41 protein-coding genes, 1 pseudogene and 1 riboswitch are annotated in these 57671 nt (G+C 56.7%); of the genes and pseudogenes, 19 read left to right on the top strand and 23 right to left on the bottom strand.

Features of this window, described 5'->3' with window-relative positions; all coding sequences use genetic code 11:
- Positions 1-12 precede the first annotated feature (12 nt).
- Positions 13-3723 (bottom strand): methionine synthase, encoded by a 3711-nt coding sequence (gene metH / locus AP059_RS03980; RefSeq protein WP_059761980.1) that lies wholly within the window; start codon positions 3721-3723, stop codon positions 13-15.
- Positions 3724-3875: 152 nt separating this feature from the next.
- Here metH and AP059_RS03975 point away from each other — a divergent pair, with 152 nt between their 5' ends.
- Entirely contained in the window at positions 3876-6173 is a 2298-nt protein-coding gene (locus tag AP059_RS03975; protein ID WP_059761979.1) for a fatty acid cis/trans isomerase, read from the top strand.
- A 110-nt stretch (positions 6174-6283) separates the two neighbouring features.
- Positions 6284-6868, top strand: a complete 585-nt coding sequence (gene nfuA, locus AP059_RS03970) for a Fe-S biogenesis protein NfuA (RefSeq protein WP_048365821.1) — start codon at positions 6284-6286, stop codon at positions 6866-6868.
- A 79-nt stretch (positions 6869-6947) separates the two neighbouring features.
- Here the strand turns inward: nfuA and cobM are convergent, their stop codons facing one another.
- The 5 genes from cobM to AP059_RS03945 form a co-directional block, all read right to left on the bottom strand.
- Positions 6948-7694 (bottom strand): precorrin-4 C(11)-methyltransferase, encoded by a 747-nt coding sequence (cobM, locus tag AP059_RS03965; RefSeq protein WP_059761978.1) that lies wholly within the window; start codon positions 7692-7694, stop codon positions 6948-6950.
- Positions 7695-7770: 76 nt separating this feature from the next.
- Positions 7771-8184 carry a cobalamin biosynthesis protein gene (locus AP059_RS03960; protein ID WP_059761977.1) on the bottom strand — a complete coding sequence of 138 codons (414 nt, stop codon included), beginning with the start codon at positions 8182-8184 and terminating at the stop codon, positions 7771-7773.
- On the bottom strand, positions 8181-8882 hold the full coding sequence (locus AP059_RS03955) for a CbtA family protein (RefSeq protein ID WP_059761976.1): 702 nt from the start codon (positions 8880-8882) through the stop codon (positions 8181-8183). Before AP059_RS03955 ends, AP059_RS03960 begins: the two co-directional genes overlap by 4 nt.
- 11 nt (positions 8883-8893) lie before the next feature.
- Positions 8894-9082, bottom strand: coding sequence for a CbtB domain-containing protein (locus tag AP059_RS03950; RefSeq protein ID WP_059761975.1), 189 nt, complete (start codon positions 9080-9082; stop codon positions 8894-8896).
- Positions 9083-9178: 96 nt separating this feature from the next.
- Positions 9179-9394, bottom strand: a riboswitch (cobalamin riboswitch).
- A 30-nt stretch (positions 9395-9424) separates the two neighbouring features.
- Complete coding sequence (locus tag AP059_RS03945; RefSeq protein ID WP_059761974.1) at positions 9425-9790, bottom strand: response regulator; 366 nt, start codon at positions 9788-9790, stop codon at positions 9425-9427.
- A 255-nt stretch (positions 9791-10045) separates the two neighbouring features.
- Here AP059_RS03945 and AP059_RS03940 point away from each other — a divergent pair, with 255 nt between their 5' ends.
- From AP059_RS03940 to AP059_RS03920, 5 genes are all read left to right on the top strand, one after another.
- A complete protein-coding gene (locus tag AP059_RS03940; RefSeq protein ID WP_059761973.1) occupies positions 10046-13540 on the top strand; it encodes a response regulator in 3495 nt (1164 codons plus the stop codon).
- Entirely contained in the window at positions 13541-14356 is an 816-nt protein-coding gene (locus AP059_RS03935; protein WP_059761972.1) for a CheR family methyltransferase, read from the top strand. It abuts the gene before it with no gap.
- Entirely contained in the window at positions 14353-14967 is a 615-nt protein-coding gene (locus AP059_RS03930; protein WP_059761971.1) for a chemotaxis protein CheB, read from the top strand. The genes AP059_RS03935 and AP059_RS03930 overlap by 4 nt, the downstream gene beginning before the upstream one ends.
- Positions 14958-16154 (top strand): hybrid sensor histidine kinase/response regulator, encoded by a 1197-nt coding sequence (locus AP059_RS03925; protein ID WP_059761970.1) that lies wholly within the window; start codon positions 14958-14960, stop codon positions 16152-16154. The genes AP059_RS03930 and AP059_RS03925 overlap by 10 nt, the downstream gene beginning before the upstream one ends.
- A 67-nt stretch (positions 16155-16221) precedes the next feature.
- A complete protein-coding gene (locus AP059_RS03920) occupies positions 16222-16599 on the top strand; it encodes a response regulator (protein ID WP_059761969.1) in 378 nt (125 codons plus the stop codon).
- A 15-nt stretch (positions 16600-16614) separates the two neighbouring features.
- Here the strand turns inward: AP059_RS03920 and AP059_RS03915 are convergent, their stop codons facing one another.
- Positions 16615-18309, bottom strand: a complete 1695-nt coding sequence (locus AP059_RS03915) for an ATP-binding protein (RefSeq protein ID WP_059761968.1) — start codon at positions 18307-18309, stop codon at positions 16615-16617.
- A 220-nt stretch (positions 18310-18529) separates the two neighbouring features.
- Positions 18530-19585 (bottom strand): tetratricopeptide repeat protein, encoded by a 1056-nt coding sequence (locus AP059_RS03910; protein WP_059761967.1) that lies wholly within the window; start codon positions 19583-19585, stop codon positions 18530-18532.
- Positions 19586-19781: 196 nt separating this feature from the next.
- On the opposite strand from AP059_RS03910, the gene AP059_RS03905 reads away from it, so the two are divergent.
- Together AP059_RS03905 and pssA are read left to right on the top strand one after the other, a co-directional pair.
- Positions 19782-20918: a glycerate kinase gene (locus AP059_RS03905; protein WP_059761966.1), complete on the top strand. Its 1137-nt coding sequence runs from the start codon at positions 19782-19784 to the stop codon at positions 20916-20918.
- An 89-nt stretch (positions 20919-21007) separates the two neighbouring features.
- Entirely contained in the window at positions 21008-22351 is a 1344-nt protein-coding gene (gene pssA / locus AP059_RS03900; protein ID WP_059761965.1) for a CDP-diacylglycerol--serine O-phosphatidyltransferase, read from the top strand.
- 52 nt (positions 22352-22403) lie between these two features.
- Here pssA and AP059_RS03895 read toward each other — a convergent pair whose 3' ends face one another.
- The 9 genes from AP059_RS03895 to AP059_RS03855 all read right to left on the bottom strand — a co-directional run bounded on the left by AP059_RS03895 (position 22404) and on the right by AP059_RS03855 (position 38210).
- Positions 22404-24596: a TonB-dependent receptor gene (locus AP059_RS03895; RefSeq protein WP_256209695.1), complete on the bottom strand. Its 2193-nt coding sequence runs from the start codon at positions 24594-24596 to the stop codon at positions 22404-22406.
- Positions 24597-24812: 216 nt separating this feature from the next.
- Positions 24813-25091 (bottom strand): DUF1652 domain-containing protein, encoded by a 279-nt coding sequence (locus tag AP059_RS03890; RefSeq protein WP_059761964.1) that lies wholly within the window; start codon positions 25089-25091, stop codon positions 24813-24815.
- Positions 25092-25357: 266 nt separating this feature from the next.
- Positions 25358-29155, bottom strand: coding sequence for a hypothetical protein (locus AP059_RS03885; protein WP_059761963.1), 3798 nt, complete (start codon positions 29153-29155; stop codon positions 25358-25360).
- A 399-nt stretch (positions 29156-29554) separates the two neighbouring features.
- The gene (locus AP059_RS03880; RefSeq protein WP_059761962.1) at positions 29555-32752 is read right to left on the bottom strand and encodes a S8 family serine peptidase; all 3198 of its coding nucleotides are present in this window, start codon (positions 32750-32752) and stop codon (positions 29555-29557) included.
- Between the two features lie 238 nt (positions 32753-32990).
- Positions 32991-34013 carry a 2-hydroxyacid dehydrogenase gene (locus AP059_RS03875; RefSeq protein ID WP_165599913.1) on the bottom strand — a complete coding sequence of 341 codons (1023 nt, stop codon included), beginning with the start codon at positions 34011-34013 and terminating at the stop codon, positions 32991-32993.
- 5 nt (positions 34014-34018) lie between these two features.
- A complete protein-coding gene (locus AP059_RS03870) occupies positions 34019-35314 on the bottom strand; it encodes an MFS transporter (RefSeq protein WP_059761961.1) in 1296 nt (431 codons plus the stop codon).
- A gap of 54 nt (positions 35315-35368) precedes the next feature.
- On the bottom strand, positions 35369-36331 hold the full coding sequence (locus AP059_RS03865; RefSeq protein WP_059761960.1) for a sugar kinase: 963 nt from the start codon (positions 36329-36331) through the stop codon (positions 35369-35371).
- A complete protein-coding gene (locus AP059_RS03860; protein WP_059761959.1) occupies positions 36324-37100 on the bottom strand; it encodes a sugar phosphate isomerase/epimerase family protein in 777 nt (258 codons plus the stop codon). Before AP059_RS03860 ends, AP059_RS03865 begins: the two co-directional genes overlap by 8 nt.
- 84 nt (positions 37101-37184) lie before the next feature.
- Positions 37185-38210, bottom strand: a complete 1026-nt coding sequence (locus tag AP059_RS03855) for a LacI family DNA-binding transcriptional regulator (protein WP_059761993.1) — start codon at positions 38208-38210, stop codon at positions 37185-37187.
- 770 nt (positions 38211-38980) lie between these two features.
- Here AP059_RS03855 and AP059_RS03850 point away from each other — a divergent pair.
- The 6 genes from AP059_RS03850 (at position 38981) to AP059_RS03825 (ending at position 47358) form a co-directional block, all read left to right on the top strand.
- The gene (locus AP059_RS03850; RefSeq protein WP_059761958.1) at positions 38981-40423 is read left to right on the top strand and encodes a serralysin family metalloprotease; all 1443 of its coding nucleotides are present in this window, start codon (positions 38981-38983) and stop codon (positions 40421-40423) included.
- Between the two features lie 58 nt (positions 40424-40481).
- Positions 40482-40877 (top strand): AprI/Inh family metalloprotease inhibitor, encoded by a 396-nt coding sequence (locus AP059_RS03845; protein WP_059761957.1) that lies wholly within the window; start codon positions 40482-40484, stop codon positions 40875-40877.
- Between the two features lie 156 nt (positions 40878-41033).
- Positions 41034-42788, top strand: a complete 1755-nt coding sequence (locus AP059_RS03840) for a type I secretion system permease/ATPase (protein WP_059761956.1) — start codon at positions 41034-41036, stop codon at positions 42786-42788.
- A gap of 17 nt (positions 42789-42805) precedes the next feature.
- Positions 42806-44116 (top strand): HlyD family type I secretion periplasmic adaptor subunit, encoded by a 1311-nt coding sequence (locus AP059_RS03835; protein ID WP_371260615.1) that lies wholly within the window; start codon positions 42806-42808, stop codon positions 44114-44116.
- Positions 44117-44147: 31 nt separating this feature from the next.
- On the top strand, positions 44148-45485 hold the full coding sequence (locus AP059_RS03830) for a TolC family outer membrane protein (protein ID WP_059761992.1): 1338 nt from the start codon (positions 44148-44150) through the stop codon (positions 45483-45485).
- 25 nt (positions 45486-45510) lie between these two features.
- A complete protein-coding gene (locus AP059_RS03825; protein ID WP_059761954.1) occupies positions 45511-47358 on the top strand; it encodes a polyurethane esterase in 1848 nt (615 codons plus the stop codon).
- Positions 47359-47403: 45 nt separating this feature from the next.
- On the opposite strand, the gene AP059_RS03820 is transcribed toward AP059_RS03825, so the two are convergent.
- Positions 47404-49038, bottom strand: a complete 1635-nt coding sequence (locus tag AP059_RS03820; protein ID WP_059761953.1) for a methyl-accepting chemotaxis protein — start codon at positions 49036-49038, stop codon at positions 47404-47406.
- Positions 49039-49328: 290 nt separating this feature from the next.
- Here AP059_RS03820 and AP059_RS03815 point away from each other — a divergent pair, with 290 nt between their 5' ends.
- On the top strand, positions 49329-50159 hold the full coding sequence (locus tag AP059_RS03815) for an undecaprenyl-diphosphate phosphatase (RefSeq protein ID WP_059761952.1): 831 nt from the start codon (positions 49329-49331) through the stop codon (positions 50157-50159).
- Positions 50156-50593, top strand: coding sequence for a DUF1294 domain-containing protein (locus AP059_RS03810; RefSeq protein WP_059761951.1), 438 nt, complete (start codon positions 50156-50158; stop codon positions 50591-50593). Before AP059_RS03815 ends, AP059_RS03810 begins: the two co-directional genes overlap by 4 nt.
- A gap of 17 nt (positions 50594-50610) precedes the next feature.
- Here AP059_RS03810 and AP059_RS03805 read toward each other — a convergent pair whose 3' ends face one another.
- Both AP059_RS03805 and AP059_RS03800 read right to left on the bottom strand, forming a co-directional pair.
- Positions 50611-50970: an MmcQ/YjbR family DNA-binding protein gene (locus tag AP059_RS03805; protein WP_059761950.1), complete on the bottom strand. Its 360-nt coding sequence runs from the start codon at positions 50968-50970 to the stop codon at positions 50611-50613.
- On the bottom strand, positions 50967-51875 hold the full coding sequence (locus AP059_RS03800) for a LysR substrate-binding domain-containing protein (protein ID WP_059761949.1): 909 nt from the start codon (positions 51873-51875) through the stop codon (positions 50967-50969). Before AP059_RS03800 ends, AP059_RS03805 begins: the two co-directional genes overlap by 4 nt.
- A 128-nt stretch (positions 51876-52003) precedes the next feature.
- Between AP059_RS03800 and AP059_RS03795 the strand changes: the two genes are divergently transcribed.
- Together AP059_RS03795 and AP059_RS03790 are read left to right on the top strand one after the other, a co-directional pair.
- Positions 52004-52615 carry an FMN-dependent NADH-azoreductase gene (locus AP059_RS03795; protein ID WP_059761948.1) on the top strand — a complete coding sequence of 204 codons (612 nt, stop codon included), beginning with the start codon at positions 52004-52006 and terminating at the stop codon, positions 52613-52615.
- Positions 52616-52787: 172 nt separating this feature from the next.
- Positions 52788-53819 carry an alpha/beta hydrolase family protein gene (locus tag AP059_RS03790; protein ID WP_059761947.1) on the top strand — a complete coding sequence of 344 codons (1032 nt, stop codon included), beginning with the start codon at positions 52788-52790 and terminating at the stop codon, positions 53817-53819.
- 1 nt (position 53820) lies between these two features.
- Here AP059_RS03790 and AP059_RS03785 read toward each other — a convergent pair whose 3' ends face one another.
- The 3 genes and pseudogenes from AP059_RS03785 to AP059_RS22990 all read right to left on the bottom strand — a co-directional run.
- Positions 53821-55008: an MFS transporter gene (locus tag AP059_RS03785; RefSeq protein WP_059761946.1), complete on the bottom strand. Its 1188-nt coding sequence runs from the start codon at positions 55006-55008 to the stop codon at positions 53821-53823.
- Positions 55009-55169: 161 nt separating this feature from the next.
- Entirely contained in the window at positions 55170-56756 is a 1587-nt protein-coding gene (locus AP059_RS03780; protein WP_082149463.1) for an ABC-F family ATPase, read from the bottom strand.
- A 12-nt stretch (positions 56757-56768) separates the two neighbouring features.
- Positions 56769-57002 (bottom strand): annotated as a pseudogene (locus AP059_RS22990) (site-specific integrase); the annotation flags it as partial.
- Positions 57003-57671: the final 669 nt, after the last annotated feature.

Below are 57671 nucleotides of genomic sequence, written 5' to 3'. Positions count from 1 at the left end.
GTTGCTACACAATCAGTTGTCATAGCCCAAGTTAGGCGCCAACCAGCGTTCAGTCACGCTGAGGTCTTGGCCTTTACGGGCGGTGTAGCTATCGACCTGATCCTTGTCGATTTTACCCACCGCAAAGTACTGCGCTTGCGGGTGAGCAAAGTACCAGCCGCTGACCGCGGCGGCCGGGAACATCGCGTAGTGCTCGGTGAGAAATACCCCGCTTTGGCCTGCACGCATTTCCTCGGCTTCAGGGTCCAGCAGCGTGAACAGCGTGGCTTTTTCGGTGTGATCCGGGCACGCCGGGTAACCGGGAGCAGGGCGGATGCCGCTGTATTGCTCCTTGATCAATTGGTCATTGGCCAGTTGCTCGTCTTTGGCGTAACCCCAGTAGTTCGTTCGAACTTGTTGGTGCAGCCATTCAGCACACGCCTCGGCCAGACGGTCGGCCAAGGCCTTGACCATGATCGAGTTGTAGTCGTCGCCTGCGTCCTGATAGGCCTTGGCCACTTCTTCGGCACCGATACCGGCGGTGGTGATGAAGCCGCCTACATAGTCGGTCACGCCGCTGTCTTTTGGTGCGACAAAGTCAGCCAGCGAGAAGTTGGGCTTGCCATCGGTCTTGATGATTTGCTGGCGCAAGTGATGAAGCGTGGCTATCGGTTGCCCGTCGTCACCGTACAACTCCAGGTCGTCATCGTTGACTTGATTGGCTGGCCAGAAACCAAACACGGCGCGGGCGCTGATGAGTTTCTCGTCGATCAGTTTTTTAAGCATTTCCTGCGCATCGGCATACAGCGCGGTAGCCGCTTCGCCGACTACTTCGTCGGTGAGGATGCGCGGGAACTTGCCTGCCAGGTCCCAGGAGATAAAGAACGGTGTCCAGTCGATGTATTCGGCAAGTACCTTGAGGTCGATGTTGTCCAGCACCTTGGCGCCGGTGAACGTCGGTTTTACTGGTTGGTAGCTGGCCCAGTCGAACTGAGGTTTTTTGGCAATCGAGGCGGCATAGCTCAGGCGCTCGGTACGGGCGCTGCGGTTAGCGGTACGCTCGCGCACCTCGACGTATTCTTCGCGGGTTTTAGTCACGAAGGCAGGTTTGAGTTCTTTGGACAGCAATTGTGTGGCCACACCCACGGCGCGTGAAGCGTCAGTGACGTAGATCACGGCATCGTTCTGATACTTGGGTTCGATTTTGACCGCAGTGTGCGCCTTGGAAGTGGTCGCACCACCGATCATCAGGGGCAAATGGAAGTTTTGGCGCTGCATTTCACGTGCAACGTGAACCATTTCGTCCAGTGACGGGGTAATCAGGCCCGAGAGGCCGATGATGTCGCATTTCTGCTCTTTGGCCACTTGCAGGATTTTTTCTGCGGGCACCATCACGCCCAGATCAACGATGTCATAGCCGTTACAACCCAGTACCACACCGACGATGTTCTTGCCGATGTCGTGCACGTCGCCCTTCACCGTGGCCATCAGAATCTTGCCTTTGGCCTCTGGCTTATCGCCTTTTTCCAGTTCGATGAACGGGATCAAGTGCGCCACGGCCTGTTTCATTACGCGCGCGGACTTCACCACTTGTGGCAAGAACATTTTGCCCGCGCCAAACAGGTCGCCGACGATGTTCATGCCCGACATCAGCGGGCCTTCAATCACCTCGATAGGGCGTTTGAACGACAGGCGTGACTCTTCGGTGTCCTCCACGATGTGCGTGGTAATGCCTTTGACCAGCGCATGCTCAAGGCGTTTGTTGACCTCCCAGCTGCGCCACTCTTCGGTTTCTGCTTCTTTGACGCTGCCATCGCCCTTGTACTTGTCAGCAATCGCCAGCAGGTTGTCGGTGGCGTCCGGCGTGCGGTTGAGCACCACGTCTTCGACGGCATCGCGCAGCTCGGTCGGGATCTGGTCGTAGATTTCCAGTTGCCCGGCGTTGACGATGCCCATGGTCAGTCCGTTACGGATCGCGTACAGCAAGAACACCGAGTGAATGGCTTCACGTACCGGGTTGTTGCCACGGAACGAGAACGACACGTTGGACACGCCGCCCGACGTCAAGGCATACGGCAGCTCCTCGCGGATATAGGCGCAGGCGTTGATGAAGTCCACGGCGTAGTTGTTGTGCTCTTCAATGCCGGTGGCGACGGCAAAGATGTTCGGGTCGAAGATGATGTCTTGCGGCGGGAAGCCGACTTCGTTGACCAGAATGTCGTAGGAGCGTTTGCAGATTTCTTTTTTGCGCGCTTCAGTGTCCGCCTGGCCGGCTTCATCGAACGCCATTACCACCACGGCCGCGCCATAGCGCTTACACAGTTTGGCGTGATGGATGAACTGCTCGACGCCTTCTTTCATGCTGATCGAGTTGACGATGCCCTTGCCCTGAATGCACTTGAGACCGGCCTCGATCACCTCCCACTTTGAGGAGTCGATCATGATCGGTACGCGCGAGATGTCCGGTTCGCCAGCGATCAGGTTGAGGAAGGTGACCATCGCCTTTTTGGAGTCGAGCATGCCCTCGTCCATGTTGATGTCGATGATCTGCGCACCGGCCTCAACTTGTTGCAGCGCCACTTCCAGGGCTTCGGTGTAGTTGTCTTCCCGGATCAGGCGGGCGAAGCGTGCCGAACCGGTGATGTTGGTGCGTTCGCCGACGTTCACGAACAATGAGCTGCGATCAATGGTGAACGGTTCAAGGCCCGAGAGGCGACAGGCTTTGGGGATGTCCGGAATCTGACGCGGTGCGTAGCCAGCCACTGCGTTGGCGATGGCCTGGATATGCCCCGGCGTGGTGCCGCAGCAACCGCCGACAATGTTCAGGAAGCCGCTTTGGGCAAACTCTTCAATCACCTTGGCGGTTTCGGACGGCAGTTCGTCGTACTCGCCAAACTCATTGGGCAGGCCCGCGTTCGGGTGAGCCGAAACATAGGTGTCGGCTTTGTTCGACAGCTCTTCCAGGTAAGGGCGTAGCTCGCTGGCGCCCAAGGCGCAGTTCAAGCCAACCGAAATCGGTTTGGCATGGCTGACCGAGTTCCAGAACGCTTCGGTGGTCTGGCCGGAAAGGGTGCGCCCCGAGGCGTCAGTGATGGTGCCGGAAATCATGATCGGCAACTCGACACCCAATTCTTCGAACACGCCTTGTACGGCGAAGATTGCAGCTTTGGCGTTGAGGGTGTCGAAAATGGTTTCGATCAGGATCAGGTCGGCGCCGCCCTCGATCAGTCCTTGGGTGGCCTCTGTGTAGTTCTCGACCAGTTCATCGAAGGTCACGTTGCGATAGCCAGGGTTGTTGACGTCTGGCGACAGCGAGCAGGTACGGCTGGTCGGGCCGAGTACCCCGGCGACAAAACGTGGCTTGTCCGGGGTTTCGAGGGTCTTGGCGTCAGCTACCTTGCGCGCCAGCCTTGCGCCTTCTACGTTTAGCTCGTAGGCGAGCGCCTGCATGCCGTAGTCGGCCTGAGACACTTGGGTGGCGTTGAAGGTGTTGGTTTCGAGGATGTCGGCACCGGCATCCAGATACGCTTTCTCAATGGAGCCAATGACGTCCGGGCGGGTAATGACCAAAAGGTCATTGTTGCCCTTGATGTCGCTCGGCCAGTCGGCAAAACGTGTGCCACGATAGTCGTGTTCCTCTAGACGGTAGCTTTGGATCATAGTGCCCATGCCGCCATCGAGAATCAGAATGCGCTCTTTGAGGGCTTGCTGAAGTGCTTGGAGACGAGCGCTGCGGTCAGACATAGGACTACCTGTTAGAGCCATGCAAAAGATGGCAAATCATAACAAACCTGCGTGGGATTTGATCGTTCGCTAATTTACATGAATTTCATTCATGTTGATGTGGGCCTTCGACGGGTAGAATCGCGACATTTTTAATATCAGGACAATGGCACATGTTTTTTCGCCTACTCACCGGCGCCGTGACGCTGGTGGTGTGCAGTACAGCGTTGGGCCAAACCCCGCTGGTAAGTCCGGCTATCTCGTATACCCGGGATATCCAGCCGATCCTCACTGAAAAATGCGTGGCTTGCCACGCGTGTAACGATGCGGCGTGCCAGCTCAATCTCGGGAGCGCGGAGGGCGCCACCCGCGGTGCGAGCAAAGTGCCGGTCTATCAGGGTGATCGCACCTCGGCCGTACCACCGACGCGTATTTTTTACGATGCCAGCGGCCCGCAGGAGTGGCGTAACAAGGGTTTTTACTCCGTGCTCGACGCACAGGGCGCGCAGGCCGCATTGATGGCGCGCATGCTCGAATTGGGTCACCGCACGCCGCTGACGCCCAATGCCAAGCTGCCTGAAGAAATCGTGCTGGGGCTTAACCGTGAAAACAGTTGCCCGGCGCCGGGCGAATTCAATGACTACGCACAAAAGCATCCCAAGGAAGGCATGCCGCTGGCCGTAACCGGCTTGACCGATCAGCAGTACATGACGGTCCAGACGTGGTTGGCTCAGGGCGCACCGGTCGATCAGAACGCCATCAAGCCGACAGCCATCGAAGCCACGCAAATAGGGGAGTGGGAAGAGTTACTTAATCGCCCCGGATCAACTGAAGCGCTGGTAGCCCGCTGGCTATACGAGCATTTGTTCCTCGCGCATGCCTATTTCGACAATGGCCTGCCCGGGCATTATTTCCAGTGGGTACGCTCGCGCACGCCCAGTGGGCAGCCCATTGATCTGATCGCCACCCGTCGCCCGAATGACGACCCGGGCACCACCTTTTATTACCGGTTGATGCCGGTACAAGGCGTGATCGTTCACAAAACCCACATTACTTATCCAATGGGGGCGAGCAAGCTGGCACGGGTCAAACAGCTGTTTTACAGCGGTGACTGGCATGCGGCCAAACTGCCGGGTTACGGCCCGCGTGGTCGCGCCAACCCGTTTGAGACCTTTGAAGCGATCCCGGCGGTGGCCCGTTATCAGTTCATGCTCGACAACGCGGAGTATTTCGTTCGCACCTTCATTCGCGGGCCGGTGTGCCGCGGGCAAATTGCCACCGACGTGATTCGCGATAATTTCTGGACCGTGTTCCAGGAACCTGCCCGTGACCGTTATGTGACGGATGCAGCTTATCGCGGCAAGGCCACGCCATTGCTGGCCATGCCGGGGCAAATCGATGACGTTGGCAGTGTCATTTCGTTGTGGCACAACTACCGCGACAAGCGTAACGAGTATGAAGAACTGCGCCAGAGCGCTTATGCCGAAATGCCACCACCCAGTTGGTCGACCCTGTGGGCGGGTAACGATAACGCGCTGCTGACGATCTTCCGCCACTTTGACAGTGCCAGCGTCAGCAAAGGGTTGATCGGTGAAGTGCCGCAAACTATGTGGTTGTTCGACTATCCGCTGCTTGAACGGACTTACTATCAGCTGGCGGTCAACTTTGATGTGTTCGGCAATGTCTCGCATCAGGCGCAGACACGTTTGTACTTTGACCTGATTCGCAATGGTGCAGAGGTGAACTTTCTGCGGCTGATGCCCGCCGATGCGCGCGCTGACATCCTCGGCGACTGGTATCAGAACAGTGGCAAGCTGAAGATGTGGATGGATTATCAAAAGATCGACACTGACACCCCGACCGGGATCAAGCTTAATCCGGTGGACCCCAAACGCGACTTTGCACTCAAGCTGATTGAGCGTACCGGTACCCTGAATGCGCGGCCTGACCCGATCAACCGGTGCACCGGTGCGTATTGTTCTCGTACGGGTATTGCCCAGGCGTTCCAGTATGCCGAGCAATCGTTGAGCCGTCTGGTGTCGCGCCCAGCTGCCGGTTTGGCAGTGATCAATCAATTGCCTGAAGCCACCATGCTGCGTATCGAAGCCGCTGACGGCAAACGTGAGATGTACAGCATGTTGCGCAACCGGGCGCACACCAACGTGGCGTTTATGTTGGGTGAGGAATACCGTTTGCAGCCAGGGCTGGACACCTTGACGATCTATCCGGGGGTACTGAGCAGTTACCCTAACTTCATGTTCAATATCCCGGCGGGGGAAGTAGAGGCATTCGTCGAGGCGATGGAGAAGAGCCAGGATCAGGCGAGTTTTGACGCGATTGTGCAGCGCTGGGGCATTCGCCGTAGCCATCCACAGTTCTGGCAGTATTTTCACGATATCGGCGAGTACATCAACGAAACCGATCCGGTGGAGGCGGGCGTGCTGGACATGAACCGCTACGAGAACCTGTAAGGGTCATTTGTATTACCCACATGGGGTGCGGCTTTCCTGACAAAAATACTAGGACTTTGTCAGGCGCGCCGATTGGCGTAAACTGCGCCCCATGTCTGCGAGGAGATTCCATGAGCGCCATAACGATTACCGACGCCGCCCACGATTACCTGGCTGATCTGCTGTCCAAGCAGAACACCCCGGGCATCGGCATCCGCGTCTTCATTACGCAACCCGGCACCCAGTACGCTGAAACCTGCATTGCGTACTGCAAGCCTAACGAAGTAAAGCCTGAAGATACCGCGCTGGGCCTGAAGACGTTCACTGCCTGGATCGATTCGGTCAGCGAGCCGTTTCTTGACGATGCCGTGGTGGACTACGCGACCGACCGCATGGGGGGTCAACTGACCATCAAAGCGCCCAACGCCAAAGTGCCGATGGTCAATGCCGACAGCCCGATCAACGAGCGCATCAACTACTACCTGCAAACCGAGATCAATCCCGGTTTGGCCAGTCATGGTGGTCAGGTCAGCCTGATTGAAGTGGTTGAAGACGGCATCGCCGTACTCAAGTTCGGTGGTGGTTGCCAGGGTTGCGGTCAGGCGGACGTGACCTTGCGCGAAGGCATCGAGCGCACGTTGCTGGAGCGTATTCCTGAATTGAAAGGCGTACGTGACGTGACCGACCACTCGCAGAAAGAAAACGCCTACTACTGAGTCATCAGTCACAGGGTGTTCGCTGCGAGCTGCATAAAAAAACGGTGCCCCGTGAGCACCGTTTTTTTACGCCTGTTTTTCAAGGCCGATACAGGTGCGCATGCCCCGCGCGGTACAGCGAAGAATCGCTGAAGCTGTCGTTGGCCAGTACCCGGCCAACCAGGATCAACGCCGTGCGTTTGAAACCTTTTGCCTGCACCTTGTGCGCAATGTCCGCCAGGGTTCCGCTCACCGAGTCCTGGTCCGGCCAACTGGCCCGATGGATCACGGCAATCGGGCAGTCAGGGCCATAGTGCGGGGTCAACTCGGCAATGATCTTTTCCAGGTGTTTGACGCCCAGGTGAATCGCCATGGTTGCCTTGTGCTGCGCCAGGCTTGCGAGTTCTTCGCCAGCAGGCATGACGGTTTTGTCAGCGTAGCGGGTCAGAATCACCGTTTGCGAGATGTCCGGCAGGGTCAGTTCTGTCTCCAGCAGTGCCGCGCAGGCCGCTGTTGCGGTGACACCGGGGATGATTTCAAAGGCAATATTCAGTGCCCGCAGGCAGCGAATCTGTTCGCCGATGGCCCCGTAGAGGCTGGGGTCGCCGGAGTGCACGCGGGCAACATCCTGGCCTTTGTCGTCGGCGGCTTTGATCACTTCAATAATTTGTTCAAGGTGCAACTCGGCGCTGTTAATCACCTGATGTGCCTGATGCCCTTCCAATACGGCAGCGGGCACGAGAGAACCGGCATAAATGATCACCGGGCAGTGGCGAATCAGGCGCTGACCTTTGACCGTAATCAGCTCTGGATCGCCGGGGCCGGCACCGATGAAGTAAACAGTCATGGCAGTCTCTTGAAAAGGGCGAAATAGAGCGGCTCTTGAGCAGCGCTCATAGTGAGGCGGGGGATTATCGCGTTTTTTACCCGCAGCAAGCCACTGCAAACGTTGCCCCGGCCGATGTTTGGCGAGTGATCAGCAAGCGGGCAGGCTGGCCTGTGAGGTGTTCAGCCAGGGCCAGCGCGGCGCTTTCAGCTACGCCGTAACACCCCGTGTGCGCCAACGACAGGTTCGAACGGTGGCTCAGTTGCGCGGCATGCACACTCAGTTGTTGCGCGCTGAACACCCTGAACGGTAATTGCAACTGTTGAGCCAGTTGAAGCAGTCCGGGTTCGTGCTGTTTCAGTTCGATACTGGCCAAGGCCCGGATCGTGTTCAACGCGATCCCGGCCTGTTTCAGCGAACGTTCGAGGAGCGCCTGAATTTCTTCAACCTGACAGCCGCGCCGACAGCCCAGGCCAACCACCAGGGTTGGCACTGTGCGGGTTTGGGTCATGCGCCGTACTGGCTTTCAGGTTTGCGCCGGAATAACCAGGCGCTGATAACGCCCAACGCCAGCCAGAATGCGAAGTTGGTCAATTGCGACGCAATTTTGAACTGTGACTCCAGGGCTTCGGGTGCCAGGCTCGAATGCACCAGGGGTTGAGGGGCGCCCATGATGTGCGGAATGACCACAATCACGATGCCTAACACCTTCAGCGCCCAATGTTTGCCAAACACTACCAGCGCAATGGCCACGGCCGTTGAGGCGGCGGTGCCGACCCACCAGATCTGGCGTTGCAGCAAATCAGCCGCAGCGGTGCCTGGCAGTTCAGGTGGCAGACCCAGGGTGGGCGCCAGGCAGAACGTGGCGTAACCGGCCACGCCCCACAACAAGCCTTGTGATGTGCGGGTAGGGCTGCGCAAGGTGTACAAGCCTGCAAGCATCAACGCAAAACCGACCGCGACCACGAGGTTGCCGCCGGTGGTCGACAGTACGCGCTGCCAGCCGTCTTCCGGCTCCCAAGCCTCGGCGTCATGGCTGTGAGCGGGCATGGCGCTGTCAGCGTGATCATGGGTTTGAGTGGGCGCAGGCTTTTCAAAGGTTTCGGCTTCAAGAATCAGCGGTGCGACCCAAAAGCTTTGCAGCAATGTGAGCACAAGTGCGGCCAGCAGGCCCGTAAAGCCTGCGGTTTGAGCAATACGCTTAATCATGGCAGGGCTTCTCAATGGCACGGAAAGGCAGAGCTGTGACGGGTGTCATGCGCGGCATTGTGCACCGCATCGATGTGCGAAAAGCCTGCGAAATACACCAGAAAGGCGCCCAGCACTGCCGCGCTGACAGCAGCGACGATGCGTTGGCTTTGAGTGGACGTGGTGGCAGCGGATTGGGTACGGCTGGTGCTGATGGACATGGCGCTTCCCTCTGGTCAGACAGCGGGCGATAGAGCGCAACAAAACCCCGCGAACGACGTGCGCAGGGTTCAACAGCGCCCGCCCACCGCGGGTTTGTTATTCGATGTGTTCAGGCCGGTCTCCGGGCTTGCGAGGGGTTCAAGGGGCTTGAACCGTTAAACATCACCTTCCCATGCCAGCGGCACAGTGGTTTTGATGTGTCTCTCGCTTACCGTTGCGGGGGCAGCACCGGACTGATCAGGTCGATAAACACCTGACGCACCGGTTTCCCGTTTCACCCTGTGAAGGGCACCTGATACAAGATGTGTAGGAGAGCACGAGCGCGGGGGAGCCGTCAATTATCAGCAGGCGGACAGAATGCTTTTAACCGTGTCGCGCAATTGGTCGATGGAGAAGGGTTTGGCGATGACGGACATGTCGCTTGGCTTTTGCAGGCTTTCGGCATACCCGCTGGCAAACAAGATGGGCAATGCCGGGCGCAGTTCGCGAGCTTGATTGGCCAGTTCAATGCCGCCCATGTTGGGCAACCCGACATCTGTCATCAGCAAATCAATGGTTTGTTGAGCATCTTCGATAAAGAGCAGTGCCTGTTCAGCGCCGTCAGCCTCCAGCACGCTGAACTCAAGTTCTTCCAGTACATCCACGATCAGCATGCGAACAATGTCATCGTCTTCGACGACGAGGATGGTGGAGGGTGTTGCGGACATAATGGGTATCCCGAAAAAATGTGAGCGCGGGTGGGTAAACAGGTGTGGCATGCAGTATCAGTAAGCTGACACCCCGGACAAGTTCCCGCTCTTGTACTAAGAAAATGCCTATACAAGGCCTGCAAGAATAGCTGCTAGCCACGATAGAAGGCAGCGCTTTGCACGAATTTGTACCGTTTATTGTAAGAAAATAGATTATTTACTCGATATTCCGGCAAACTTGCTGTTTTTTATGACTGTTCACGGGCCAGAAAAATGAATGCACCTGCATCGGTTGATGAGCGAAGTTTTCGCAAGCTCCTGAGTCGCAACGTTGGTTTGCCCTTGGGCGTGGGCGTGCTCAGCGCCGTTTTGTTTGTGGTGATGATCAGCTTTTTGCTGTCAGTCATTCAGTGGCTCCAGCATTCGGACCGGGTGATCAGCAACGCCAATGAAGCGATGAAGCTGACGGTTGACCTGGAAACCGGCATGCGCGGTTACCTGATCACCGGTGATGAGCATTTTCTGGACCCGTATGAAGTGGCCAGGCCGCAGATCATTGCGCAGCTGCACGGTTTGCAAGAGTTGGTCAGCGATAACGCGCAGCAAGTCGATCGGCTCAAGCGCCTTGAGGCGTTGCAGAATGACTGGAGCAACTACGCAAAATCCATGATCGACTTGCGTCGCAACAATGGTGATTACCGCGGTGCGGTCCAGGCTGGGCGCGGCAAGCGCCTCACTGATCAGATCCGCAAGGAATTCGACGCCTTTATTGCGATGGAGCAGCAACTGCGCGTGGCGCGTAACGACGATGTGACCCGCACCACCTTCCTGGTCATCGGCCTGTATTTGGTCTTTGTCCTGGGCGTAAGTGGCTTTTTGGCCTATATCGGTCGTCGTGACTTGGTCAATCTTTCAAAGAGTTACAGCTATACCCTCGACGCCCAGCTCAAGAGCGCCCAGCGCCTGGAGCAACAGGCGTGGCTGCGCAACGGGCAGACCGAGCTAGCAGAGCAGGTGCTAGGGCGCCTTACGCTGAACATGCTGGGGCGCAATATCTTGCAGTTCTGTGCCCAATACCTGGGTTCTGTGGTCGCTGCTGTGTATGTGCGCGAAGACCATGGCGGTCTTAAGCGCGTGGCCAGCTACGGGTTTTCCCGCGAGCAAGAAATGCAAGACCAAGTGATTCATAACGATGAAGGCATCATTGGCCAGGCCGCCCAACAAGATAAGTTGATTCGCCTGGACGACGTGCCGGCGGATTACTTCAAAGTCAGCTCTGGGTTAGGCGAAGGCAGCCCTCGCAGTGTGCTAGTGATACCGACCAGTGATGATGACCGGGTCAATGGCGTGATCGAGTTGGGCTTTCTGCGCCCTTTGACGGAGCGTGATACCGAGCTGTTCGAGCTGATTGCCGACAACATCGGCACCTCGATTGAAGCCGCACGTTATCGTCAGCGCCTACAAGAAGTGCTGGCCGAAACCCAGCAGCTCAACGAAGAGTTGCAGGTGCAGCAAGAAGAGCTCAAAACCGCCAACGAAGAGCTGGAAGAACAATCGCGCATTCTCAAAGAGTCGCAAACCCACCTCGAAACCCAGCAAGCGGAACTCGAACAAACCAACGAGCAGCTGGCCGATCAGGCCCTGGCGCTGGAGTCGCAGCGTGATGCGATGGACCACAAAAACACCGAGCTGAATCAGGCTCAGGTGCAGCTCGAAGAGCGTGCAGAAGAATTGCAGCGCTCCAGCAAATACAAGTCAGAGTTCCTGGCCAACATGTCGCATGAACTGCGCACACCGCTGAACAGTTCGTTGATCCTGGCCAAACTGCTGTCCGAAAACCCGCAACAGAACCTGAGTGCCGAGCAGGTCAAATTTGCCGAGTCGATTTACTCGGCGGGTAACGACTTGCTGAACCTGATCAACGACATTCTGGATATCTCCAAGGTAGAAGCCGGCAAGCTTGAAGTGCGCCCCGAGAATGCAACGGTTGCCAGGCTCATTGAAGGCTTGCGCGGCATGTTCCAGCCAATGGCCGCAGACAAGGCACTGGATTTCCACGTTGAAGTGCAGCCTGGCACGCCGCCGATGATCTTCACGGACCGTCAGCGCCTGGAGCAGATCCTGAAAAATCTGCTGTCCAACGCCGTTAAATTCACTGAAAAAGGCCAGGTCAGCCTGACCGTTTCACGTCAACCGGGGGAGGGCATTGCCTTCACCGTGCGCGACTCGGGCATCGGTATTGCACCTGACCAGCAGGAGAGCATCTTCGAAGCCTTCCGTCAGGCAGACGGCACCACCAACCGGCGCTACGGCGGTACAGGTTTGGGGCTGTCGATTTCGCGTGATCTGGCAACATTGCTCGGCGGCTCGATCAGCATCACCAGTGAACCGGGCCAGGGCAGCATTTTCACTTTGATTTTGCCCCAGCAGTTTATCGAGCACGATGAGCCTTATGCGCAACCCGCGCCCGAGCTGCCCGCCCGAGCTACGCAGATGACGGCCAAAGCCGCACCGGTCGTTGCAGCGATGGCGCCGGTCGAGATACCCCGCTTCATGGACGACCGTGAAAAAGCACCGTTCACGACGCGTTGTATTTTGGTGATTGAAGACGAACCTAACTTTGCGCGCATCCTCTTCGATCTGGCGCATGAGTTGGGGTATCAGTGCCTCGTCGCCCATGGTGCGGATGAAGGCTTCAGCCTGGCGGCCGAGTTTATTCCGGATGCGATTTTGCTCGATATGCGCCTGCCGGATCATTCCGGATTGACCGTATTGCAGCGTCTTAAAGAGCTGGCTCCGACCCGGCACATCCCCGTGCATGTGATTTCGGTCGAGGACCGGGTTGAAGCCGCCATGCACATGGGCGCGGTGGGTTATGCGGTCAAGCCGACCACTCGCGAGGAACTCAAAGATGTGTTTGCCCGCCTTGAAGCGAAGCTGACACAAAAGGTCAAGCGGGTGTTGCTGGTTGAAGACGATGACCTGCAGCGCGACAGTATTGCGCGCCTGATCGGTGATGACGACATTGAAATTACGGCCGTGGGCTTCGCGCAGGAGGCTCTGGACCTGCTGCGCGAAAATATCTACGACTGCATGATCATCGACCTCAAACTGCCGGACATGCTGGGCAACGACTTGCTCAAGCGCATGTCCACCGAAGACATTTGCTCATTCCCGCCGGTCATCGTGTACACCGGGCGTAACCTGACGCGGGATGAGGAGGCGGAACTGCGCAAGTATTCGCGCTCTATCATCATTAAGGGCGCGCGCTCCCCTGAACGCTTGCTCGATGAAGTGACTTTATTTCTGCACAAAGTTGAATCTCAGTTGTCCCATGAACGGCAAACGATGCTCAAAACGGCACGCAGTCGCGACAAAGTGTTTGAGGGCCGCAAGATTTTGCTGGTGGACGACGATGTTCGAAATATCTTCGCGCTGACCAGCGCGCTGGAGCAAAAGGGCGCGATTGTGGTCATTGGCCGCAATGGTCTTGAAGCCATCGAACGCTTGAATGAAGTCGACGACATCGACCTGGTGCTGATGGACGTGATGATGCCCGAGATGGACGGCTACGAAGCCACGGTTGAGATTCGCAAGAACCCGCGCTGGCGCAAGCTGCCGATCATCGCGGTCACGGCCAAGGCCATGAAGGACGATCAGGAGCGTTGCCTGCAAGCCGGGTCCAATGATTACCTGGCCAAACCCATCGATCTGGATCGCCTGTTCTCTCTGATTCGTGTGTGGCTACCCAAAATGGAACGTATATAAGTGACGCGAAACACCGATATCGAAATACGGCTGCTGATTGAAGCGATCTATCTCAAGTACAGCTATGACTTTCGTGATTACTCTGGCGCATCGATCAAGCGCCGGGTGCATCACGCCATGCGTCAATTTGATTGCAGTACCATTTCGGCTTTGCAGGAGCGGGTGCTACACGACCCCACGGCATTCATGCAGTTATTGCAGTACTTGACCATTCCGGTCAGCGAGATGTTTCGCGACCCGGAACACTTCCTGGCCATTCGCCAGGAAGTGGTGCCGATCCTCAGAACCTACCCGTCACTGAAAATATGGATTGCAGGGTGCAGCACCGGTGAGGAGGTGTATTCGATGGCCATCTTGCTGCGTGAAGAAGGTTTGCTGGACCGCACCATCATCTATGCGACGGACATAAACCCGCGGTCGCTGGACAAGGCCAAGCAGGGGATTTTTTCACTGGAAAATATCCGCGCCTACACCCAGAACTACCAAAAGTCCGGCGGTCAGAAGGCGTTTTCTGATTACTACACGGCCGCCTATGACTTCGCCATTTTCGACAAGAGCCTGCGTGAGAATGTGACCTTTGCCGATCACAGCCTGGCGACGGATAGCGTGTTCTCAGAAACACATTTAATTTCGTGCCGTAATGTCCTGATTTACTTCAATAAAAATTTGCAAAATCGCGCCTTTGGTTTGTTTCATGAATCGTTATGTCACCGCGGTTTTTTGATGTTGGGCAGCAAGGAGACGTTGGACTTTTCTGACTACAGCAAGCAGTTCTCGGCGTTGCTCAAGCCTGAACGGATTTATCGCAAGCTATGACCCGCAATGATCAAGAAGTGAAGCGCGACCGCTCGCGGCGTGTCGATGCGGTTGTAGTGGGCGCTTCTGCGGGCGGGGTTGAGGCGTTACTGGCGATTTTCGCCGATCTGAGGCCCGGCTTTGGTTTGCCCATTATCGTGGTGCTGCATCTGCCCGATGAACGCCGCAGCCAGTTGGCGGATGTGTTTGGTCGTCGCTTGCAGGTGCCGGTCAAAGAGGTGGATGACAAAGAGTCCATTGTGCCCGGTACGGTGTATTTCGCTGCCCCCGGGTATCACGTGTCGATTGAGCGTGATCACAGTTTTTCGTTGAGTCGCGAGGAGCGCGTGCACTACTCACGGCCCTCGATTGATTATTTGTTTGAGTCCGCGGCCGATGTGTATCAACACCATCTGGCCGCGATATTACTGACTGGCGCCAATCAGGACGGTGCTCAGGGGCTGGTAACGGTCAAGCTGCAAGGCGGCTTGACCATCATCCAGGACCCTGAAGAAGCCTTGGTTTCGACCATGCCGCAAGCGGCACTGGATCGGATAAAACCAGACTACATCCTCCCTTTGCGCGGCATCGGCCGTCTGCTTGTTGAGCTGGAACGAATCGAATGCTACTGAGTGATATTCAAGCCAAGTTGCTGATCGTGGACGATCTGCCTGAGAACTTATTGGCGCTCGAAGCGCTGATCAAGCGCGAGGATCGCACTGTCTATAAAGCCTTGTCGGCCGACGAGGCCTTGTCGCTGTTGCTGCAACACGAGTTCGCCATTGCCATCCTTGATGTCCAGATGCCGGGCATGAATGGCTTCGAACTGGCTGAGCTGATGCGTGGCACTGACAAAACCAAAAACATCCCGATCGTGTTCGTCAGTGCCGCAGGCCGTGAGATGAACTATGCCTTTAAGGGCTACGAAAGCGGTGCCGTGGACTTCTTGCACAAGCCTTTGGACATTCACGCGGTCAAGAGCAAGGTTAATGTGTTTGTCGATCTGTATCGGCAACGAAAGGCGGTCAGGCAGCAGGTTGAAGCGCTGGAAAAGAGCCGCCGCGAACAGGAAGTGCTGCTGGCGCAATTGCAAGTAACTCAGGGCGAACTTGAGCATGCTGTGCGCATGCGCGACGACTTCATGTCGATTGTGTCCCACGAGGTGCGAACGCCACTCAACGGGCTGATTCTCGAAACCCAATTGCGCAAAATGCATTTGGCGCGCGATAACGCGGCAGCTTTTACCATGGACAAGATGCAGGCCATGGTCGAGCGCGATGAGCGTCAGATCCAGAGCCTGATCCGGCTGATTGAAGACATGCTCGATGTGTCGCGCATTCGCACGGGCAAGTTGTCGATTCGACCCAATGAATTCGATTTGTCGCGGCTGGTGACTACCCTGGTCCATACCTTTGCCTCGCAAATCAGCGCCGCACAATCGAGCATCAATTTGCGTGCCGAGCAGCCGGTGGTGGGGCAGTGGGATGAGTTCAGGATCGAGCAAGTGGTGTCCAACCTGTTGACCAATGCGTTGCGCTATGGGGCCAAAAGCCCGATTGATGTGTCGGTGTACGCTGAAGGCAAACGGGCAGTGGTTGAGGTGCGGGATCAAGGCATTGGCATCAGCGAAGAGAACCAGCAACGAATATTTCTGCAATTCGAGCGTGTTACCGCCAAACATGCGGTCGCCGGGCTGGGTTTGGGCCTGTTTATCTCTGAGCAAATTGTTGCCGCGCATCACGGGGAAATCACCGTGCACAGTGCGTTGGGTGAAGGCGCCTTGTTCCGGGTCAGTTTGCCATTGGAGCAAAACTCTTAAAATTTGCGCAACCTATGGCCGCCGTCATGGTCGTATTGGCAGCATTTGAGGAATAAAGGTTTGACCCATGAGTGAAGATGCACTGGATGTCGTGTTGATTGTCGAAGATGATCCTTCGATCCTGATGGTCCTGTCTGACTATTTGTCCGGTGAGGGCTATCGTGTATTGCAGGCGGAGAATGGCGAGCAGGCATTCGAAATTTTGGCCAGCAAGCCGCACCTGGACCTGATGGTCACTGACTTTCGGCTGCCCGGCGGGATTTCAGGTGTGCAAATCGCTGAGCCTGCGGTTAAATTGCGGCCCGATCTGAAGGTGGTCTTCATCAGCGGCTACCCACAGGAAATCCGTGAGACGGACAGCCCCATCACGCGCAAAGCCCCTATTTTGGCTAAACCGTTCGACCTGGACGAGTTACAGAGCATTATCAAGACCTTGTTGGCCTGACACTCTCCGCAAGGTTCAGGGTTGGCGTTGCGTCTTGCCTGCCTGCACCATCTCATTCACCTTGGCCGTCAGCAGGTCAAAGGTGAAGGGCTTGGTAATCAGTTGCATACCCTCATCCAGAAACCCGCCGCGCGCCGTAGCATGTTGTGCGTAGCCGGTAATAAACAGCACCTGCAACTGCGGCCGGACCTGGCGACTGATTTCGGCCAACTGACGCCCATTCATTCCCGGCAAGCCCACGTCGCTGATCAACAAATCAATGGTTTGTGCAGACTCGATGATCGGCAGTGCGCCATTGGCGTCTTCTGCACTGATCACCGTATAACCTTGCTCGCGTAATACATCGGTCACCAGATTGCGCACGGCACTGTCGTCTTCGACGACCAGCAGCGTTTTGCTCGCGTTGGCGCAGGTTTGGGCCAATGACAGACTGTCGACGTTCAAACTGCTACTGCTTGCGTTACACCGGGGCAGGAAAATCTCAACCGTGGTGCCATGCTGCTCCTGGCTTTGGATGCGCACATGACCGCGTGACTGTTTGCAAAATCCATAAATCATAGACAGGCCCAAACCTGTGCCTTGGCCAATGGGCTTTGTTGTAAAAAATGGATCGAAAGCACGTTTTAGCGTGCTTTGGGCCATGCCGCAGCCATTGTCCGTCACGCGTAGCACAATGTAATCGCCTGGCGTGAGCTTGGCATTGGCTTCGCTGAAGGCTGTGTTCACCTGTTGGTTAAAGGTTTGAACGGTAAAATGCCCGGCGGCTGGCATGGCATCACGGGCGTTTGAGATCAGATGTAGCAACGCATTTTCCAATTGCACGGGGTCTACTTCTGCCACCCACAGGGCATCGTCAACTTCAAGGGTTAGCTGTGTTTCCGGGCTCAGGTTTTGTGCGATGAGTTGGCGCTGTGCCATCAGCCACGGGTTGATGGACAGGGGCTTGGCGTCCAGTGACTGGCGCCGTGAAAAAGCCAGCAGTCGATGGGTGAGGCCCGCAGCGCGATTGGCGGACGTCACGCCCATGTCAATCAGGCTATCCAGTTCGTCGGTTTTGCCCCGCGCCACTTTGCGCCGCAGTAATTCCATACTGCCGATGATCCCGGCCAGCATGTTGTTCAGGTCATGGGCTATACCGCCGGTGAGCTGGCCAATAGCTTCCATTTTTTGCGCGTGGCGCAGGTCTTCGTTGTGCTTGAGTTGCTCTTCCACTTGCTGATTTATTTCAATATCAATAGCTTGCAATGCACTCTTGATAAAATTTTCACGTTCAGTCAGGCGTGCTGCGCAGTCACGGGCAATGTATTGTTGACGGCGGTTTCGCAACGCGTTTTTCGACAGGCAGAGCAACTGTGTGTAGGTCCAGGCGGGCGCTAACAACATCGCGTTACCGAGTTGAGCGCAGAGTTCGGTGATTTGCAGGTCAGACCAGGATTGGCCTGATGTCAGTACGATCACCGCCACATCGGACCAGTCTGGCTGGTGCGCAAGTACCTTGCTCAGTTCGCGCAGTTCTTCGGCTTGCCGTGAGCTGGCTTCGACAATCAGCAGCCCCGCACCTTCTGTCAGTGCCTGTTGCAACTGATCGATGCGCGAAAGCTGAAGGCTGTTAACACCGCCCGAAGCCAATTGTTGCTGATCAACAGACCTGACCAGTCCGGGGCACGTGAGAATCAGTGCGCGCTCTTCGGGTGGACCCAATGCAATCACAGAATTTCCCGCCTTTTGATACCTGACCTATAACCATTCCCCGCCTGTTAAGCGGCTATAAGGTCTTGACCCTGCGGTATCGCGGCGGTTCAACGATTTGAAATTATTATTCATATGGAGGGTTTGTTGGCATCAACACGGTGCGTTTGAGTAAGTCCATCGCGCTCTGCGCATCCATGACCGTGACGTGCTCGCTCAGGCCCTGAGTGGCAGGCAGTGCTCAAAGCCCCTGCTGTAAGGCCGGGTCATCCGGGTTTTGCTGCTCCAGCTGCGCCAGCAGCACCTGCACATTTTGCAATTGCCCGGACTCCTTCCAGTAACGGATTAACAACACCCGGGCTTTGCGATTGGAAGGCTGGCGTTGCAGCAGTTCTTCAAGTTGGCGTTGTGCCGCCTCCAGTTGCTCAAGGTCGTGCAAGGCGATCGCAAGCTTGTAACGGTAGTCGCTGTTGTCGGGTTCCAGTTCTACCGCTTTGGCCAAACCCAGCAGGGCATACTCGGTTTGGCCATGGTTAAGCAACCAAATCCCCAGTGCATGCTGTAAGTAGGCGGAATCGGGCTTGGCTTGCAGTTGCTGGGCCAATAATGCGCGGGCCTTGTCGGTTTCGCCGCGCTTGTCCAGCAACTCTACCCGCGCGACCACGGCTTTTAGATTGTCCGGTTCAAGGTGGGTGACTTTTTCCAGCGCGGCTTGAGCATCGTCCAATTGACCTTCATGCAGGTACAGCCGTGCCAGTTGGCCTTGCGCTTGTGCGCTGTCCGGCTGGGTTTTGAGTGCCCGTTCGTATTCGTCGATGACGTGTTGCAGCGGACCGAAATACAGCCCTTGCTCATCCGGTGATAACCCCAGCAACGCATTGGCGGCAGCAAAGCGCACGCTTTGCTCCGTGTCATCCAGGATCGGCCCCAGCAGCAGTGTCCGTTGAGCGTTCGGCACCAAGCCGACGATACTCTGGATCGCGGCTTCGCGAACCAGAGGCGAAGGATGTTGCAAATCGGCATCGGCAAGTTTCAAGGCTTGCGGGCTGGGGTAGTTGGGCAGTTCGGCATGCAGACTGGCGCGGCGTATGTCGGACAAATCAGTACGGGCCAATTGCTGATAAAGCACGCGCGCAGCACCAGGCTGACCATTGTGCGCCTGCTCAAGCGCCTTGGCGTAGCTGTGGGGGACGCTGGCAGAGTTCACGGTCGCGCCAGGGCGCATCCACCACCAGAGGCAGGCGGCAACGATGGCAGAGGCAAGGCTGATCAGCAGATAGCGGCGGGGCTTGAGCATGCAAATTCCAGAAGCAGGCGTGCGTAAGGGTGTTCAGCTTCGGCCAGTGAGCCTGATGAGTCAAACCCTTGTCTGACCTCACGCGCTGAGCTTGTGGGAATGTACAACAAAGCCCGTGATACCTTGTGCAGCCGACTGGCGTGTTTACCCACGGTTGCTGGCAGCATGGAGTACATAAGAACTGGAGATTCGCCTGATGAAAATCGTCATTGCCCCTGACTCGTTCAAAGACAGCCTGAGCGCTGCAAAAGTCGCCGATGCCATTGCTATCGGCCTGGCTGACGTCTTGCCGCACGCGCAGTTGATCAAATGCCCGATGGCTGACGGCGGTGAGGGGACCGTTGATGCGATTGTGGCAGCGGGCAATGGCCAGTTACGCCGTCATCAGGTGCAAGGGCCTTTGGGTGAGCCGGTTCAGGCGAACTGGGGCTGGCTGCCGGACAGCCACACCGCGATCATTGAAATGGCAGAAGCCAGTGGCTTGCAATTGGTGGCGCTCGGTCAACGCAATGCGTGCATCAGCAGCACCTATGGCACCGGTGAGTTGATCAAGGCCGCGCTGGACGCAGGCGCACAGCGCATCATTCTGGCCATTGGTGGCAGCGCGACCAACGATGCAGGTGCCGGGGCGCTGCAAGCCTTGGGGCTGGGATTGTTTGATGCTCAAGGTCAGCCGCTGCCTCGTGGCGGTTTAGCGTTGGCCACGCTGGCCCGTATCGATCTGCAAGGGCTGGATGCCAGGCTGGCCGGGGTGCGCTTTGAAATCGCAGCGGACGTGAATAACCCGCTGTGCGGCGAGCACGGTGCCTCGGCCATTTTCGGCCCGCAGAAAGGCGCCTCGCCCCAGCAAGTCAACCTGCTGGATCAGGCGCTGGGGCATTTTGCAGACCGTTGCGCCACTGTGCTGCCCAAGGATGTGCGTGATGAGCCAGGCTCAGGAGCGGCAGGTGGGTTGGGCTTTGCTGCCAAGGCGTTTCTTGGCGCGCAGTTTCGCGCCGGGGTGGAGGTCGTTGCGGAACTGGTCGCTCTGGCAGAAGCGGTGCAGGGCGCGGCACTGGTCATCACCGGCGAAGGCCGTTTCGATGCACAAACCTTGCGCGGCAAGACGCCCTTTGGCGTGGCCCGCATCGCTCAGCAACACGGCGTACCCGTGGTCGTGGTGGCGGGCACGTTGGGTGATGGCTATCAAGCGCTGTACGCGCACGGCATTCATGCGGCGTTTGCTTTAACCAGCGGCCCGATGACGCTGGAGCACGCGTGTGCGCATGCGTCGCAGTTGTTGACTGATCGCGCGCGCGACATCGCACGGTTGTGGAGCCTGGGCCAGGGTTAAGAGGGCCGCCGACAGCGGCGTGGCTAATGCTTAAAACACAGAATCGTGTAAGCTTCGCGGTTCTTCGCATTCGACCCTTAGCGAGCCCTATGCCGTCGTTCTTCAAACGCTCTTTGCTGCCTAAGTTGCGCAGTTTCCCGTTGGCCGCCGATGCGGTGCACATCTTGCCCAGTGCGGCCGAGTTTCGTCGTTGCCTGTTGCAGCATATTGCAGGTGCCCGTCAGCGCATTACGCTGGTGGCCTTGTACCTGCAACAGGATGAAGCCGGACAGGAAATTCTCGATGCCCTGCATGCCGCCAAAGCCGCCCGGCCCGAGCTTGAAATCGTGGTCATGGTCGATTGGTTGCGCGCTCAGCGCGGATTGATTGGCGCGGGCAAGCAGCCAGGCAATGCGGCCTGGTATCAGGCGCAGACGCTGGCACATGACACGCAGGTGCCGATTTACGGCGTGCCGGTGCAAACCCGTGAACTGTTCGGGGTGTTGCACCTTAAAGGCTTCATCGTTGACGACTGCGTGATCTACAGCGGTGCCAGCCTCAATAACGTGTACCTGCACAAGTTCGACAAGTACCGTTTCGATCGCTATCACGTGATTAACAACAAGCCGTTGGCCGACTCGATGCAGCATTTTGTGCAGCACGATTTGATCCAGACCCCAGCGGTGCATCGCCTTGATGTGCCTTCACTGCCGAGCACGCGCAGTCTGCGCTCTGCCATCGGTGATCTGCGCAGTCGTCTGAAAAAAGCCAGTTACGACACCAGCGCCGGTACGGTCAGCCATTTCGGCCTGTCTGTCAGCCCTTTGCTGGGGGTGGGTAAAAACAACCCGCTCAGTCGCGTGATCTGTGAATTGATCGCCAGTGCGCAACAGCAACTGACCCTCTGTACCCCGTACTTCAATCTGCCTTTGCCCGTGACCCGCGAAATCAATCGTGCGCTGGAGCGGGGTGTACGCATTGATATCGTGGTCGGTGACAAGACGGCGAATGATTTCTACATCCCGCCCAGTGAGCCGTTCAAAGTGATCGCGGCGTTGCCGTATTTGTATGAGTTGAGCCTGCGCCGGTTTGCTAAAAGTCATCAGCGTATGATCGACAGCGGCCTGCTGAACCTGCACTTGTGGCGCGACGGCGATAACACCTATCACCTCAAGGGGATGTGGGTGGATGAGCGCTACACCCTGATTACGGGCAATAACCTCAACCCGAGGGCGTTTCGTCTGGATCTGGAAAACGGCCTGTTGATCGATGATCCACGGCGCGAACTGCTAGAGCCGCGACGCAAAGAGCTGGATGCGATTTTTGCTCACACCCGACGCATCGACTCATACAAACACTTGGACACCCTGGCCGATTACCCACCCGCAGTGGCCAAGTTTTTGCGTCGGGTCAGCCGGGTGCGGATCGAGCGCTTGCTGTACCGGATACTTTGAACGCAGGGACGACAGGCCGGTTTTAACCACCGGCCTGTCTTCTCTCGGGTCGTTAGAAGTCGACGGTCGCCGAGACTTTCAATGAGCGCGGTTCTCCCTGGCTCAAGTAGCCGCCGTTGGCAGACGCCCAGTAGTTTGTGTTGGCGACGTTTTCCAGATTCGCCCGCAAGGTGATGGCACGCTGCTCCACCTCAAAGCTGTACCGCGCGCCCAGGTCGAAACGGTTCCAGGCCGGAATGCTCAGGGTATTGGCTTCATTCACGTATTGGCCGCCGGTGCGCAGCATGCGCGCATTCAGCGCCACGCCTTGCAGCCCCGGTACATCCCAGTCAGCGCCCAGGTTGTACTGGAATTTGGGCACACCGATTGCCCGATTGCCATCATTGGCGCCGTTTTTGGTGTCTCTCAACTCAGTGTCCATCACCGTTGCGCCTGCCAGCAGGCGCAGGCCATCGATGGGCTCACCGTAAATGTTCATTTCTACGCCACGATTGCGTTGTGTGCCCTGACGCACGTAAACGTTGTCCGCATTGGTATAGCCATCTGACGGTTTTTCAATACGGTAAACACCCAGACTCGCGCCAAAGGTGCCGTGGTCATATTTGATCCCGGCTTCTACCTGCTTGGAGCGCGCGGGGGCAAATACTTCGCCAGCATTGGCCACCGGGCTGCCACCTGCAGACGCGGGTGCGGTCGGCCCTTGTGCCAATCCTTCGATGCGGTTGGCATACAACGAAACGTTGTCCCAGGGTTTGAGCACGATGCCGTAGACCGGGGTGGTGATGGATTCGTCGTAGGCAGCGGATCGAGTGCCTTTGTAGTTCCAGCCATCGACTTTCAGTGTCTGTTTGCGCAGGCCGTAGGTCACAAGAATGCGGTCATCGACAAAGCCCACGGTGTCAGAGAGCGCAACGCTGCGGTTGATGGTTTTGCCGACAATCCCCGGATCATTAATGTCGCCGCCCACGTATTTACCGGGAGCAGGTTTTGGCACGTCCACGGTGTCATACAGGTTGTTGTTGAAGGTGGCGCTCAAGTCATAGGCCGAGCGTTGCTGGGTCCAGATGCCGCTTAACCCCAGGTTGACTTGATGGCTCACAGGCCCGGTCTGAAATTTGCCGCGCAGCCCGGCCATTGCACTGCGGTTGTCTTCATCGTGGGCCACAAACATGTTTGAGGCCGTGGTCGCGCCTGCCGAATTGACCAAGGTTGGCGTCGAATAATTGCCGACTTCGCGCGTGTGTTTAGCCCCGGCTGCGGCATACGCGGTCCAGTGGTCGTTGAGGTCGTACTCGGCGCGCGCCATGCCAAACGTGTCTTCCAGTTCAGTGGATGTCCACTTCTGGCTGTAGTTGTGGTCGGCATCGGGGGCATGGGGGATGTCTGTGAGCTTGGCGCCCGCGTACACCACGTTACGGTTGCCATTGATGCGTTGCTTTTGATAGCCAAAATCAGTCGATACACGCAAGCGATCACCACGGTAATCCAGGCCCAGGGCAAACAGCTTGGTGCGCTGGTTTTCATCGTCGATGGCGGTGTCACCTTCGCGCTGCGCCAGGTTCATGCGTACCCCGAACTGGTTGTCGGTGCCAAAACGTTGCCCCAGATCCAGGTGCTCGCCGATCCGTCCATCACTGGAAATATCCGTGGTAAAGCGTCGGGTCGGGGTGTCCAGCGCGCGCTTTGGCTGAAGATTAATGCCGCCCCCCACCCCCGAGCCGGTAGGTGTAACGCCATTGATGAAGGCATTCGGCCCTTTGAACACCTCTACACGTTCAAGGTTGTCAGCTGAAATGACCTGGCGTGGCAGAACACCGTACAAACCGTTATACGAGATATCGTCTGTGCTGAGGGGGAGGCCACGGATTACAAAAATTTGCGAGGCGTTGCCGTAGCCGAATGACTGGCGCACGGAGGCGTCATTGAGTAGCACATCACCCAGGTTTTCAGCCTGCTGGTCTTCAATCAGCTGCGAGGTGTAGCTCGACATCGTGAAAGGGACATCCATGATGTCCTGATTACCCAGCACGCCCAATTCACCGCCGCGCGCGACCTGACCGCCGCTGTATACAGAAGGTAAGGCGTTTTGGGGCGGGGCATCGGCCGATACAGCGGTAGGGTCCAGTGTCAACGTGCCACTCGCTGTTTGGTCCGCATGGACGATAAAACCGGCACACGCGCTCAGGCAGCCGATGAGGGTTGCAGCAATGGGGGTTAGACGAAAAGGCTGGGGAGGTGTGGGCAACATCGAAATTTCCGCATGCGAAGAGAGATGAGGTGATCAGCTTCCATGCAGATATAAAAGCAAATGATATAGATTCACAGTTGTAACAAAAAGAAAAATCTGCCTCCTCTTTAAGAAACAGAGCACAACGTGAAGTTATCGAGAAAGAGGATCAGGCGTGATCCTCGTGGGGGAGGTCGGTAGGGAGAGGCGTGACGCTTCAATGCGCTGCGAGATTCAGGCCAGTACGCGCCATGCCTGCGGTGGAACGAAACTCTCAAGTTCGTCTTCAACGGCTTGAATGATGTGCGCCACTTCGCCGGTGGTCATGACGGTGGAGCAGGGAATGCCGGCGATGGCGATTACCGTCTCGCCACTGGCGCGGTCGAACAGTCGCACGATCATGCTGCGAGGCGCGTCCATGGTTGCCTCAAAGCCCATCGGTTTAAAATGCCAGCGCATCAGTTGGCAGGCGTTGGGAAAGGTCACTTTAGTGCTGTTGCCCATAGGATTCATCGAGCGTTTCCTTTTGCTCTGTGTCTGAACGGTTACGGGTAAGGCCCTGCATGTGCACGAGAGCCTTACGGGATCAAAGCTAGCACTTACGCTGCACAACGATGAGATTTTTGTTAGCGGCGCGCCCATTGAATGGCCAGGTTTTGATGTAAATCATGCAGTGAAGCGATTTAGCGTCGCATTGCAGGTGTGAACGGCTTAGCTCAACCGATGGGTTGACGCTTGAGCAGGCATGGGGAGCCACCAACGGGCTCCCTTGACAGGCCTTACGGGGTGATTGGCGGTGTCATTTTAGGAATGTTGATAGGGACGGCGAAGAGGTGGAAGACATTTAGACTTTTAACGGTATTTATCAAGTACAACTCATTGAATGCAGCGACATCATAGGTACGGGTGCCTGGGTTGGGCTTGAACAGATGGCTGGTCGTGCCACTGTTCATGGTGCGTTCAAGGCCATTGCGCATGCTCTCTTCAGTTTTAAACGAGGCCAGGCCAAAATTGGGGTCGTAGTAAAACCATTCTTTATCAGGTCCGTTCACTATCACACCGGCTGTAACGCCATGCCGACTATTTCCGATCAGTATGCTTTCCGATTTTTCCGCGCTGGCCAGATCAGTAATAATGTCTGAGTACGTCGCCTTGTAGGTGGTTTGCCCCCCATGAAATTCTGTTCTAAGGGTGGCCTGGAAATGTGTCAGGTTTTGCCGAAATCTTTGTGTGTTGGCATGTTCTGGATGCGCCATGACGGTGAAAAAGTTTTCGATCAATGTGTGTTGTTTCCCTTCTTGAATGGCATAAGCCATCGCGTTGGACAGCGCTGCACATTCGCCTCCCGAGATAGGATTGACCTGATTCAGATAGTAACCTTGCGGCATGAGCGTCACTGTCCCCCCTGCCGAAGTGACTTCCTCACTGAACTTTCTCGAATTCTCCAAGTTAATGGCTATTGCTTTTCTTTCAATCTGTTTTTTCAAACAGCCAATAGCGTGTGGTGTTCGTCCGGGAACCAGTGTCAGTTCTTTGATCTGAGTGATAGTCAACGAAGAAGAGTAGCCATCAATCTCCGCGGGATTGCCTGATGTATAGCCTTGATTGAAATGCTGTGCATCCGCGAGTTTGGCGTTTGTCAGTTGTGTTCCGTACGCCTGAGGTAACTTTTCTAGATAGTCTATTCGCTGAGACAGACGGCCTAATTGTTCAGGGGAGCACGAAGAAGCCACGGCCAGTTTTTTTATGGCATCAATGCTCATTGATGCGGTGTAACCCGCTATGTCCGGGGGTGTTTTACTACTAAAACCGCGGTTGAAACTTGCACTGTCGGCATGTGATGCATCCAGGAGCGCTGCATCAAAATCGCGTTCAAAATTCGGGTTGGGGGTTTGGCCAAACCAATTGGAGAACCAGCCCGAGCTCTGAATATCCCCCCCGTGTGCCACCACCGTGGGCGTGAAATTTTGCAGGGGCGAGCCGTAGGGGCGCGATCGGGCAACATCATAGGAGTACCATTTGCCTTCTTTGAGCACTGCGCTGGTCTCAACAGTGTTGCCGGCAACTTGCAAGTTTCCCTTCGCCGCGACGTCATACTGTCGGCTGGCCGCCTTCAGGAGATCATAGCTACCGCTGCCCGCACTGAACGTATTGATCGCCTTGCTCACAAGTTTGACGCCGCCTTCAAGCACATTGCCTGCAACAGTGAAGGGATTAAATTCACTGAGAAGAGCCTTACCTATCACTTTGCCTGCCTGCAACGCTTTTGCTCCAGCTGAAGCGGCTTTGCTGGTAGCGTTTAAAACTTTCGCACTCACACCGGCGCCCGCTGTCGCAAAACCAAATACATCAAAAGCGAGGTCTAAAGTCCCTGCACCAACATTACCCTTACTAAAGTTAACGATGGCGGATCTTAAGGGAACCAGGTCCAGGAAAAATTCATTCACGTTCTTTTCTGCGTTTAGCGTGTCTTCGTAACGGGTACTTCCAGTGGCTTGCCTCACCACCGTCTCGTTATCAATATCGAGATGTTCAACCATTACATTGGCAAGGATTTGAGTGCGGGGACTTGAAAAACTATTGGGCGATAGACCTGTGCTGGAGGGAGATCTGGAGGTCAGGTCGGCGGCGCTGGCGGTCGTGGGTGTAAACGCTTCCATATGCAGTGTGTTGGCGCCAGATATCATGCTCGAGTTGGTATAAATACCCATCGAAATAGGTTTTATTTTCCCCTCGCAAGTATTGATTTCATAAGCGCAGTGTGTGGATCCTAGCGTGGTTTTTACATACAGCGAAGGCTTTTTGCCGACGTAAGTGTCACTCAGGCCTCGTTCATATTTTTTTTCTTGGCGAAATTCCAACGCGCCGAATTCAAAGTTCTTTCTGTCCGACAACGGAAGTTCGGAGATGAAGTGTTTGATGAGGATAGCAATCGATTCTTTAGAGGCATCCATGGCCTGTGAGAATTTCGTGTTGAACACTTCGTTGGTGTCGAACGCGAGAGATTTGCCTTTGATCGCGGCAGCAATACGTGGATCGGAAGTCTTCCAATCGATGTTGCTCATTACCTGCCCACCCATCGCAATATCGAGCAATGAATGACCGTACACGGGACCTCGCGCCGCCACGCTAAACAGGTAGGGGGAAGGGGGTGAGGGATTCTTGGGTACCAGCAGCGGTTCTTCAAAAGGCACACCGGCACCAAACCGCTCTTTAAGTTTGGCCAATGCAATTTCTTTACGACTGGGAATTTCAGTGTTCGCCAGTCTGGAACCTTTGATGCGTTCAGAAGACTGCGCATTGAACGTGGTCCGTGCTAACTCGACCTCCTGCGCGCTGTAGTCTTCGGTTTTTTTTGACGGGAGAACACCTTGAACCACCGCCCAATCCAACAGGGCGGCTTTTTTGGCTTGTTGAGTGCTGGCTTTATCTTGCGCGCCGAGAGTCTGAGCCTCAGTCATGATCTGCGCATAGCTCAAATTGGGAACAGTGCCCGGCGCATTAGCCTCTACCGAAGCCGCTGCAACGGCGAAGCTGACCCAAGCGGCACTGCCATAGGTCACGCTGTCAGGAATATCTTTAGCCAGTAATAGCGGCGCTTTTCTTGCCAATAGCAGGTAGGCGCCCACCTTGGCCATCTCCGGTGTGGTTTTGCCCGTGCGGCTCAAGTGGCTGCTCAGTTCTGCGTGTATTTTGGATACCGGTTCTCCCCAGTGACTTTGCTGCGCCAAGTCAAAACCCGCGACTTTGTTACGCTGCGGCGTGTGCACGGCATCCGGATCGAGCATCAAATTAATGGCTGCCAACGCGTAATCATTCACGCTGGAGTCCGTGGCGATGCCCCCCATCTGCGTTTGTAAGCTTTGCCCAAGTGCCTGCGCGCGAGGCGTACTGATGATAATTTCTAGCGCCTTGGCGGGGTTTTGTATGGCTTGTTCGCTGAGTTTTTGGTTGCTGTTCAGGTATTCCAGTATTCCGAGGCTCATGCCCATTTTCGGTGGATTTGGACGACTTGCACCGAAGTTTGTGGCGCCGCTCAATAGGGTGCGTTGCTCACTTGCAGTGAGAGGCAGCGGCCATGACAGGCTGCCGCCAAAGTTGCCCAATGGGTGCTGCAAGGCTCTGCCCAGTACGGCGTCAGCCAGAGTGTTTATATGTGAAGAGCGTGTGGGTAAAAACCATTTGTTGTCCTTGATGTACGTTTCTAGCGTGACCGTACTGCCCGATTCGGGGGTGTAGGGTGAGTCGGGGTGAATGTCCATCAACGTGTTTTTAAGTTCGGTTGTAATGGCTCCACGAGGGGGATGTACCCCCAGCTTCGTCATGATTGCGTTGAGCTTCTTGCCCAGCTCCATTAGGTCTTGTTTGCCGGCCAATGCCTTTTTCAGGCCGATGCTGACGGATGCACTGCTTGAGAGGTTTTGCGCAGTGGGTTGCGCAGCCACAGGCTGATGGGTGCGGGTGGGTGGCTCTGAAGGGGTTTGCGGCCTGTCTTGCGACGTAGGTGCCAGGTCTTTGGCGGTGGGAGGGGGCTGCTGCGGCCTGTGCTGTACCGTCGTAAGCGTGGAAGTTGTCATTCAAGGACTCCTGTCAAATGTGGCGAGATGATTCTCTGGCGACAGGACGTGACGGCTTCCTGAGGCGTCCTTGTGGGTGCGCAAATCACGTTTGCGGGTTCCTTGGCACAGTCCGCAACGTGTAAGGAGTTCGTACGCTCAACACACTGGGGTTTTAAACACAGGCAGCAATCTACGCCCACACTGTATTGGCTACGACTGATGCAAAGATGGGAGGCCGCGAGGAGGGGGGCGGGTCCAGTTATCGGGACGAACGCACTGTGGCAGAGCTGATGTTTGCGGCGTTAAACACATCAGATCCAGCCACTGTGCGTACAAAGCCTGGGCTGTATCGCCCACGTGCAGTGTGGTGGATAAAGGCCAGCGCTGAGTATCAGCCTGGCCTGTTCATTGGCTCTTTCAGAAAGCAAAACTGTAGTGCGCTGTAATGCCATGCTCGCGGGCGCGATCACCGCGCTGATGGTTCATGCTCACCTTGAAAGCGCTATCACGGGTGAGCCGCGCAACGGCGCCGATGTCCAGCTGCGTGCTCGCTTGGTTTACCGGTGCCCCGCTGATATGCATCGTGGTGCTATCTTGCCAGGCGACGTCGGACACAGGTCGCAGGCCGCCACTCGCACGCGTATATGCCGCGCCAGCGGTGAGGCTTAACCAGGCAGGCCCGGATGATGTTTTGCCCATATCGAACGTGAAACGTACGCCGCCCGTGGCCAAATTCACAGCGCTATGGGGGCTGCGGACTTTTAATGCACCATGCCCCCCTTGTTCGTTAAAGGTTTCGCGCTGCAACCGGACATGTGCCAGTTGCAGGTAGGGCTGTATGTCCCATATCCCCGATTGCCAACGATAGCGACCTTCGATAAACGCCTGTTGGGTATGGTTTTTGGCGTCACTGGACAGCGTTTCATTCAGTCCTGTGAAGGTGACCCGGCGTTTGCTTTGGACCGTGTGATGCGCATAAGCCAGCCCGCCATACAGCCCGAACGCGTCCCACGTGTGCCCGGCATACAGGCCGACCTGATACGCATCGAGCGTGGCTTTGCCACTGGCACCGGTTTTGACGTCGCCTTGACCGCTGGCCATCATTACGCCGAGGCGCGTGCCTTGCTCGAAGTCATGATCGGCACCCAGCAGCACACCTGTCAGGGTGTACTGCGCCCCTTGAGCATTGCCATTGCCGTCAATGCGGCCATTGTTGTGCAGCGACTGAACCCATACAGCCTGACGTGAGGGTGGCGATTCATGCTGTGCGGGGTGATGCAGGTTGCTGGCATGCTCAAGTGCTGCATTACGCATGACGCGACTGCTCTCGATCAACACTGATGTAGTACTGGCATGCAACTGACCGCTGAGTTGGTCGAGCGCGTGCGGGGCATCTGCGGGAAACAACGCCGTCAAGCGTTGCGCCAGAGGATGCGATACCGCCAGGCGGTCGGCAGCGTTGGCCGTAGCGCGCTGGTTAGACGTATTGGCCGCAGAGAGCAGTGGCACGCCACGACTGACTTCAAGCCCCAGCGCGTGTGAGTCATGGGTCTGATCAATGCGCAAAAACGGTGAAATCGCACGGTGATCCACCGAAGTAAATTGCCCGTAAACACCGGCATCGGCTTCAAGTACCGCGTAGCGTTGTCCCAGTGTAATCACCTCAGCCTGAGGGATCAGGTGCAAGGTGCCACCGTGTAGCAACGCCGTACCGGTCACCTTAAGTGCAGGTTGGGCGGGCTGGAGGCCAGGTTTGAACATGAATATTGACTCGCGGCCTTGCGCGTAATCGCCATTGACTGTGAGGGCGGTATCCGCACTACCGGGAGCCAGGGTGCCCAGCACCTGAGTGTGCGAGAGTTCGCCATCGCCCCCTAGAAACCCGGTTGGGCCGACACGGGTATAAGCGCCCAGCTGTTGACCCGCAATGTGTGCCATGCCGCTGTTTACGTTAAGGGCGGTATCGAACAACGTACCGTTAATAAGCAGTCGGCCACCATTGACCTGGATGGCGTTGGTTAAGCGTTGAACGCCCTGCAGTTCCAGAGTGCCCTCGTAGAGCGTGGCACCCGCAAAAGTGTTGTCACCACTGAGCCGCAGCCAGCCAGGCCCGCTCTTGCTGAGATGGCCTGGCCCGCTGATATCGTTACGCCAATCGTCCCACGCGAGGCCCTGCCAAACCTTGACCCCGCCAGCGTGAGCATTCATTGCCACGTGGGTGTCGACGCGTAACTGTCCCGGCCCCTCGATGGCTTTTTTCAGGTCCATCAAGCCCCAGCCATAAATGTCGTCCACGCCTGGCGCGCCAATATCGCGCGCAGTGGTCAGCAGTACGTCGCGGATTTGCGCGTTGTCCAGATAAGGGAAGCGTTCCATAAGCAAGGCCAGACCGCCGGTAACGTGTGGGGCCGCCATCGAAGTGCCTGAGAGCTGCTGATAAGTGAACGTTGGCCGGTCGGCAATGATCTTGAATCCGCTTGTTTCACCGTGCATGTCTTCGGTTGTTTCGGCCTCTATCTGTGTCGTGACCACTGTGGAATTGATGTCGGTGCCGGGGGCTGCCAGGCACCAGTTTTGGCTATACCCACACCGCATGGAACGGTCAGAGAGCGTGAGGTGTTGATTAACATTGACCACGCTGAGCCAGTATGGCTCCAGCTCAGGGTGCAGGCGGGGCAGTGTTGGGAGTGTGTCGGCGAAGGGCGCGCTTTCTGGGGACAGGTTTGCAGAGTCAGGCGTGTTTCCTGCGGCCCAGACTTGCAGCAATCCAAACTGTCGGGAGGCGTTTCCCAATGCGTTGCCTAACTGGCCGGGAGCTCCCTGCAGGCTCAGGTCTAACTGCGCAACACTCCACAGCCGCTCATCCAGCCCCCAGCTGTGGTTTACGACTCGAACCTGTTGCTGCTGGAGTTGCGCATGAGCGTCGGATATTGCACTTAGCGTCAGCGATCGCGGTTCAAGCTCAATGGGCGCGGGGCTGAAGTAAGCGTGGGTGGAATGGCGCATTGCATGCAGTTGGCTACCCCAGGCCACCCCGTGGACACCTTCACCGTCTCTGTTCGCCAGTAGCGTACCTGCCACATGTGTCCCGTGACTGTCTGCACGTACACCAACGTTTTCCAGAAAGTGTTGCAACTCCTCGGCATCAACCAGCCCATAGGCCACGCTTTCTTCGAAATCCAGGATGTCTTCGGCGGGCACGTCGTTCCAGATCACTTGTTCGAGATCACCGCGGGTAAAAAAACACCCGTCGGTGACTGACAGGTTTTGTTCACTGTGGCATCCAGGCTCTGCCAGGATCAGCCCTTTATGATCAGCGCCCTGGAACTGGGGGTGACGCAAGTCAGTCCCGGTGTCGAGCATGCCCAGGTTTACGCCAATGCCACTCAGGCCTCTGGCGTAGGCGTAATCAGCCCCGATGGCGTGTAGCCCCCAATTTGACTGGAACTCCGTGCTGCGCCAACTCGCGGGATTGTGCAGGCGTCCTCTTTCGTCATCAGCCAGCGCCTGCTGCGGTAGTGCGCACAGGCTGGCCAGCAAACTGATCGCGAGCGTCCCTGACGCGCGGCCATATCCACGGTCGCGTAGGCCGTGGTGTGTTTTTAAGTTCAGCATCCTTGAATAACCCATTGCGATTGTCGTAGCTGGCTAGCTTGAGCAATCTGCGGGGCGGTGCCTGTAGGGTGTTGCGCTCGATGAACAAGAGCGATCTGCTAATGCCGTGAGCAAAAGCAACATCAAAAAAGTCGCGGTTAAAACAGCGTTTTCACCCATGCCGCCTGAGTGACATGGGCGTCAGTGACTGACGATTGGCCTGGTCTGACTGTCAATCGAAAATGTTTCTCACAGGTCCCTAGGATATTTCCTTGAGGCCGTGCATTTCAGTTTTTGACTGATGAAACGCGCCCACCAGATTCGGTGGCCGCTCTCCGGCCAGCGCGGCCAACAGGTTGTCCACGGCACAACGGGCCATGGCTTCACGGGTTTCTATCGTGGCCGAGCCGATATGCGGCGTGGCGACCACGTTATCCAGCGTGAGCAAGGGCGAGGCCGTATCAAGAGGTTCGCGTTCGAACACATCCAGACCCGCTGCGCGAATCAGTCCGTTTTGTAAGGCGTGAATCAGCGCGGCCTCGTCGACCACCTTGCCCCGTGAAATATTGATAAAAATGCTTTCGGGGCGCATCAGGGCGAATTGTTCGCGGCCTATCAAACCTTCCGTTTCGGCGGTCAGCGGCAACGTCAGGCAAATAAAGTCAGCCTCTTGCAGCAACTGCTCAAGGCTGCGGTATTGCGCATCAAAGCGCGCTTCAACCGCCGGTTTTGGCGAGTGGCTGTGATAGATGACTGGCATGCCAAAGCCAAAATGGCCGCGTTGGGCCAAGGCTTCGCCGATGCGACCCATGCCGATGATGCCCAGGGTTTTGCCATGCACATCGGTGCCGAAATGCTCGGGGCCGATATTTTTTTTCCATTGGCCATTACGCACACGAATGGCCAGTTCAACCACGCGCCGGGCGCTGGCCAAAATCAGGGCAAAACCAGTGTCGGCCGTGGTTTCGGTGAGTACGTCGGGTGTGTGGGTGAGCAGGATCTTGCGTGCATCGAGGTACTCGAGGTCATAGTTGTCGATGCCCACGGACACGCTGGCAATGGCCTCAAGTTGGGGGGCAAGGTCCAGCAGTTGCGCATCCAGCTTCAGGCTTGCCCCCAGTAAACCGTGTGCCTGGGGCAGGGCGGCGCGCAGTTGCTCTAGGCCCTGTGCGTCAAGGCGCTCAATCAGCGTGACATGCGCGTGCGCGTGCAAGCGCTGCATCAGCGCATCGGACAGTTTTTTGTAGAGCACGACGTGTTTTTTCAAGGCGATCACCAACATTTAATTCAAGAGTGGGCCAGACGCTGGGCGGCGCTGAGTTGTGGCGCAACAGGGTCTTTGGTGGTGGGTTTGAGCATCAGGGTGAGCAGCACCGAAATCAGCAGTGCGCCGCTCATCAGCAGGTACGAAGCGCCGGGCGAGCCGGTTTCGCTATTTAAGTAACCCACCAGGTACGAGCCGGAAAATGACCCCAGCGCCCCCATGCTGTTAATGAGTGCCATCGCGCCGCCGGCCACATTGGAGGGCAGAATTTCCGGAATGATGGCAAAGAAAGGGCCGTAGGGCGCGTACATACAAGCGCCCGCAATTACCAGCAGCGTGTAGGACAACCAAAAATGCTCAGCGCCCAAGGCGTAGGAGCCATAGAAGGCAATGGAGGCAATTAGCAGCGGCGGCCAGACGAAGCGTTTACGCTTTTGCAGTTTGTCTGATCCCCAGGACACCCCCAGCATGGCGATCACCGCCGCCAGATACGGCAAGGCCGAGAGCCAGCCAGCCTCGATCATGTCCATGTGTGCGCCTTGCTTGAGGATCGACGGCAGCCACAGCACAAAGCCATACACGCCAATGCTCCAGCAGAAGAACTGCAACGCCAGCAGGATGACTTTGGGTGAGCGAAAGGCCGCTGCGTAGTTCTTCACGGGCGTCATGCCGACTTGTTCGGCATCCAGCGCGCTTTGCAGGTCTTGCTTCTCTTGCAGGCTGAGCCATTTGGCTTCGCTTGGGCGGTCATCGGCCAGACGCCACCAAATAAATGCCCAGAGCACCGCTGGCAGGCCTTCGACGATAAACATCCAGCGCCAGCTGTAATGCTGCACCAGATAACCTGACACGACCGACATCCAGAGCATCGTCACCGGGTTGCCCAGGATCAGAAAGGTATTGGCCCGTGAGCGTTCGGCGCGGGTGAACCAATGGCACAGGTACACCAGCATCGCGGGCATCACGGCCGCTTCGACCACGCCGAGCATGAAGCGTATGGCAATCAGCGTGTAGGCATTGGAGACCACGCCGGTCAGGGTGGCGAGGCCGCCCCAGAGAATCAGACTGACAAAAATCAGCTTCTTGACACTGTTCTTCTGCGCATAGATGGCCCCTGGCACCTGAAAAAAGAAGTAACCAAGGAAGAACAATGCCCCCAGCAAGGACGAAAGCCCCGGCGTAATGTTCAGGTCTTCGGCCATGCCCGAGGCGGCGGCAAACCCATAATTGGCACGGTCCAGATAGGCCAGGCTGTAGGTGATAAACACGATCGGCATGATGTACCACCACCGGCGGGCAGCGAGTTTTAGCGTGTGCATGGCGTTGCTCCTGAGCTTGTTGTTTTTGTCGCAGCAGGTCACGGGTGCAGCAAGTTACGCAGTTTCACCAGGCGCACAGTGCGCCATGTGCAGCTTTAAATCGGCGCGCGAGGGCAGCCCCTCCATGTCGCCACGGCTTTGCACGGCACGGCTGCCAATCCAGTTGCCGCGTTGTACCGCCTGGGCAAAACCCTGGTTTTCCAACAGGGCACTGATGACCCCCACGGCGAAACCGTCGCCCGCGCCGACCGTGTCGATCACGTTTTCTACGGGCACTGCCGGTACAAAATCTTCCGCGTCAGCGGTGCGGTAGTAGGCGCCTTTTGGACCCAGTTTGATGATCACGGCTTCGGCCCCTTGGTCCAGATAGAACCTGGCAATGTCACTCGGGTCGTCATAGCCGGTCAGTAACCGGCCTTCGCTCAATCCCGGCAATACCCAGTCCGCTCGGGCGGCGAGGGCGTTGATGTCGCCAATCATCTGCGACTCGCTGGCCCACAGCGAGGGGCGCAGATTGGGATCGAAAGACACGGTGCGCCCGGCAGCACGCATTGCCTGCATCAATTCAAATGACAGCTCGCGGCAGCTGGCAGACAGCGCCGCCACAATGCCGGTGGCATGCAAGTGCCTGGCACTGAGCAGGTGTGGGGTGATGGCGTCGCGGTTCAGGTGACTGGCGGCAGAGCCGCGGCGGAAATATTCCACTTGCGGGTCACTGCCGTCTTCAACACGGGACTTGAATTGAAAGCCCGTGGGATGCAACGGATCGATGTCAACGTGCTGACAGTTCAAGCCTTCAGCTTGCAGGGTCTGGAGCACGAAGCGGCCAAGCGAGTCTGCGCCCACGCGACTCAGCCAGGACACGTTAAAACCCAGCCGTGCCAGGCCTATGGCCACGTTGCTGTCAGCCCCGGCAATGCGTTTATGAAACAACTCGACCTGCGCCAAATCGCCCGTGTGTTCGGCCACCAACATGGCCATGGTTTCACCAAACGACAGAACATCGACCTTAGACATGGCTCAGCTCCTGTTGCCCAAGTACGGCCAGCATGGCGACGTGCTCTTTGGTCAGCCAGTCCAGGTCGTTGCCTTGTAACGGGTATTCCACCGCACGGGTCAGGCCCTGAAGCATGTGAGGCAGTAAGTGTTCCCACATTTGTAAGTCAGTGGCCGTCGGCGGGGTGGCAATCAGTTTGCCATCCGGGCGGCGGGCGACCCCTTTGCAATGCAGGTAGGTGACATGGCGCCCGAGTAAACGTGCGGCCGTGCTGGCAGATTGGTCTTGCCAGGCCCAGTTACCAATGTCAAAGGTCATGCGCACAGGCGCGTCTTGCTGCTCAACGGCATCAAAAAACCGCTGGAGCGGCTCAATGCGACCGCCTTGGGAGGTTTGGTCGTTTTCAACCAGCAATTGCACCGGTTGCTGGCCAAGACACGCCGCAAGATTGGCCACATCGCAATGTTCGGTGAAATAGCCCAGCGACACTTTTAGCCATTTGGCGCCAAAGCTGTGGGCGCGATGCAAGGTCGCAAGCAACTGAGGGTTGGGCCGCGTTTGACCGGCATCCCACAATTGCATAGGCGAGGAGTACACGCATTCCAGTGCGTATTCATCAATGGCCAGGCTGAATGATGCAGGGTTTTCGTCGGTCAGCAGTTCTTCACGCACTTCAATGCGTTGAGCGCCCGCGTTGGCCAGTAGCGCAATAAAACTCTGTTGGCCACGCTGACGTACCAGATCGGCGCCATAGCTCGACAGGCTGATTGAGACAGGGAATGTGTTCATGGTGCTTACCTCTGAAACCGGTTTCATTTCTTGTTAGATAAAGGCCGGCGCGTGTTCGTATGAAGGGCGTCAGCCGTAAAAGCGTTAGGCAGCAGGGGGTTGCGTCGAACCGCGAACGATGAGCTGTGCGGCAAAATCGAGCGCGCGTGGCGCGGATTTGTCGCCGCTCAAGCGTTTAAACAGGCACTCAAAAGCGCTGGCGCCGATCTGTTGGGTCGGCTGGGCGAGGGCGGTAATGCCGCTGCCGACCAACGGGTACCACTCCAGGTCATCCAGAGCGATGACCCCCACCTCCTCAAACAGGTTGCAGTTGAGCGCCCGCAACACTTGTGTGCAGGCGAGTGCGGCCACCCCGTTGGCGCAAAACAGCGCTTTGGGGCCGCAGGCGGGGGTCTTTAAAAAGGTTTGAACAAGGCTGAAAAGGGCAGGGCCGGTTTCGATGACGGCGCCACGCAGCGCCGGGTAATGGGCCAGTTGCGCGGTAAAGCTGGCGACGCGCTCAAGGCGAGAACTGGTGCCGTCCACGGGTTCACTGAGCATCAACACGTCACGAAACCCCTGCTCATGCAGGTGCTGCAAGGCCGTGCGCACAGCACCGGCGTTGTCCAGACCCACCAGGTCGGTGTGCAACTGCTCCACCTTGCGATCAATCAGCACGATGGGCATCTCCTGATGCAGCGCTTGCAACGCGTCAGGATGATGGCCGAGGGTGTTCAGAATCAGCCCTTCGATGTTGTAAGCGCGCAGGGCTGCAAGGTGTTGGCTTTCCTGCTCATCGCTACGGTCGGTGTTACACACCACCAAGTTGTAACCGTGCTGGCGACAGGCCGTCTCGACACCGTGCATCACGGCAATGGAGTACGGGTTACGGATATCCGCCACCAGCATGCCAATCAGCCGGGTACGTCCACGCTTTAGACCACGAGCCATTTGGTTGGGGCGATAGCCCAGCTCGTCGATGGCACGCTCAATCCGTTGCGCAGTGGCGTCAGAGAGCAAGGCGCGGTCTTCGCCGATAAAGCGCGACACGCTGGCTTTGGAAACGCCAGCACGTTGGGCAACATCCAGCATGGTGACGCGTGAGCGTTGGGCGGCAGAAAAACTGTTCACGGCCTGAAACCTTTTATTGGTGTTATCGCAGGCGGTCTCATTCATGACGCTGAAACCGGTTTCAGGGAAACCCAAATCACCCACTATCGTCAAGTGCCGTTTGTAGGACGATTCCCAGGCCTAGCGGTATGAAGTGTCTTGGCTCCGTCAGGTCCTCCTGAGGGTTGAGTGCGTGCTCTGCACTAAAACGGTGAGGGGTATTCACAGGGCGCGGGGGTCAGTGACTAATAACGTGGTCGACCGTGGGTGTTCGTTTTTAAATAACTTGATGCGTCTGAAACTTACAAATAAGCGACGTTTTTTATAAGAAAACAAGTTGTTAATTTGCACTCATTTGGAGCGTTGTATGCGGCGCATATCGGGCGCGCGGTAAAGATAAGTCGCTATTAAAGACTCATATTTTCAGGCGCTAAAAGTTGAAAGCCGGCCCGGTGGGCAGTACGAACGACACACCTGAAAGTTTAGGTGTGTGCACTAGACCGTGCAGTCAGCCAGTGAACGGCAAGCCGCTGTTTTAACGTGTATCGTTATTCCTGAAACGAATATAAAGAGACGCTTTGTTGGTCGCAGAAAAACCTTTCAGCAAAACTTCCAATGTTTTCGGTTACTTACCGATTGATCGCATTTTGACGCCAAAAAAGTGCTGGACTAAATATTTAAAAATGTGGCAACTTCGCCCGGCCATTTAACGGCGAGTGATAGGACGATCTCGCCAAGGGATCGTCGTTGTCTGTCAAAACTTTTCTACTGCTAAACAAGGAAATGTTTACATGTCGAAACTTAAAGAGAAAGCAGCACTGTCCGTAAACCAGACCTTTGCTGCCAACGGCACCAGTTCTGCCTTCACTCAAATTGATAATTTCAGCCATTTCTATGATCGAGGTGATCATCTGGTCAATGGCAAGCCTTCGTTCACGGTTGACCAGGTGGCTGACCAACTGACTCGCAGCGGTGCGAGCTGGCACGACCTCAACAACGACGGCGTTATCAACCTGACCTACACGTTCCTCACAGCCCCACCGGTCGGCTATGCCTCCCGTGGTCTGGGCACGTTCAGTCAGTTCTCGGCACTGCAAAAAGAGCAAGCCAAACTGTCGCTGGAGTCATGGGCAGACGTGGCCAAAGTGACCTTCACCGAAGGCCCGGCAGCCCGGGGTGACGATGGTCACATGACATTCGCCAACTTCAGTGCCAGCAATGGTGGCGCCGCCTTTGCCTACTTGCCTAACAGCTCGCGCAAAGGTGAGTCGTGGTACTTGATCAACAAGGACTACCAAGTCAATAAAACTCCGGGCGAAGGCAACTACGGTCGCCAGACCCTGACTCACGAAATCGGCCACACCCTGGGCCTGTCTCACCCCGGCGACTACAACGCCGGCAATGGCAACCCGACCTACCGTGACGCGGTGTATGCCGAAGATACCCGCGCCTACAGTGTCATGAGCTACTGGAGTGAGAAGAACACGGGCCAGGTCTTCACCAAGACCGGTGAAGGTGCGTACGCATCTGCCCCGTTGCTCGATGATATTGCCGCTGTGCAAAAGCTGTATGGCGCCAACCTGGAAACCCGTGCGGATGACACCGTTTACGGTTTCAACTCCACGGCTGACCGTGACTTCTACAGCGCCACCTCATCGACCGACAAGCTGATTTTCTCGGTGTGGGACGGCGGCGGTAATGACACGCTGGACTTCTCGGGCTTCAGCCAAAACCAGAAAATCAACCTCACCGCAGGTTCGTTCTCTGATGTTGGCGGCATGACCGGTAACGTGTCGATCGCCCAAGGCGTGACCATCGAAAACGCCATTGGCGGCTCGGGCAACGACCTGCTGATCGGTAACGATGCTGCCAACGTACTCAAGGGTGGTGCCGGCAACGACATCATTTATGGCGGCGGCGGTGCCGACGAGCTGTGGGGGGGCACCGGTTCTGACACGTTCGTGTTTGGTGCAGTGTCTGACTCCACGCCAAAAGCGGCCGATATCATCAAGGACTTCCAGAGCGGCTTCGACAAAATCGACCTCACGGCGATCACCAAGCTGGGGGGCCTGAACTTTGTTGACGCGTTCACCGGTCATGCCGGTGATGCCATTGTCAGCTACAGCCAGGCTAGCAACGCTGGCTCGCTGCAAGTGGACTTCAGCGGCCATGGTGTCGCTGACTTCCTGGTGACCACTGTGGGTCAAGTGGCAACTTACGACATCGTCGCGTAAAGCTGTCGGTTCATGAGCAGCGCGCAAGCGCTGCTCTCTGGCACAAGGCCGAGGTCGTATGAGCACTGCATCCAGAATTTCGAGGGCAATGGGCTGTGTCGCTGCATTGCTGTTGTTGACCACAGAGAGTGTTATGGCCAGTTCATTGATGTTGTTAAGCCCTGCGCAAGTGGCAGGCAATTGGACGTTTGATCTGCAACAGAATGGAAATGAGACCTGCACGGTAAAACTCAAGCAAGACGGAACGTTCAGTGCGCAGGCTGAGTGCCTCAAACCCTGGTTGGGAAGTTCCCCCGCAACGTGGTACCCCACCCCGGATGGTTTGATGATTATCGGTAAGGACGATTCGAAAACGATGTTTTTAGCGTTAATAGAGGCCGGTCGTTATGAGCGTCTTGAGCAGGACAGTAAGCCCTTGGTCATGAAGCGTGCGCATTTACAAACTGTGAAGTAAGGGGCGTGGCTTTAAGGTGCATGAGTGAGGGCGGATCAGTTTCGTTCAATAACAGCGGAGCAGTGATGAGCCGATCAACAAGTTGGCAGGTCGCGAGGGCTGCGCGATGCTCCACCCCGTGTCTTGGATAAGTAGTTTATTGATCAAGGAAGATTCATGAAGCGCCTTAAGAGCAGTCCCGTCGCGCCCCTGATACATGCGCTGGCTGACTATAAAAAAATCCTGATCAGTGTCGGCTGTTTTACCGCGCTGATTAACATTCTGATGTTAGTGCCCTCCATTTATATGCTTCAGGTGTATGACCGGGTGCTGTCGTCGCAAAACACCACCACCCTGGCCATGTTGTCGTTGATGGTCGTGGGGTTCTTTATCTTCATTGGCACCCTGGAAACAGTGCGCAGTTTTATCGTTATTCGCATCGGCAGCCAATTGGAGCGCCGCTTTAACCAGCAGGTCTACCGTGCAGCCTTCGAGCGTAACCTGTTCAGCGGCCAGGCCCATGCCGGGCAGGCGTTAGGCGACCTGACGCTGATTCGTCAATTCGTCACCGGCCCGGCCTTGTTCGCGTTTTTCGATGCGCCGTGGTTTCCGGTCTACCTGTTTGTGATCTTCATGTTCAATACCTGGCTGGGGGTCTTTGCCACGGCAGGTGCGGCCCTGCTGATTGTGCTGGCGTGCGTCAACGAGGTCATGACCCGCAAGTCCTTGAGCCAGGCCAGCGTGTATTCGCAACAGTCCAGCCAATTGGCCACCAGCCATTTGCAGAACGCCGAGACGATTCAGGCAATGGGCATGTTGGGGGTCTTACGTAAACGCTGGTTTAACGTGCATTCGCGCTTTTTAACCGAGCAAAACAAAGCCAGCGACACCGGCGCGGTGATCGGGTCAGTCAGCAAAACGCTGCGCTTGTGCTTGCAGTCATTGGTGTTGGGGCTTGGTGCCTTACTGGTGATTCAAGGCGAAATGAGCGCGGGCATGATGATCGCCGGTTCCATTCTGATGGGGCGCGTGCTTAGCCCTATCGATCAATTGATTGCCGTGTGGAAGCAGTGGAGTTCCGCCAAGTTGGCGTATCAGCGTCTTGACGGTTTGTTGCGTGAGCACCCCTCGGTTGAAGACAACATGGCCTTACCCGCGCCTAAGGGCCAGCTCAGTTTTGAGCAAGTCAGTGCTGCGCCGCCGGGCATCCCGGTGCCGACCTTGCATCAGGTGAGTTTTAGCCTCAATGCGGGCGAAGTGTTGGGCGTGTTGGGCGCATCAGGTTCGGGCAAGTCAACGCTGGCGCGGGTGTTGGTGGGCGTATGGCCAACCCTGGCGGGCACGGTGCGGCTCGACGGTGCCGACATTCATCAGTGGAACCGCGACCAGTTGGGCCCCTACATTGGCTATTTGCCTCAGGACATCGAACTGTTCAGTGGCTCCATCGCGCAAAACATTGCGCGCTTTCGCGATCCCGACCCCCAGCGCGTGGTGGCCGCCGCTCAGCAAGCCGGTGTTCACGAGATGATTCTGCGTCTGGCGCACGGTTACGACACGGTGCTGGGAGACAACGGCAGCGGTTTGTCGGGCGGGCAAAAACAACGCGTAGCCTTGGCGCGGGCGCTTTATGGCAGCCCGCGTCTGGTGGTGCTGGATGAGCCAAATTCCAATCTGGACGCGGTGGGTGATGCGGCGTTGACCAATGCCATTGCGCAACTCAAGGCGCAGGGCAGCACCGTGGTGCTGGTCACCCACCGGTCCTCATCGTTGGCTCAGGCTGACAAATTGCTGGTGCTTAATGAGGGGCGAATTCAGGTGTTCGGCCCCAGCGCGGAGGTCCTCAAAGCGCTGGCCAGTGTCCAGCAACAACATGGCTCGGCAGTCAGTATCAATCGCCCGCATCAGGCACAGACCCAGAGCACAGGCGCATGAGCAAGGACGCTCCTATCATGAATGATCAAAAATTACCCAAGGCTTGTGAACGAGGCGCCGGATTTTACGTGCGCATGGGCTGGATTCTGACCATTGTCGGCGCAGGCAGTTTCTTCGCATGGGCCAGCCTTGCGCCGCTGGATGAAGGTATTCCGGTTCAAGGCACCGTGGTGGTGTCAGGCAAGCGTAAGGCGGTGCAATCGCTGGGGGCTGGCGTTGTGAGCCAAATCCTGGTGCGTGAAGGGCAGGTGGTGCGCCAGGGCGAGCCGCTGTTTCAACTCGATCAAACCCAGATCGACGCGGATGTTCAATCGTTGCGCGCGCAGTACCGCATGGCGTGGGCCAGCACGGCGCGTTGGCAGAGTGAGCGCGACAACTTGCAGCGTGTGAGTTTTCCGCCCGAGTTGAGCGCTAACCCTGACCCGCGACTGGCATTGGTACTGGAAGGTCAGCAGCAACTGTTCAGCAGCCGTCGCGAGGCGTTTGCCCGCGAGCAATCAGGGCTTAAAGCCAGTATCGAGGGCGCGACCCAACAATTGGCCGGTATGCGCCGAGCGCGCGGCGATTTGGGCGCTCAGGCCGATTCCTTGCGCCAACAGTTGATCAATCTTCGTCCTTTGGCCGAAAACGGCTACATCCCGCGTAATCGGTTGATGGAGTACGAGCGCCAACTGTCGCAGGTACAGCAGGATGTGGCGCAAAACGCGGGGGAAAGCGGTCGCATTGAGCAAGGGATTCTCGAATCGCGCCTTAAATTGGCGCAGCACGTTGATGAATACCAAAAAGAGGTGCGCAGTCAGTTGGCTGATGCACAACTCAAAAGCCTGACCCTTGAGCAGCAACTGGCCTCCGCCGACTTTGACCTCCAGCACAGTGCGATTAATGCACCCGCCGACGGCATTGCCGTCAATCTGGGTGTGCACACCGAAGGCGCGGTGATTCGGGCCGGTGAAACCCTGCTAGAGATCGTGCCGCAGGGCACACGACTGGAAGTGGAAGGCCGCTTGCCCGTGAACCTCGTGGACAAGGTGGGTAATCAGTTGCCGGTGGACATTCTGTTCACCGCCTTCAACCAAAGCAGCACCCCGCGCGTGTCCGGACACGTCAGTCTGGTGTCTGCCGACCAGTTGCTCGATGAAAAAACTGGCATGCCGTACTACGTGCTGCGCAGTTCGGTGAGTGACCAGGCGCTGGAGAAACTCAATGGCCTGGTGATCAAACCCGGCATGCCAGCTGAGATGTTTGTGCGCACGGGCGAGCGCTCGCTGCTCAACTACCTGTTTAAACCACTGTTGGATCGCGCAGGTTCTGCGTTGACTGAGCGATAGGAAATTGCGACGTATGAAAGCAGCTTCAAAGATGTGCCTGGGGTGGGTGCTATGGGCGGGGATCGCCGTTAGCGCACAGGCGATGGGACCGTTTCAGGTGTACGAACAGGCATTACGCAATGACCCTGAGTTTCTGGGGGCCATCAAGGAGCGCGAGGCAGGCCAGGAAAACCGCATCATCGGCCGTGCTGGCCTGCTGCCCAAGTTGTCGTACAACTACAACAAGGGGCGCAACAACTCCAAAGCCACCTATCTGAATGAAAACGGCAACCGCCACGAAGACCGCAACTACAGCAGCTACGGCTCGACGTTCATGCTGCAACAGCCCTTGATTGACTACGAGGCTTACGCCAATTACCGCAAGGGGGTGGCGCAATCGTTGTTTGCCGATGAGAACTTTCGCAGTAAAAGTCAGGAACTGCTGGTGCGGGTGCTGACGCATTACACGCAGGCATTGTTTGCACAGGATCAGATCGACAACGCACAAGCCAAGAAAAAAGCCTACGAGCAACAATTGCGGCAGAACGAACACCTGTTTCGCCAAGGCGAGGGCACGCGCACGGACATTCTTGAAGCCGAATCGCGCTATGAATTGGCCACCGCCGAGGAAATCCAGGCCCGCGATGAGCAAGACGCGGCGTTGCGCGAACTGGGTGCGCTGATTGGCCAGCCGCTGATCGACATTGATCAACTCACGCCGCTGGCCCATAACTTCGGCACCTTCGCCCTTGAACCTGCCAATTTCTCGACCTGGCACGACCTGGCGCTGGCCAATAACCCGGCATTAGCCTCGCAACGTGAAGCGCTGGAAGTGGCGCGTTATGAAGTCGAGCGCAACCGCGCCGGCCATCTGCCCAAGCTCAACGCTTATGCCAGTGTGCGCAAGATGGAGTCTGAAAGCGGCAACACCTACAACCAGCGTTATGACACCAATACCATTGGTATTGAAATCAACCTGCCGCTGTATGCGGGCGGCGGGGTCTCGGCCTCGGTGCGCCAGGCCAGCAGCAATTTGTCGCAAGTCGAATACGAGCTGGAAGGCAAAACCCGCGAAACGCTGATCGAACTGCGCCGTCAATTCAATGCCTGTCAGTCGGGGGTCAGCAAGCTGCGCGCCTATCAAAAAGCCCTGGTCTCGGCCGAGGCGTTAGTGGTCTCCACCCGGCAAAGCATTTTGGGCGGTGAGCGGGTCAACCTGGATGCACTGAATGCCGAGCAGCAGCTCTACAGCACGCGACGTGATCTGGCGCAAACCCGTTATGACTACTTATTGGCGTGGACCAAGCTGCATTTCTATGCGGGCACCCTGCGCGAACAAGACCTTGCGCGTGTCGATGAGGCGTTTGTCCAGCCGCTGAACGCTCATTAGTTTTTACCCAGAGGAGTGCAACACCATGGCTGTTTTTGACTACAAGGATGTGGGAGCAGAGGCTTCGGCGGCGCTGTTCAACGATGCGTTGGCAATCACGTTGTACAGCTATCACAACCTCGATAACGGCTTTGCAGTCGGTTATCAGAAAAACGGTATGGGCACCGGCTTGCCTGCCACGCTGGTCAAGGCGGTGTTGGGTGGCGTGGACGCGCAAGGGGTGGTGCCTGGTATCCCGTGGAACCCGGATTCCGAAAAGCTGGCGCGTGAAGCGGTCGAGAAAGCCGGGTGGACACCTATCAGCGCCGAGCAATTGGGCTACGCGGGAAAGGTCGACCAGCGCGGGACCTTCTTCGGCGAAAAGAAAGGCTACGACACCGCTCAGGTAGAAATACTGGGCAAATACGCAGCAGATGGGCATTTAACTTCAATCGGCATCGGTTTTCGTGGCACCAGTGGCCCACGAGAATCGTTGATTAGCGATTCTATTGGCGATGCCATCAGCGACCTGCTGGCGGCGATCGGCCCTGCCGATTACGCCAAAAACTACACAGGCAACGCATTTAACGCGTTGCTGGGCAACGTTGCAGCCTTTGCCTCGGCACATGGTTTAAGTGGTAAGGATATTTTAGTCAGCGGCCATAGTCTGGGCGGGTTGGCGGTCAACAGCCTGGCCGACCTGAGTGCTGACCGGTGGTCAGGCTTTTACCAGGACGCGCGCTACGTGGCGTTCGCGTCACCGACCCAAAGTGAAAACACGCACAACGTGTTGAACATAGGTTACGAGAACGACCCGGTGTTTCGAGCGCTCGACGGTTCGGATTTCAGCCTGTCGTCATTGGGCGTTCATGACGCGCATCAGCCGTCGGCGACCAACAACATCGTGAGCTTCAACGACCATTACGCCTCAACCCTGTGGAATGTGATGCCGTTTTCTATCGTCAATGTGTCGACATGGGTCACGCATTTGCCCAGTGGCTACGAAAGCGGCATGAACCGTATCGTCGATTCGGCGTTCTACGACCTGACGTACAAGGATTCGACCATCGTCGTCGCCAACCTGTCCGATCCGGCCCGGGCAACCACCTGGGTGCAAGACCTCAATCGCAATGCTCAAACGCACACCGGCACCACGTTGATTATTGGCAGCGATGGCAATGACTTGATTCAAGGGGGGCGCGGTAATGATTTCCTTGAAGGGCGTGATGGCAACGACACGTTCCGTGACAGTGGCGGTTACAACATCATTGTGGGGGGCAAAGGCATCAATACGCTGGAGTTGCAAACGTCTTTGAGCAAGGTCGATGTGGTGAATGACGGGCAGGGCACGGTGTATGTGCGCGACGCTCAGGGCGCAATCACATTGACCCACGACATCAGCATGCTGGTGAGCGAGGAACCCAATTGGCTGGGCATCCGCCAGTCGGTCACGCACCGGGTGGCAGACGACGGGTTGTGGACAGGCAATACCCGCAGCGATTACACCCACTCAGTCACTGCCAGCACCGCTGACAGTACGCTCAAGGCCCAGCTCAAGGGTGACTGGCTGATCGGGCAGGGCGGCAATGATCATTTGATCGGCACGCTGGGCCAGCATGTGTTCATTGGCGGCGCGGGTGATGACCTGCTAGAGGCGGCGGGGGGGCATAACACCTTCGTGTTCACCGGTGATTTCGGGCACGACACGCTCAAGGGCTATCAAGGCAACGATACATTGGTGTTTTTGGGCGTGGAGGGCGGTTACAACGCCGATTACCGGGCACATGCCCGTGCATCGGGCGTCGACACCGTACTGAGTTTTGGTGACAGCTCGGTCACGTTGGTGGGCGTGGGCCTGGCCCATCTTGGTGGCGCGGACATTGTGATCGCCTGACCGATCACTACCGCGGCGCAGAGTAGGTCTGCGCCGCGGCGCACCTCAGACCTTGAACTGACGTAACAGATTGTTCAACTGCACACTCAATTCCTTGAGATGAACACTGGCAGCGCTCGATTGCTCGGCCGCCTGTGCCGTGCTTTGCGACAAGCCAGCGGCCTGGGTCACGTTTTGGTTGATGTCTTCGACCACATGCGCCTGTTGCAAGGTGGCACTGGCAATCGAGGCGTTCAGAGCATTCAAATTGTTCAAGGCCTGACCAATACTGCTCAGGCTTTGCCCGGCCAACGTCGCTTGCTCGATGGTTGACTGTGATGCGCGGCTGCTGCTGGCGATGACATTGACCGCCGCTTCGGAGTGTTTTTGCAGCCCCTCGATCATGGTCTGAATGTCTGCAGTGGACTTTTGCGTGCGTTGGGCCAGCAACCGGACTTCGTCCGCCACCACGGCAAAACCGCGACCTTGCTCACCGGCACGGGCCGCTTCAATGGCCGCATTGAGTGCCAGCAGGTTGGTTTGCTCGGCGATCGAACGGATCACCTCCAGCACCGTACTGATTTCACTGCTTTGCGAGGCCAGGGTGCGAATCACCTCGACGGCCTGGTTGATCGTGCCCGACAAGTCGCCGATCTGTTGCAGGCTGCTGTCAATGTTGTGCTGGCCTTGTTCGGCCTGCTCCTGGGCACCGCGCATTTCGCTGGCTGCGTGCTCAGCGTTTTTGGCCACATCCTGCACGGCGTAGGTGACTTCGTTGATCGCCGTCGCCACTTGATCCATTTGCAGCGCCTGTTGCTGGCAACGGTGTTGAGCATCAGTGGCATCGTTGCCTAGCTCAGTGGAGGACTGGTCCAGTGCCGTGGCCGTGGATTGCAGGTGACTGACCACATTGCGCAACTTGGCGGCAAACGCGTTGAAATGCTGCGCCAGTTCGGTGACTTCATCCTGCCCGTGGGTGTCCAGGCTGCGGGTCAGATCGCTTTCGCCACTGGCGATGTTGGCCATAGCCTGCACGGCGTCTTGCAGCGGACGCACGATACTGCGCGCAATCACCGTCACCAGTGCGGCCATGATCAACGCGATGCCAAGCCCGGCCCAGCAGGCTTTCCAGACTTGTCCCCAAAACTCGGCCTGCATGTCATCGATGTACACCCCCGACCCCATGACCCACCCCCACGGCTCGAACAGTTGGACGTAGGAGGTTTTTTGCACCGGGGCGTCAGAGCCGGGTTTTGGCCAGCGGTAATCGACCATGCCCGCGCCTTTGGCTTTGGCCAGCGACGCCATTTCGCTGAATATCGCAAAACCGTCCGGGTCTTTGATTGCCGAAAGGTCTTTGCCATCCAGTTTGGGGTTGGTGGGGTGCATGACCATGTAGGGGCGCAGGTCATTGATCCAGAAGTAGTCATCGTGGTCGTAGCGCAACTGGCTGATCACGCTCAACGCCTGCTGTTGTGCGGCTTCGCGGCTCAAGGAGCCTGCCGTTTCCAGCCCATGGTAGTAATTGAGAATGCCGCTGGCAGTCTGTACGACATGCTGGGTTTTCTGGACTTTGCCCTGATAAAGATCGTCATGGATCTGTTTGAGCATCAACAAACCCAACGCCAGCAGCATGGCCATGGCCACGATCAAAATCAGCCACAAACGACGGCTGATGGACAACCTGCGTAAGGTATTCATAAAACGGTCACTCCTTGTTTTTCTTCTTGTAGTCGACACTGACTAGCATCCAAGCACGCTTGGCGGGTGTGGCCCATGCGACTTGGGTCTAATGTCATAGCAGCGAAAGTCGGATGTGTCTGATAGGATCTCGGCCGAAATCGCAAAACCTGTATGTTTCTTGATTTCTGACACTTTTTTCACATCGCACTGGCGAAAATCCACGGCTGTAACCCACCCCGCGGCAGCGGTTGCAGACACTCACTAATGACTTATCAGCTCGGCATGATGCGGGGCTTTATGGGGGAACAATGGATCTTTGGACTGCCGCACAGGCGTTGATACTCGGCGTAGTTGAAGGCCTGACGGAATTTTTGCCGATTTCCAGTACGGGCCACCAAATCATCGTTGCCGACTTGCTCAACTTTGGCGGTGAGCGGGCGATGGCGTTCAACATCATTATTCAGCTCGGCGCGATTCTGGCCGTGGTCTGGGAGTTTCGGCGCAAGATTCTGGACGTCGTCACCGGCTTGCCCACACAGCCGCAGGCACGTCGCTTTACCGTCAACTTGATAATTGCTGTACTGCCCGCCGTGGTGCTGGGCGTGATTTTCGCCGATACCATTCATGAGTACCTGTTCAACCCGATCACCGTGGCCACAGCCTTGGTCATCGGCGGGGTCATCATGCTATGGGCCGAACGTCGCCAGCATGTGATCCACGCAGAAACCGTGGATGACATGACCTGGAAGGACGCCGTCAAGATCGGTTTCGCCCAATGCCTGGCAATGATCCCCGGCACGTCGCGTTCGGGCTCGACCATCATTGGCGGTTTGTTGTTTGGTTTGTCGCGCAAGGCTGCGACTGAATTTTCGTTTTTTCTGGCGATGCCGACCATGGTCGGTGCAGCGGTGTATTCCGGTTACAAGTACCGACACCTGTTTCAACCGGATGATTTGCCGGTGTTTGCCATTGGCTTTGTGACCTCGTTTATCTTCGCGATGATTGCCGTACGTGCCTTGTTGAAGTTTATTTCCAGTCACAGTTATGCGGCCTTTGCCTGGTATCGCATTGTCTTTGGCCTGCTGATTTTGGCCACCTGGCAGTTTGGCTGGATTGACTGGTCGGCAGCGTCTGCGTGAGAACACCCGTCAAACAGCGTCAGACCTCTGGGCGCGAGCCGGCGCATTACACCGGACCGGTTCGTGGGGTGAAGCTCAAGCTAGTGATTTTTGCCCTGCTGTGCGCGTTGCCGGTGGGGGGCGCGGTGATGCTGCTGGTCACCGGCGTCACCCGCGTGCCGTTATTGGTGTACGTCATCGCCAGCGCGCTGGCATTCGGCTTGTATGGGTATGACAAGCAACAGGCCAGAGCAGGCCGCTGGCGTACGCCGGAGAACGTCCTGCATGGGGTGGAGTTGTTGGGGGGATGGCCTGGCGCGTGTGTGGCGCAACACGTGTTTCGCCACAAAACCCGCAAAGTCTCCTACCAAGTGTGGTTCTGGTTGATCGTCGCGGCGCATCAAGCACTCTGGATTGATGTGCTGTTCTTGAAAATGACGTTTATTGATCTGTAGGGCATTGCGCAAAAACGTCAGAGCAATAAGCCGATCTGACGTTTTTTCGGCAGTTTACCCACCACCAACTGATGAGAACGGCGCAGCAAGTCTTGCAGTTCTGCGGTGGCCATCGGGTAGGGTGTTTTCATATTGATCCAGTGCGCCCGCGCCAGATACGGCGAGGGATGTATACCGGGTCGGTCGACATAGCCCAGAAACAGGTCTTTTTCGACTTTAAATGACAGCCCGTCCTGATTCAGGTTGAACAGCGCAAACATCTTGCTCTGGTCAACAAAGAACACATGAACACCTCCCCACTTAATGTCTTCTTTGACGCCCGGCAGGCTGCGGCAATACGCAGCGACCTCTTCTTTACTCATCTTGTTAGCGCTCATAGAAGCTTGTCTCCACAGCGTTCAAATGATTCGACCAGATGTTCGATCCAGGCGCGTACTGCGGGCATGACACCGCGCCGATGCGGGTAAACCGCGTGCAGCCAGCCACCCGGCAGTGACCATTTGGGCAGCAATTGCACCAGTTGGCCTGTGTGCAATTCCTGCTCGCAATACATCATGGGCAGCACGGTGAAACCCATCCCTGACAGGGTGCAGGCTTTGCGCACAATAAAGTCATCAATGCCTAACCGCGCTTGCAGCACCAGGTCGCAAGGCTTGCCCTGTTCATCCAGCATGCGCAGGTGGACCATGCGATCAGCCTCCAGGGCACCTAAAACCGGGACCTGCTTCAGGTCATTCGGGGTACTGATGGGCCATTCACGGGCAAACTCGGGGCTTGCCACCATGACGGTCTGCGCCTGACGCAGGCGCCGCGTGACCAACAATGGGTCTTCGTCCCCCAGCTCGCGCACACGCATCGCTACGTCAATGCCCTCGGTGATCAGGTCAACCCGACGATTGAGCAGGATCATTTCCAGCTGCACCTGAGGGTAGGCGCGCAAAAACGCGCTAATGACCTCGGGCATGAATTCATGCGCCAGTCCCACCGGGCATGACACCCGCAATGGCCCGCGCGGTTCGCTGGACATGCTGGCGACGGCCTCGTCAGCCATCTCGGCTTCAAGCAGCATCGCCTGACAGTGGCGCAGGTAACGTTCACCCACGGCTGTAAGTTTGAGTTGGCGGGTGGTGCGCTGTAACAGACGCGCGCCCAAGCGTTCCTCAAGCTCGGCGACCCGGCGCGACAAGCGTGACTTGGGGATACCCAGTAGCCGGCCCGCAGCGGCAAACCCGCCGGCTTCGACCACCTTGGCAAAGTAATAGAGATCGTTAAGATCCTGCATGAGTTTTCTCATCGTCCTACAAGTGGGACGAACTATCACACAATGGACGACTTATCGTCGATTGCTTTCATCGGTAGTATCACTGCCACTTGATCGCCCGGCGGCGATCCTCATTTGTGGAGATCACCATGAAACTGTTGCATATCGATTCGAGCATTTTGGGCGACAACTCAGCGTCGCGTCAGTTGAGCCGTGAAGTGGTTGGCGCCTGGAAAGCCGCCGATCCGAGCATTGAAGTCAGCTACCGCGATCTGGCGGCTGAAGCGATTGAACACTTTTCGTCCGCTACGCTGGTGGCCGCCGCCACCCCGGCTGAACTGCGCGATGCAGCACAGAAGCATGAAGCACAATTGAGCGCAGATACCTTGGCGCAGTTCTTGGCTGCCGATGCGGTCGTGATTGGCGCACCGATGTACAACTTCACCATCCCGACCCAGCTCAAAGCGTGGATTGATCGTATTGCCGTGGCAGGCCAGACCTTCCGTTACACCGACGCCGGGCCTGAAGGGCTTTGCGCTAACAAAAAGGTCATCGTGGTCTCCACCTCAGGCGGCCTGCACGTGGGCCAGCCTACCGGTTCGGCACATGAAGACTATTTGAAAGTGATGTTGGGCTTTCTGGGCATCACTGATATCGAGTTTGTTCGCGCTCACGGTCTGGCTTACGGCGACGATGTTCGCAGCAAAGCCATGAATGATGCACACGCGCACATTGGCGAAGGCTTGTTCAGCGTCGCGTAAGCTTTGCAGGCACGCCGTACACACTAAACTCTGTATTCTGGCCATCTACACATGGCCAAGGTACGGAGTTTTTTGCTTTTGGCCTGAAAGATGCTGGCGTGGGTTATGCCCAGACCAAACACTACGTTTTGGCATCAACTCTCACGCTAAGCCTTCACCAAGGTGAGCCTCCATGATGCGTCTGTGTGCGGTTATGGTTTTTTTATTGTCGAGCTGCCCTTTAATCGTGCGAGCTGAACCGCTCTTGCAGTGGAGTGTGGGTTTTCATCGCCTGAGTTTTCAGGACCCGCTGGATCATCAGCCGATGCACGCGCTTGCCTTTTACCCCTCTACGGCGAAAGAGGGCAGTAGCCGAATAGGCAGCTATCAAGTGGATGCCACTGAAAACGCCAAAATTGCCAGCGGGCATTACCCGTTGTTGATGCTGTCCCATGGCAATACCGGAACACCTCTGGCCCTGCATGACTTGGCCACAGCGCTGGCGCGTAAAGGTTTTGTCGTGGTTGCCGTGCTCCACCCCGGCGATAACTATAAAGATCACAGTCGGCTTGGCACCTTGAGCAACTTGTATGGGCGGCCCATGCAGATATCCGCGGCGATCAGCGCGACCTTGCATGACCGCCATTTATCACCCCACGTACTGGGTGATGAAGTGGGCGTCATGGGGTACTCGGCCGGAGGAGAAACCGCGCTGATCCTCGCGGGCGCGCAACCTGATCTGGAGCGTTTACGCCGTTACTGCCAGGAGCGGCCGAACGACCGTGACGCTTGCACCACACAGGGCGAGTTGATCGCCGATCGTGACGACCTTGTCCCCAGCGCAGACCCGCGGGTGCATGCATTGCTGCTGCTGGCACCCTTGAGTCTGATGTTCGGACGCCAAACGCTGGCAGATGTCCATGTGCCAGTCCTGCTTTACAGTGGCGATGACGATACGTTGGTGTTCCCGGACAAAAACGCCGATGCGCTCGCACGCAAGTTGCCGGTGGCACCCGAATTCAAAGTGATTGCGGGCGCAGGTCACTTTGTATTCATGGCACCGTGTACGGACGAGCAAATGGCGATAATGCCCGGTTTGTGCACCGACGCAGACGGTGTTGATCGCGAGGATATACACCGCGACCTGATTGAGGAGGCGGGGCGATTTTTCCGCCAGGCCTTGCAAAGTCCTTCGCAAAAAGCCCTGCGCACTGCAGATCAATGACTCAACAGCGCGTGCGCTTTGATAATCCGAGGGTCAACAAGAGTCCCAACACACATAAAACCGCAGCGCAGAAAAAGATCCACGGGTAACCCATGTTCAAGGCAATGGCCCCCATCATCGGCCCCGCGATGGCTAATGCCAGATCGAAAAATACAGCGTAAGCACCCAGCCCGGCGCCCCGGCTGGCGGTGGGCACTTGCTTGACGGCCTCAACCCCCAAGGCCGGATACACCAGTGACAAACCAAACCCGGTCAGCCCGGCACCCGCCAGGGCATATGCGATGGAAGGGGCTTGCCACAACAGGCCGAGTCCCAGGGTTTCTATGGCCATGCATGCAATGGCCACGGTATAGCCACCCAGGCGATTAATGCTGTTGATGAATATCAGCCGCGCCAGGATAAAACACAGACCAAACATACTCAGGCAATACGCGGCGCCTGGCCAGCCACGGTCCAGGTAATACAGGGTGATGAACGTGGTCAGGGTCCCGTAGCCAATCGAGGCCAACATCAGGCTCAGCCCGTGGGGCGCGATCAAGCCGAAAACTGACCAAAAGGGCAGGCGTTTGCCGGGTATGACAGGCGCGGCAACGCGCTTTCGAATCAACCCTAGAGCGCTTAAGGCCAAGGCCAACAGGCCGATGCCCACACTGAAAAAACCCCATTGGTCAACCATCAGCACACCCACGGGGGCGCCAACCGCAATTGCTCCGTATGACGCAATGCCATTCCAGGCGATGGCCCGAGCGGTATGCTCAGAGCCGACTTGGGCGATGCCCCAGCTTATTGTCCCCACGCCGATCAAGCCTTGTGCCACGCCCAGAAAAACCCGCCCCATGAGCAAGATGCTCAGGCTAAGCAGTGGCCATTGCTCCAGCAACACGCCAATGGCGGTCAGCGCACCGCTGATGGCGATGCCGCTCAAGCCATAAACAATGGCGGGTTTAGTGCCCAGGCTGTCCACCAGACGGCCAGCAAAGGGGCGGCTGAGCAAGGTGGCGAGGTATTGCGAGGCAATGGCTAAACCTGCGACTACAGCGCTGAAACCAAGCTGATCGTGAACATAGCCGGGCAGAACCGCGATGGGCAAACCAATGCAAAGGAAGGCGATGAAGGTATAAAAAACGATGGACAAGATTTGTAGAGTGACTGACCCGCAAGGTGAGGGCGAGGGGTGTTGCACAGGCATGGCGGGCGTTCCGGCTAACAATCATCGATGGCGCGCATGATGGCGTGCGCGGGCGATAAAAGAAAGCAGGCTAACTATTTGCTACGAACGCCATCCCACAAAAAAACCGTCACGAGGACGGTTTTTTTGATGATGCTATTAAGCCCGCAGGGTGCCTTGAATCAGAACACGACGCCTTGGCTACGCAGGTAGTCATCGTACGTGCCGCTGAAGTCGATCACGCCGCTTGGGCTCAACTCAATGATGCGAGTGGCCAACGAGGAAACAAATTCACGGTCGTGGCTGACGAAAACCAGCGTACCCGGGTAGTTTTCCAGCGCCAGGTTCAGCGCTTCGATGGATTCCATGTCCAAGTGGTTGGTCGGTTCGTCCATGATCAACACGTTGGCTTTTTGCAGGATCAGCTTGCCGAACAGCATGCGACCTTGCTCACCACCGGAAATCACTTTTACCGACTTGAGAATGTCATCGTTGGAGAACAGCATGCGGCCCAAAGTGCCGCGTACCATTTGCTCGCCTTGAGTCCACTGACCCATCCAGTCGAACAGGGTCATGTCGTCTTCGAAGTCATGTGCATGGTCTTGGGCGTAGTAACCCAGCTCAGCGGCTTCGGTCCACTTCACAGTGCCGGCATCCGGAGTCAGTTCGTTGACCAGGGTGCGCAACAAGGTGGTTTTGCCGATACCGTTCGGGCCAATGATCGCTACGCGCTCGCCAGCTTCAACGGTGAAACTGAAGTCCTTGAACAGCGTCTTGCCATCAAAGCCTTTGGCCATTTGCTCGACAATCACAGCCTGACGGTGCAGCTTTTTGTTTTGCTCGAAACGAATGAACGGGCTGACACGGCTCGAAGGTTTGACTTCGGCCAGAGTGATCTTGTCGATCGCCTTGGCGCGGGAGCTGGCCTGCTTGGATTTCGAGGCGTTAGCCGAGAAGCGGCTGACGAACGCTTGCAGCTCGTTGATCTGAGCCTTTTTCTTGGCGTTTTCTGACAGCAGTTGCTCGCGCGATTGGGTGGCGACCGTCATGTACTCGTCATAGTTGCCCGGGAACAGACGCAGTTCGCCGTAGTCCAGGTCAGCCATGTGGGTGCAGACACTGTTCAGGAAGTGTCTATCGTGAGAAATGATGATCATCAGGCTGTTACGCTGCGTCAGAATGTTTTCCAGCCAGCGGATAGTGTTGATATCCAAGTGGTTGGTCGGTTCGTCGAGCAGCAATACTTCAGGATCGGAGAACAGCGCCTGAGCCAGCAGAACACGCAACTTCCAGCCTGGCGAGACTTCGCTCATCGGGCCATTGTGCTGTTCGATACCGATACCCAGACCTAGCAGCAACTCACCGGCGCGCGATTCAGCGGTGTAACCGTCCATTTCGGCGAACTCGGTTTCGAGTTCAGCGACGGCCATACCGTCGTCTTCCGTCATTTCGGGCAGGGAATAGATACGATCGCGCTCGGCCTTGACCTTCCACAGCTCTTCGTGACCCATGATCACGGTGTCGAGCACGGTGAATTCTTCGTAGGCGAACTGATCCTGGCGCAACTTACCCAGACGCACGTTCGGCTCCAGCATGACCTGGCCGCCAGACGGCTCAAGATCATCGCCGAGGATCTTCATGAAAGTGGACTTGCCGCACCCGTTGGCACCGATCAAGCCATAGCGGTTGCCCGCGCCAAACTTGACTGAAACGTTCTCAAAAAGCGGCTTAGCGCCGAATTGCATCGTGATGTTAGCTGTGGAGATCAATTACTTTACCTATCAATAGCTTAGAGTTGGCTGGTTTGAGCCGATACCAATGTGGAGCTTTTCCAGCTCGCTCCAGTCTGAGCTTGAGTTGAGCCAACGCGCATACGTAGACAGCAACATTTGGACGCTATGGCCAAGTTGCTGAGCAATAAAGGCGGGATTGATGCCGGACATGGCGCGCATTGTCGCATATGCGTGACGACAGTTGTACGGCGGTCTGTAGCGGATGTTCAACATCTCTAGGGTTTGTTGGCATTGCTGGCGTTCGTCGCGGGCCCGTTGGGGCGGATTCGCCGTTCGTTGAGCGCGTGAACAGGCTAGCGCGTTCTCTCAACGTACCTTCGCTCTGGCGTCCACGTTTTGCGTGATGCCTGGTAAAAAAGGGTGTTTGAACGGCGCGTGTGTTTTGCAAGGCCGGATGACGACGATGGATGGGCGATTCGACGATTGCACGGCAGTGGTAGATCTGCTTTTTTCCAGATCGACGGCACCCCGGCGCAGTTAAATCGCGTCCTGAAATCGCATGCTTGCGACAAACGTGGGGGTGAAAGCAGGCTGTCGACAAGCAACAGTCTCAGCCGCTATGTGCCCGCTCGAACCGTCACTGACCGCCTAGCGCTCAACTGCGCAAGAAGTTGCGCACTCAAATGTGGATAACCCTGTGCATACATCGCTACAGCACTCATAAGACATGAGCTGTAGATGAGTGCGCAAGAAGTTGCGCAGCACTGCGCAACTTCTTGCGCACTTTGTCGATGTTTCTTACGTGAAAATCATCGTTCCGATTGACTTAAACTTGTTACCTCATTGATTAACATAGGTTTTATTAGCTTTGGCATGAACCTTGATTGTCTCTATCGGCACTTGAACGGCATTTGGGCCTTTCAAGTCCTTTTTTTTCAGCAAGGAGAGCAT

It is taken from the genome of Pseudomonas sp. TAA207 (assembly GCF_001529285.1).
GTDB lineage: Bacteria > Pseudomonadota > Gammaproteobacteria > Pseudomonadales > Pseudomonadaceae > Aquipseudomonas > Aquipseudomonas weihenstephanensis.
Note: the sequence above shows the minus strand (reverse complement) of the source record. Positions and strands in the feature narration are given on the sequence as shown.

Bases quoted from the DNA above. Each gene is read 5' to 3' on its own strand.
- metH (WP_059761980.1), bottom strand. From the start codon at position 3,723: ATGTCTGACCGCAGCGCTCGTCTCCAAGCACTTCAGCAAGCCCTCAAA.
- AP059_RS03975 (WP_059761979.1), top strand. From the start codon at position 3,876: ATGTTTTTTCGCCTACTCACCGGCGCCGTGACGCTGGTGGTGTGCAGT.
- nfuA (WP_048365821.1), top strand. From the start codon at position 6,284: ATGAGCGCCATAACGATTACCGACGCCGCCCACGATTACCTGGCTGAT.
- cobM (WP_059761978.1), bottom strand. From the start codon at position 7,694: ATGACTGTTTACTTCATCGGTGCCGGCCCCGGCGATCCAGAGCTGATT.
- AP059_RS03960 (WP_059761977.1), bottom strand. From the start codon at position 8,184: ATGACCCAAACCCGCACAGTGCCAACCCTGGTGGTTGGCCTGGGCTGT.
- AP059_RS03955 (WP_059761976.1), bottom strand. From the start codon at position 8,882: ATGATTAAGCGTATTGCTCAAACCGCAGGCTTTACGGGCCTGCTGGCC.
- AP059_RS03950 (WP_059761975.1), bottom strand. From the start codon at position 9,082: ATGTCCATCAGCACCAGCCGTACCCAATCCGCTGCCACCACGTCCACT.
- AP059_RS03945 (WP_059761974.1), bottom strand. From the start codon at position 9,790: ATGTCCGCAACACCCTCCACCATCCTCGTCGTCGAAGACGATGACATT.
- AP059_RS03940 (WP_059761973.1), top strand. From the start codon at position 10,046: ATGAATGCACCTGCATCGGTTGATGAGCGAAGTTTTCGCAAGCTCCTG.
- AP059_RS03930 (WP_059761971.1), top strand. From the start codon at position 14,353: ATGACCCGCAATGATCAAGAAGTGAAGCGCGACCGCTCGCGGCGTGTC.
- AP059_RS03925 (WP_059761970.1), top strand. From the start codon at position 14,958: ATGCTACTGAGTGATATTCAAGCCAAGTTGCTGATCGTGGACGATCTG.
- AP059_RS03920 (WP_059761969.1), top strand. From the start codon at position 16,222: ATGAGTGAAGATGCACTGGATGTCGTGTTGATTGTCGAAGATGATCCT.
- AP059_RS03910 (WP_059761967.1), bottom strand. From the start codon at position 19,585: ATGCTCAAGCCCCGCCGCTATCTGCTGATCAGCCTTGCCTCTGCCATC.
- AP059_RS03905 (WP_059761966.1), top strand. From the start codon at position 19,782: ATGAAAATCGTCATTGCCCCTGACTCGTTCAAAGACAGCCTGAGCGCT.
- pssA (WP_059761965.1), top strand. From the start codon at position 21,008: ATGCCGTCGTTCTTCAAACGCTCTTTGCTGCCTAAGTTGCGCAGTTTC.
- AP059_RS03890 (WP_059761964.1), bottom strand. From the start codon at position 25,091: ATGAATCCTATGGGCAACAGCACTAAAGTGACCTTTCCCAACGCCTGC.
- AP059_RS03885 (WP_059761963.1), bottom strand. From the start codon at position 29,155: ATGACAACTTCCACGCTTACGACGGTACAGCACAGGCCGCAGCAGCCC.
- AP059_RS03880 (WP_059761962.1), bottom strand. From the start codon at position 32,752: ATGCTGAACTTAAAAACACACCACGGCCTACGCGACCGTGGATATGGC.
- AP059_RS03875 (WP_165599913.1), bottom strand. From the start codon at position 34,013: ATGTTGGTGATCGCCTTGAAAAAACACGTCGTGCTCTACAAAAAACTG.
- AP059_RS03870 (WP_059761961.1), bottom strand. From the start codon at position 35,314: ATGCACACGCTAAAACTCGCTGCCCGCCGGTGGTGGTACATCATGCCG.
- AP059_RS03865 (WP_059761960.1), bottom strand. From the start codon at position 36,331: ATGTCTAAGGTCGATGTTCTGTCGTTTGGTGAAACCATGGCCATGTTG.
- AP059_RS03860 (WP_059761959.1), bottom strand. From the start codon at position 37,100: ATGAACACATTCCCTGTCTCAATCAGCCTGTCGAGCTATGGCGCCGAT.
- AP059_RS03850 (WP_059761958.1), top strand. From the start codon at position 38,981: ATGTCGAAACTTAAAGAGAAAGCAGCACTGTCCGTAAACCAGACCTTT.
- AP059_RS03845 (WP_059761957.1), top strand. From the start codon at position 40,482: ATGAGCACTGCATCCAGAATTTCGAGGGCAATGGGCTGTGTCGCTGCA.
- AP059_RS03840 (WP_059761956.1), top strand. From the start codon at position 41,034: ATGAAGCGCCTTAAGAGCAGTCCCGTCGCGCCCCTGATACATGCGCTG.
- AP059_RS03835 (WP_371260615.1), top strand. From the start codon at position 42,806: ATGAATGATCAAAAATTACCCAAGGCTTGTGAACGAGGCGCCGGATTT.
- AP059_RS03830 (WP_059761992.1), top strand. From the start codon at position 44,148: ATGTGCCTGGGGTGGGTGCTATGGGCGGGGATCGCCGTTAGCGCACAG.
- AP059_RS03825 (WP_059761954.1), top strand. From the start codon at position 45,511: ATGGCTGTTTTTGACTACAAGGATGTGGGAGCAGAGGCTTCGGCGGCG.
- AP059_RS03820 (WP_059761953.1), bottom strand. From the start codon at position 49,038: ATGAATACCTTACGCAGGTTGTCCATCAGCCGTCGTTTGTGGCTGATT.
- AP059_RS03815 (WP_059761952.1), top strand. From the start codon at position 49,329: ATGGATCTTTGGACTGCCGCACAGGCGTTGATACTCGGCGTAGTTGAA.
- AP059_RS03805 (WP_059761950.1), bottom strand. From the start codon at position 50,970: ATGAGCGCTAACAAGATGAGTAAAGAAGAGGTCGCTGCGTATTGCCGC.
- AP059_RS03800 (WP_059761949.1), bottom strand. From the start codon at position 51,875: ATGCAGGATCTTAACGATCTCTATTACTTTGCCAAGGTGGTCGAAGCC.
- AP059_RS03795 (WP_059761948.1), top strand. From the start codon at position 52,004: ATGAAACTGTTGCATATCGATTCGAGCATTTTGGGCGACAACTCAGCG.
- AP059_RS03790 (WP_059761947.1), top strand. From the start codon at position 52,788: ATGATGCGTCTGTGTGCGGTTATGGTTTTTTTATTGTCGAGCTGCCCT.
- AP059_RS03785 (WP_059761946.1), bottom strand. From the start codon at position 55,008: ATGCCTGTGCAACACCCCTCGCCCTCACCTTGCGGGTCAGTCACTCTA.